Origin of the sequence: Streptomyces albospinus, from assembly GCF_014648695.1 — a bacterium.
Classification (GTDB): Bacteria; Actinomycetota; Actinomycetes; order Streptomycetales; family Streptomycetaceae; genus Streptomyces; species Streptomyces albospinus.
Genome location: NZ_BMRP01000001.1, coordinates 589,898 through 647,568, shown reverse-complemented (window position 1 = coordinate 647,568; position 57,671 = coordinate 589,898). Strand labels below are relative to the sequence as shown.

Annotated in this window: 41 protein-coding genes (1 of these 41 cut by a window edge); 7 read left to right on the top strand and 34 right to left on the bottom strand. The window is 72.4% G+C overall.

All coding sequences use genetic code 11. The features are described from left to right. Positions 1–2,336 carry the 5' portion of a polysaccharide lyase 8 family protein gene (locus IEZ17_RS02770; protein ID WP_189295936.1) on the bottom strand. It extends 127 nt beyond the left edge of the window, so only the first 2,336 of its 2,463 coding nucleotides appear in the window; the start codon lies at positions 2,334–2,336; the stop codon falls past the left edge of the window. A gap of 245 nt (positions 2,337–2,581) precedes the next feature. On the opposite strand from IEZ17_RS02770, the gene IEZ17_RS02765 reads away from it, so the two are divergent. Beyond that, positions 2,582–3,214, top strand: a complete 633-nt coding sequence (locus IEZ17_RS02765; RefSeq protein WP_189295933.1) for a YceI family protein — start codon at positions 2,582–2,584, stop codon at positions 3,212–3,214. Between the two features lie 244 nt (positions 3,215–3,458). Here the strand turns inward: IEZ17_RS02765 and cimA are convergent, their stop codons facing one another. The 6 genes from cimA to ureA all read right to left on the bottom strand — a co-directional run bounded on the left by cimA (position 3,459) and on the right by ureA (position 11,100). Continuing rightward, entirely contained in the window at positions 3,459–5,114 is a 1,656-nt protein-coding gene (cimA, locus tag IEZ17_RS02760; protein WP_189295931.1) for a citramalate synthase, read from the bottom strand. 280 nt (positions 5,115–5,394) lie between these two features. Beyond that, complete coding sequence (locus tag IEZ17_RS02755; protein WP_189295928.1) at positions 5,395–6,711, bottom strand: MFS transporter; 1,317 nt, start codon at positions 6,709–6,711, stop codon at positions 5,395–5,397. Between the two features lie 125 nt (positions 6,712–6,836). Next, positions 6,837–7,454 (bottom strand): TetR/AcrR family transcriptional regulator, encoded by a 618-nt coding sequence (locus tag IEZ17_RS02750; RefSeq protein ID WP_189295926.1) that lies wholly within the window; start codon positions 7,452–7,454, stop codon positions 6,837–6,839. Between the two features lie 53 nt (positions 7,455–7,507). Then, positions 7,508–8,548 carry an agmatine deiminase family protein gene (locus IEZ17_RS02745; protein ID WP_189295924.1) on the bottom strand — a complete coding sequence of 347 codons (1,041 nt, stop codon included), beginning with the start codon at positions 8,546–8,548 and terminating at the stop codon, positions 7,508–7,510. A 132-nt stretch (positions 8,549–8,680) separates the two neighbouring features. Continuing rightward, entirely contained in the window at positions 8,681–10,387 is a 1,707-nt protein-coding gene (locus IEZ17_RS02740; RefSeq protein ID WP_189295922.1) for an urease subunit alpha, read from the bottom strand. Continuing rightward, a complete protein-coding gene (gene ureA, locus IEZ17_RS02735) occupies positions 10,384–11,100 on the bottom strand; it encodes an urease subunit gamma (protein WP_189295920.1) in 717 nt (238 codons plus the stop codon). Before ureA ends, IEZ17_RS02740 begins: the two co-directional genes overlap by 4 nt. 262 nt (positions 11,101–11,362) lie before the next feature. On the opposite strand from ureA, the gene IEZ17_RS02730 reads away from it, so the two are divergent. Further along, positions 11,363–12,823, top strand: a complete 1,461-nt coding sequence (locus tag IEZ17_RS02730) for a cytosine permease (RefSeq protein ID WP_189295918.1) — start codon at positions 11,363–11,365, stop codon at positions 12,821–12,823. Between the two features lie 83 nt (positions 12,824–12,906). On the opposite strand, the gene IEZ17_RS02725 is transcribed toward IEZ17_RS02730, so the two are convergent. The 5 genes from IEZ17_RS02725 to IEZ17_RS02710 form a co-directional block, all read right to left on the bottom strand. Further along, entirely contained in the window at positions 12,907–13,992 is a 1,086-nt protein-coding gene (locus IEZ17_RS02725; protein WP_189295916.1) for a branched-chain amino acid aminotransferase, read from the bottom strand. 269 nt (positions 13,993–14,261) lie between these two features. Further along, on the bottom strand, positions 14,262–15,302 hold the full coding sequence (locus tag IEZ17_RS02720) for a 3-isopropylmalate dehydrogenase (RefSeq protein ID WP_189295914.1): 1,041 nt from the start codon (positions 15,300–15,302) through the stop codon (positions 14,262–14,264). A gap of 225 nt (positions 15,303–15,527) precedes the next feature. Continuing rightward, positions 15,528–15,659, bottom strand: a complete 132-nt coding sequence (locus IEZ17_RS43755; protein ID WP_268249797.1) for a hypothetical protein — start codon at positions 15,657–15,659, stop codon at positions 15,528–15,530. Between the two features lie 301 nt (positions 15,660–15,960). Further along, positions 15,961–17,601, bottom strand: coding sequence for an L-glutamate gamma-semialdehyde dehydrogenase (pruA, locus tag IEZ17_RS02715; RefSeq protein WP_189295902.1), 1,641 nt, complete (start codon positions 17,599–17,601; stop codon positions 15,961–15,963). Between the two features lie 197 nt (positions 17,602–17,798). Then, positions 17,799–18,725: a proline dehydrogenase family protein gene (locus tag IEZ17_RS02710; protein WP_189295900.1), complete on the bottom strand. Its 927-nt coding sequence runs from the start codon at positions 18,723–18,725 to the stop codon at positions 17,799–17,801. 205 nt (positions 18,726–18,930) lie between these two features. Here IEZ17_RS02710 and IEZ17_RS02705 point away from each other — a divergent pair, with 205 nt between their 5' ends. Continuing rightward, positions 18,931–20,190 (top strand): PucR family transcriptional regulator, encoded by a 1,260-nt coding sequence (locus tag IEZ17_RS02705; protein ID WP_189295898.1) that lies wholly within the window; start codon positions 18,931–18,933, stop codon positions 20,188–20,190. Positions 20,191–20,407: 217 nt separating this feature from the next. Next, complete coding sequence (locus IEZ17_RS02700) at positions 20,408–22,108, top strand: TIGR03767 family metallophosphoesterase (RefSeq protein WP_229851704.1); 1,701 nt, start codon at positions 20,408–20,410, stop codon at positions 22,106–22,108. Between the two features lie 54 nt (positions 22,109–22,162). On the opposite strand, the gene IEZ17_RS02695 is transcribed toward IEZ17_RS02700, so the two are convergent. From IEZ17_RS02695 to IEZ17_RS02655, 9 genes are all read right to left on the bottom strand, one after another. After that, entirely contained in the window at positions 22,163–23,101 is a 939-nt protein-coding gene (locus tag IEZ17_RS02695) for a hypothetical protein (protein WP_189295894.1), read from the bottom strand. Positions 23,102–23,104: 3 nt separating this feature from the next. Further along, on the bottom strand, positions 23,105–23,713 hold the full coding sequence (locus tag IEZ17_RS02690; RefSeq protein WP_189295892.1) for a TetR/AcrR family transcriptional regulator: 609 nt from the start codon (positions 23,711–23,713) through the stop codon (positions 23,105–23,107). A 99-nt stretch (positions 23,714–23,812) separates the two neighbouring features. Next, entirely contained in the window at positions 23,813–24,841 is a 1,029-nt protein-coding gene (locus IEZ17_RS02685; RefSeq protein ID WP_189295890.1) for a PRC and DUF2382 domain-containing protein, read from the bottom strand. 328 nt (positions 24,842–25,169) lie between these two features. Then, a complete protein-coding gene (serA, locus tag IEZ17_RS02680; protein ID WP_189295888.1) occupies positions 25,170–26,774 on the bottom strand; it encodes a phosphoglycerate dehydrogenase in 1,605 nt (534 codons plus the stop codon). Positions 26,775–27,203: 429 nt separating this feature from the next. Further along, positions 27,204–28,202, bottom strand: coding sequence for a ketol-acid reductoisomerase (ilvC, locus tag IEZ17_RS02675; RefSeq protein WP_189295886.1), 999 nt, complete (start codon positions 28,200–28,202; stop codon positions 27,204–27,206). Positions 28,203–28,302: 100 nt separating this feature from the next. Continuing rightward, positions 28,303–28,827, bottom strand: a complete 525-nt coding sequence (gene ilvN, locus IEZ17_RS02670) for an acetolactate synthase small subunit (protein ID WP_189295884.1) — start codon at positions 28,825–28,827, stop codon at positions 28,303–28,305. A gap of 33 nt (positions 28,828–28,860) precedes the next feature. Continuing rightward, positions 28,861–30,732, bottom strand: a complete 1,872-nt coding sequence (locus IEZ17_RS02665; protein WP_189295882.1) for an acetolactate synthase large subunit — start codon at positions 30,730–30,732, stop codon at positions 28,861–28,863. 209 nt (positions 30,733–30,941) lie between these two features. Then, complete coding sequence (locus IEZ17_RS02660) at positions 30,942–33,866, bottom strand: putative bifunctional diguanylate cyclase/phosphodiesterase (protein ID WP_373299715.1); 2,925 nt, start codon at positions 33,864–33,866, stop codon at positions 30,942–30,944. 275 nt (positions 33,867–34,141) lie between these two features. After that, a complete protein-coding gene (locus IEZ17_RS02655; protein ID WP_189295880.1) occupies positions 34,142–35,134 on the bottom strand; it encodes a 2-hydroxyacid dehydrogenase in 993 nt (330 codons plus the stop codon). Between the two features lie 88 nt (positions 35,135–35,222). Here IEZ17_RS02655 and IEZ17_RS02650 point away from each other — a divergent pair, with 88 nt between their 5' ends. The 3 genes from IEZ17_RS02650 to IEZ17_RS02640 all read left to right on the top strand — a co-directional run bounded on the left by IEZ17_RS02650 (position 35,223) and on the right by IEZ17_RS02640 (position 37,904). Further along, positions 35,223–36,263, top strand: a complete 1,041-nt coding sequence (locus IEZ17_RS02650) for an aldo/keto reductase (RefSeq protein ID WP_189295877.1) — start codon at positions 35,223–35,225, stop codon at positions 36,261–36,263. Positions 36,264–36,455: 192 nt separating this feature from the next. Further along, positions 36,456–37,640 (top strand): PQQ-dependent sugar dehydrogenase, encoded by a 1,185-nt coding sequence (locus IEZ17_RS02645; protein WP_189295875.1) that lies wholly within the window; start codon positions 36,456–36,458, stop codon positions 37,638–37,640. Positions 37,641–37,706: 66 nt separating this feature from the next. Continuing rightward, complete coding sequence (locus IEZ17_RS02640; RefSeq protein ID WP_189295873.1) at positions 37,707–37,904, top strand: DUF6191 domain-containing protein; 198 nt, start codon at positions 37,707–37,709, stop codon at positions 37,902–37,904. Between the two features lie 59 nt (positions 37,905–37,963). Here IEZ17_RS02640 and IEZ17_RS02635 read toward each other — a convergent pair whose 3' ends face one another. The 13 genes from IEZ17_RS02635 to IEZ17_RS02575 form a co-directional block, all read right to left on the bottom strand. Next, on the bottom strand, positions 37,964–41,059 hold the full coding sequence (locus tag IEZ17_RS02635) for a helix-turn-helix transcriptional regulator (RefSeq protein WP_189295872.1): 3,096 nt from the start codon (positions 41,057–41,059) through the stop codon (positions 37,964–37,966). 54 nt (positions 41,060–41,113) lie between these two features. Then, positions 41,114–41,293 carry a hypothetical protein gene (locus IEZ17_RS02630; protein WP_189295869.1) on the bottom strand — a complete coding sequence of 60 codons (180 nt, stop codon included), beginning with the start codon at positions 41,291–41,293 and terminating at the stop codon, positions 41,114–41,116. Positions 41,294–41,515: 222 nt separating this feature from the next. After that, positions 41,516–42,172 carry a hypothetical protein gene (locus tag IEZ17_RS02625; protein ID WP_189295867.1) on the bottom strand — a complete coding sequence of 219 codons (657 nt, stop codon included), beginning with the start codon at positions 42,170–42,172 and terminating at the stop codon, positions 41,516–41,518. A 68-nt stretch (positions 42,173–42,240) separates the two neighbouring features. Then, positions 42,241–44,436 (bottom strand): MMPL family transporter, encoded by a 2,196-nt coding sequence (locus IEZ17_RS02620; protein ID WP_189295865.1) that lies wholly within the window; start codon positions 44,434–44,436, stop codon positions 42,241–42,243. Between the two features lie 267 nt (positions 44,437–44,703). Beyond that, on the bottom strand, positions 44,704–46,815 hold the full coding sequence (locus tag IEZ17_RS02615; protein WP_189295863.1) for a phosphocholine-specific phospholipase C: 2,112 nt from the start codon (positions 46,813–46,815) through the stop codon (positions 44,704–44,706). Between the two features lie 171 nt (positions 46,816–46,986). Then, the gene (locus IEZ17_RS02610; protein WP_189295861.1) at positions 46,987–47,913 is read right to left on the bottom strand and encodes an LLM class F420-dependent oxidoreductase; all 927 of its coding nucleotides are present in this window, start codon (positions 47,911–47,913) and stop codon (positions 46,987–46,989) included. A 265-nt stretch (positions 47,914–48,178) separates the two neighbouring features. Next, a complete protein-coding gene (gene gatB / locus IEZ17_RS02605) occupies positions 48,179–49,687 on the bottom strand; it encodes an Asp-tRNA(Asn)/Glu-tRNA(Gln) amidotransferase subunit GatB (protein ID WP_189295859.1) in 1,509 nt (502 codons plus the stop codon). Between the two features lie 31 nt (positions 49,688–49,718). Then, positions 49,719–49,961 (bottom strand): membrane protein, encoded by a 243-nt coding sequence (locus IEZ17_RS02600; RefSeq protein ID WP_043266235.1) that lies wholly within the window; start codon positions 49,959–49,961, stop codon positions 49,719–49,721. Further along, positions 49,958–51,451, bottom strand: coding sequence for an Asp-tRNA(Asn)/Glu-tRNA(Gln) amidotransferase subunit GatA (gene gatA, locus IEZ17_RS02595; protein ID WP_189296229.1), 1,494 nt, complete (start codon positions 51,449–51,451; stop codon positions 49,958–49,960). The genes IEZ17_RS02600 and gatA overlap by 4 nt, the downstream gene beginning before the upstream one ends. A gap of 29 nt (positions 51,452–51,480) precedes the next feature. Beyond that, entirely contained in the window at positions 51,481–51,777 is a 297-nt protein-coding gene (gene gatC / locus IEZ17_RS02590) for an Asp-tRNA(Asn)/Glu-tRNA(Gln) amidotransferase subunit GatC (protein WP_043266233.1), read from the bottom strand. 363 nt (positions 51,778–52,140) lie between these two features. Then, positions 52,141–54,249, bottom strand: coding sequence for a putative bifunctional diguanylate cyclase/phosphodiesterase (locus IEZ17_RS02585; RefSeq protein WP_189295856.1), 2,109 nt, complete (start codon positions 54,247–54,249; stop codon positions 52,141–52,143). Positions 54,250–54,405: 156 nt separating this feature from the next. After that, complete coding sequence (ligA, locus tag IEZ17_RS02580) at positions 54,406–56,622, bottom strand: NAD-dependent DNA ligase LigA (protein ID WP_189296227.1); 2,217 nt, start codon at positions 56,620–56,622, stop codon at positions 54,406–54,408. Between the two features lie 30 nt (positions 56,623–56,652). Continuing rightward, positions 56,653–57,666, bottom strand: a complete 1,014-nt coding sequence (locus IEZ17_RS02575) for a methionine synthase (RefSeq protein WP_189295854.1) — start codon at positions 57,664–57,666, stop codon at positions 56,653–56,655. Positions 57,667–57,671 lie beyond the last annotated feature (5 nt).

Sequence of the window (57,671 nt, the reverse complement as noted above, 5' to 3'; positions counted from 1 at the left end):
CGGGACCAGGTGATCTCCACGGTGTCCCCGGTGCGCTCGGGGGCCGCGGCGCACACCACGGCGGTCCGCCCGGCCCGGGTGCCGCGCCCCCGCTCGCGGACCAGCACGCTCGCCGGCCCGCTGCTCGCCAGCGGCCCCGCGCGGCCCGCCCGCCAGAAATTGGCCGCGGTTAGGCCGAGCGAGTCGACGGCGACGGCCTGCCGGTGCGCGTCGTTGGCGAGCAGGGTGAGCCAGCGCCGGTCGGCGGCGCGGGCGGCGAGGGCGCGCTCGGTGGCGCCGGGCATGAGCAGGTAGGCGTAGCCGGCGTCGGTGGGGTCGGTGCCGTGGTCGTGCCAGAGGGTGAGATAGCGGCGGGTGTACGGGCGGGTGGCGGAGGTGCTGTTGATGTCGTGCCAGGCGCCGGTCCGGTCCTCGCGCCGGACGTGCAGCGGGGCTCCGCCGGGGGATCCGGGAAAGACCCAGCCGCCGTGCCCGGCGAGGTGGGCCCAGTGGGCGCGCCGGAAGGCGGTGGTGCGGCCGAGGGCGCCGGGCCGGCGCACCCCGTCGACGGTGAGCGCCGCGGTGCCCGACTCCCCCAGGGCGCGGTTGTCGACGACGGTCTCGGCCGGTACGCCGTCGCGTGCGGTGATGCCGGCGCCCAGGCAGACCACGCAGTCCGCGAGGGCGAACCAGGACTTCTTCGCGGTGAGGGTGGAGTCCAGTCCGCGCAGGTCCTGGCCGATGGCGGCGAATTCGCCGTCGGTGGTGCCGCCGACCCAGCGGGCGGCCGGTTTGGGCTCGCCCCAGCCGCCGCCCTCGTTGTCGGCGAGCCGCTTGGTGGAGACGGTGGTGCCGGGGAGCCGGTAGGGGTCGACGGTGGGCCAGAAGGCGTCGGTGTACTGGTCGCCCCCGGAGTCCGCGCGCCACCAGTAGAGCATTCCGGCGCCGGTGTGCCAGCCGTGCCGGTTCTCGCCGTTGCCGTTCTCGTAGTACGTGATGCGGTCGGAGGCCATGGCCAGTCCGGCGGCCCAGCCGGGGCGGCGGTGCACCGCGCGGTCCATGGCGGGGAACAGCCGGTGGCCGACGGGTTCCGGGGCGGCGGGTCCCGCACCCGCCGCGATCCGGCCCAGCCGGGCGAGGTCGGCGACGGCGTACTGGCGGTCGGTGAGCACCGGCAGCGTGCGGTCGCGGGCGGTCCAGCCCTTGATCATGGCGTGCCAGCGGGCGCGTTCGGCGGCGCTCGCGCCCTCGCCGAGCAGGGCGATGGCGGCGATCAGCGCATGGCCGTGGAAGTGGTCGCTGCGCAGGACGTGCCGCTCGTCGTTGCGCAGGTAACCGCGGCTGACGGCGCGCCCGTTGACGCTGTCCATCATCAGGCCGTTGTACAGCAGCGGTGCGTAGGCGTGCTCGACGCTGTCGAAGATGATCTGCCGGGCCGGGTCGGCGACCTCCCAGGTGGAGCCGCGCAGCAGGGTGAACAGCCGGCCCAGGCCGTCGAGGAGGACGGCGCCGTAGGTGCCGGAGTAGGCGACCCAGGTGTGCTGGACGAACGATCCGTCGGCGTAGAGCCCGTCGCCCTTGGTGACGTACGGGAAGACGGGCGAGAGGGCGTCCCGGGCCAGTGCGATCTTGGCGGGGGCGCGGCCGAGGACGCCGCGCAGGGCGACGACCCGGCACAGGTCGACGCGGTTGGCGCCGGTGCTGGTGCCGGTGTAGGCGCCCAGCATGCTGTCCGGGACGAAGTGGTCGACGGCGGCCAGGCAGCGGGCGCGCAGGGCGTCGCCGACGCCGCCGGGCAGGTGCTCGTCGAGGATCGCGAGGGTGTCCAGCAGGAGTCTGGGGCTGCCGATCTGCCACTCCCACCAGTTGCCGTAGCGGGTGGTGGCGGGGTGGTAGACGGTGCGGTCGAGGTGGTCGAGGCCGGTGACGACGTCGGCGGCGAGCGCCGGGTCGCCGGTGCGGCCGGTGCCGGGCTGGGCGTGGGCCAGGGCCATGGTGGCGAGCCGGCTGTAGCTCTGGGTGATGCCGGAGGGCGGGTCGTAGGGGCAGTCCGGCCAGAGGGAGCCGGCTTCCGGCCGCATCTCCGACCGGAAGCCGGCGGCGAGGTCGCCGGTCTCCTTGAGGGCGGCGGCATACGGGGCCGCGCCGGGGTCGTATCCGGTGCCGAGGGCGAGGTCGCACCAGCGGCGGCGGAGGGCGGCATACTCGTCGGCCCCACCGGCCGCCCGGTCCGGTGCGGGGGTGCGGGCGGCGGCGGGCGGGGCTTCCGGGCCGAGCGCGAGGGCCAGTGCGCTCGCGGTGGAGGTGGCGAGAAATCCTCGGCGCGACCAGGCGGGCAGGGCGGGTTCGGGCGGCACGGCGGGTCCTCTCCATGGCGTCAACTGGTCTGTGGCGCTGCGCACTTGGGAGTTCCCGATGGTCTAGCACGGCGGCCCGCGGGGCGGCAATGACCGCGCCGGAAGGCGGCATCCGCACCCGTCCGGGGGAAACCGGCAAAGAAGAGGTTGAAAGTTGAACCAGATGCCGCTACGGTGAATCTCGTTGAAGGTTAAACAACCACGCTGCATGCGCCCCTGCTGCACGCCGTCCCCGAGGAGGAGCCATGGCTCTGTTCACCCGCAAGCGCACCACCGCCCCCGCCACCCCGGACGCCTCGGCCGCCGCCGGCGCCGCCGTTCTGGACGCGGACCCCGCGCTCGCCGCGCTGACCGGCGACTACACCATCGACCCGGCCCACAGCAGCATCGGCTTCACCGTCCGGCACGCCATGGTCACCAACGTCCGCGGCACCTTCGGCGAACACGAGGGCGTGCTGAAGCTGGACGGCAGCAACCCGGCCGCGTCCACCGCGCACATCGACGTCAAGATCGCCAGCATCGACACCGGCATCACCGACCGCGACGGCCACCTCAAGAGCCCCGACTTCTTCGACGCCGAGCAGTTCCCCCTGATGACCTTCCGCTCCGGCGCGGTCGAGCAGATCGGCAGCGAGACGTACCGCGTCTCCGGCGATCTGACGATCAAGGACGTCACCCGCCCGCTCGCCATCGACCTGGAGTTCAACGGCGCGGCCACCGACGTCTACGGCGCCGAGCGGGTCGGCTTCGAGGGCACCGCCGAGATCCTGCGCTCCGAGTGGGGCCTGACCTGGAACGCGGCGCTGGAGACCGGCGGCGTCATGGTCAGCGACAAGGTCAAGCTGACCTTCGACATCTCGGCGGTCAAGAAGGGCTGACGTCCGCCGTGGGGGAGGGCCGGCCTCCGCCGCTTTCCTGGCAGGGCCCCTCCCTCTCCCCAACCCGGAGATCCCCGCCCGGCAAAGGAGGGGCCCACCCACCCGGCCCCACCCCGTGGCGAGGCCCCACCCCGTGGCGAGGCCCCTCCCCCGCCTCCACCACGCATGCGGTGAAGGTAGCGCTCCGCACCGGCCGTCGCCGGTGCCTGTGGACAACCGTGGCGCCCCTCCGCGCCACGGGCACTCACTCCTGCGGCTCGACCCCGGCCCGCAGCAGCCCGTACGCATAGGCGTCGTCGAGCGCCTGCCAGGACGCCGCGATGACGTTCTCCGCGACGCCGACCGTGGACCACTCGCCGCGGCCGTCGCTGGTGGAGACCAGGACCCGGGTGATCGAGCCGGTACCCAGGGCGCCCTCCAGGATGCGGACCTTGTAGTCCACCAGCTCCATCGCGGCCAGCTCCGGATAGATCCGCTCCAGACCCACCCGCAGCGCCCGGTCCAGCGCGTTGACCGGACCGTTGCCCTCGGCGGTGGCGACGATCCGCTCGCCCTTGGCCCAGAGCTTCACGGTCGCCTCGTTGGCGTGGGTGCCGTCCGGGCGGTCCTCGACGATGGCGCGCCAGGACTCGACGGTGAAGTAGCGCAGCGGCGTGCCGCCGGCGCCCGCCCGCCGCAGTTCGTCGCGGAGCAGCAGCTCGAACGACGCGTCCGCGGCCTCGTACGTGTAGCCCGCCGACTCCCGCTCCTTGACCCGGTCGACGACCCGGCCGACCAGCTCGCGGTCGCCGCCCAGGTCGATGCCGAGCTCCTTGCCCTTGAGCTCGATCGAGGCGCGCCCGGCCATGTCGGAGACCAGCATCCGCATGCTGTTGCCGACCAGCGCCGGGTCGATGTGCTGGTAGAGGTCCGGGTCGACCTTGATCGCGGAGGCGTGCAGCCCGGCCTTGTGGGCGAACGCGGAGACGCCGACGTACGGCTGGTGCGTGGACGGCGTCAGGTTGACGACCTCGGCGATGGCGTGCGAGATCCGGGTGGTCTCGGCGAGCTTGCCCTCGGGCAGGACCCGGCGCCCGTACTTGAGCTCCAGGGCGGCGACGACCGGGAAGAGGTTGGAGTTGCCGACCCGTTCGCCGTAGCCGTTGGCGGTGCACTGGACATGGGTGGCACCGGCGTCCACCGCGGCCAGGGTGTTGGCGACCGCGCAGCCGGTGTCGTCCTGCGCGTGGATGCCCAGCCGCGCGCCGGTGTCCGCGAGGACGGTCCGCACGACGGCGGTCACCTGGGCCGGGAGCATCCCGCCGTTGGTGTCGCAGAGCACCACGACGTCGGCGCCGGCCTCGCTCGCGGTGCGGACGACCTGCTTCGCGTATGCCGGGTCCAGTGCGTAGCCGTCGAAGAAGTGCTCGCAGTCGAGGAAGACCCGGCGGCCCTGGGCCACCAGGTACGCGACGGTGTCCCGGATCATCGCGAGGTTCTCCTCGGGCGTGGTGCGCAGCGCCAGTTCGACGTGGCCGAGGTGGGACTTGGCGACCAGCGTGACGACCGGGGCCTGCGACGCCAGCAGCGCGGCGACCTGCGGATCGTTCTCGACACGGACGCCCGCCTTGCGGGTGGCGCCGAACGCGACCAGCTGCGCGTGCCGGAACGTGATCTCCTCGCGGGCGCGTTGGAAGAACTCGGTGTCCCGCGGGTTGGCGCCGGGCCAGCCGCCCTCGATGAAGCCGACGCCGAAGTCGTCCAGGTGCCGGGCGATGGTCAGCTTGTCGGCGACCGTCAGGTTGATGCCCTCGCGCTGTGCGCCGTCGCGCAGGGTGGTGTCGAAGACGTGGAAGTCGTCGGGCACCGCGCCGGCGGGGAGGACGGCGGCCGAGGGGGCGGGGTCGTGTGCGTCCGTCATGCTGGTCTGGCTCCTGTCAAGGTCTCGGTCTACCGGAATGACCGGTTCCACCGTCCCTCCATGATCCCTCGCGCTCCGCGTCCGGTGGCGGTGGCCGGAAACGAAAAAACCTCTCGCGGGTGCGAGAGGTCTGCGCGCGGGTCTGGGACGACGGTGTCCGCGCCGTAGCCGGTTCCTACGGGGCGGTCACTGCGGACCGGCGCGCCTGCTGCCAATAATCATGGCGAACGAGAGCACGGGGGCAGTCTGGCACACCACCGCCCCCGCGCCGCCGGGCGTCTCAGGATGCGAGCACGCGCGTACCGGATTCGTCGCCGTCCGCCGTGCCGACCCGGTGCAGATCGATGGTCCGCGTCTCCCGCATCGTCAGATACACGACCAGCGAGACCGCGGCGCAGCCGGAGACGTACCAGTAATAGCCGGACTCGATACCGCCGTTCTTGAACCACAGGGCGACGTACTCCGCGGTGCCGCCGAAGAGCGCGTTGGCGATGGCGTACGGCAGGGCGACGCCCAGCGCGCGGATGCCGGTCGGGAACAGCTCGGCCTTCACACAGGCGTTGATGGAGGTGTAGCCGGTGACCACGACCAGGGCCAGCATCGAGAGGCCGAGGGCCGGCCAGAAGGAGCCGGCGTGCTTGAGCAGCGTCATGATCGGCACGGTCAGGAAGGTCGAGCCGATCGCGAAGGTGATCAGCAGCGGGCGGCGGCCGATCCGGTCCGACAGCCGGCCGGCCAGCGGCTGGAGGCACATGAACAGGAACAGCGCGCAGAAGCTGACCAGGGATGCGGTCGGCTTGGTCATCCCGGCGCTGCCCGACAGGTACTTGGTGAGGTAGGTGGTGTACGTGTAGTACGCCACGGTGCCGCCCATGGTCAGCGCGATGACCAGGAACGCCTCGCGCCTGTGGGCCCACAGAGCCTTGAGGGTGCCGCGGTCCGGGTCGGACCGGGCGCCCTCGTCCTCGGCGTAGACCTCGGTCTCCAGCATGCTGCGGCGCAGGTAGAAGACGATGGCGGCGCCCAGCGCGCCGACGATGAAGGGGATCCGCCAGGCCCAGCTGTGCAGCGCGGCGTCGGACATGGTGCGCTGGAGCACGATCTGGAGGCCCAGGCCGAGCAGCTGGCCGGCGGTCATCGACACGTACTGGAAGCTGGAGGCGAAGCCGCGGCTGCCGGGCGCGGAGGCTTCGGTCAGATAGGTGGCGCTGGCCGCGTACTCGCCGCCGACCGACAGCCCCTGGAGCATCCGGGCGAGCAGCAGTACGGCGACGCCGCCGTAGCCGGCCGCGGCGTAGGTGGGCGCGACGGCGATGAGGACGGCCGAGGCGGACATCAGGGTGACGGTCAGGGTGAGTGCCGCCTTGCGGCCCCGGCGGTCCCCGACCCGGCCGAGCACCCAGCCGCCGACCGGGCGCATGAAGAAGCCGACGGCGAAGATCCCCATGGTGTTCATGAGGTTCGCGGTGTCGTTCCCCTTCGGGAAGAACGAGTCGGCGAAATAGACCGCGAAGCTCGCGTAGACGAACCAGTCGAACCACTCGACCATGTTGCCGGCCGAGCCGACCCAGATCTTCTTCCATTGCGCTTGTCCCATAGCCGCTCACGGTCGCGGAGAGCGGGCCCGTCGGCAAGAGCCGGGTGTGCAACGATCATGCGTACTTGCGTGCGTTGCGGTCATGGGCGCGGCAAGCGGTTCGCCGCGGGCCGGTCCGGCGGCGGTCAGTCCTGCGGGACGGTGAGCGACTCGTCGAGGAACTCGCGTATGGCGCGGTCCACCTGCTCGCGGGTCGTACCGGGCAGCCCGACGACGAGGTGGGTGCCGAAGCCGTCGAGCAGGGCCCGGGTGCGGGTCGCGAAGCGTTCCGCGTCGACCGGGCGGAACTCGCCCTTCGAGACGCCCTCGACCAGCAGGGCCACCAGATCGCGGTGCCAGGCCAGCTCCAGGTCCAGCTGGCGTTCGCGGGTCTCGTCGTCGGCGTTCTGGGAGCGGACCCAGACCTCCAGCCAGAGCGTCCAGCGCGGATCGCGGTGGCCTTCGGGGAGGTAGAGGTCGACCAGCGCGTCCAGCCGCTCGCGGGCCGGGACGCGGCGGGAGAGGGCGGCCCGGCGCTCGGCGCCGAGCTGCTCCTCGCTCCACTGGAGGGTCTGGAGCAGCAGCTCGTCCTTCGTGCCGAAGTAGTAGAGGATGTGGCCGCTGCTCATCCCGACCTCGCGGCCCAGCCCGGCCATGGTCAGCCGGTCCAGCCCCTCCGCGGCGATGGTGGCCATCGCCGCGGCCAGTACCTGCTCGCGCGGCTGGTTGAGGCGCCGCCGGGGACGGCGTTCGGGACCGGACACGGTGACCTCCGGGGTCGGGTCGGGCTGCGACGGGCTGGTCGGTCAGGGGTCCGTCAGACCTTCGGCTGCTGCTGGGTGATGCAGTGGATACCGCCACCCGCTGCGAAGATCGTACGGGCGTCCACCAGCGTCACGGTGCGCCCGGGGAACAGCCGGCGGAAGATCCCGGCCGCCTCCTCGTCGCGCGGGTCGTCGAAGGCGCACAGCACGATGCCGCCGTTGCACTGGAGGTGGTTGATGTAGGAGTAGTCGACCGGCTCGCCGTCCTCCTCGATGACGGTGGGGGCCGGGACCTCCACGATCTCCAGCCGGCGGCCCCGGGCGTCCGTCGAGGCGCGCAGCAGCTTGACGATCTCGTTGCAGATCGCGTGGTCGGGGTGGTCGGGGTTCGGCTGGGTGTGGACCATCACCACGCCGGGGCGGGCGAAGGCGGCGACGATGTCCACGTGGCCGCGGGTGCCGAACTGCCCGTAGTCGGCATACAGGCCGCGGGGCAGCCAGATCGCCTTGGTGGTGCCGAGGTGGGCGTGGATCTCGGCCTCGACCTCTTCCTTGGTGCGATCGGGGTTGCGGCCCGGGTCGAGTTGCACGGTCTCGGTGAGCAGTACGGTGCCCTCGCCGTCGACGTGGATGCCGCCGCCCTCGTTGACCAGCGGGGTGGCGTAGCGGCGGGCCCCGGCGAGCCCGGCGACCTGCTCGGCGATCGTCGCGTCGCGGTCCCAGGCGGCCCACTCCTGAGCGCCCCAGCCGTTGAACACCCAGTCCACGGCGGCCAGTTCGCCCTGGCCGTCGGTGAGGAAGGTGGGGCCGATGTCGCGCATCCAGGCGTCGTCGAGGGGGCGTTCGACCAGCTCGATGTCCTCGCCGAGCAGGGCCCGGGCGCCCGCCAGTTGGCCGGGGCCGGCGACCACGGTGACCGGCTCGTACCGCCGGACGGCGCGGGCGACCGCGGCCCAGGCGGTGCGGGCCTCGGCGAGCGTGGCGCCGCCCTCCGCACCGAAGGTGAAGTTGGGGCCGGGCCAGGCCATCCAGGTGCGCTCGTGCGGGGCCCATTCGGGGGGCATCCGGAAGCCGTCGGCGGCGGGGGTGTTCATACGGGGGTCCTCACGGTTCGGGGAAGCGTCGGGGCAGGCGGGGGGTCGGTGCGTACCGGCGGCAGCGGCATGGCGGGAGGGGGCGCGCCGCTGCCGGGACACGGTGGTGCGGATCCGGGCGTCGGAGGGGGTTCAGAGGAAATAGAGCCTGGACAGCGAGACCGTGTCGGCCGGTTCGGAGCGCATCGGGTCGCCGTCGAGGGTGACCAGTCCGCTGCGTGCGTCGACCTGGACGTCGCCGACCCGGGCGTTGTGGATCAGGTTGCGGGGGCCGATGCCGCGGGTGCCGCGGACCGCGACCCGGCGCCGTCGGGTGGGCATGCCGTCGCCGCCCTGCTCGGCCGCGGCGCGTGCGACGAAGGCGACGGAGATCTCGGCCGGGGTCGCGCCGTGCGCCCCGAACTGCGGGCCGAGGACGAGGGGTTCGCAGGTGTCGGTGGCGGCGTTGGGGTCGCCGGTGACGCCGTACGCGGGGAAGCCGGACTTGAGCACCAGCTGCGGCTTGGCGCCGAAGAACTGCGGCTTCCAGAGCACGATGTCGGCCATCTTGCCGACCTCGATCGACCCGATCTCGTGCGCGAGGCCGTGTGCGATGGCGGGGTTGATGGTGAGCTTGGCGACGTAGCGCAGCACCCGCGCGTTGTCGTCGTGCGCGCCGTCGCCCGCCTCCCCGTCACGGGGAAGAAGGGGCCCGAGTTCGGCTTTCATCTTGCCGGCCATCGCGAAGGTGCGCCGGACCGTCTCGCCGGCCCGGCCCATGCCCTGGGCGTCGGACGAGGTGATGCCGATCGCCCCGAGGTCGTGGAGGACGTCCTCGGCGCCCATCGTGCCGGCCCGGATGCGGTCGCGGGCCATGGCGGCGTCGCCCGGCAGGTCGGTCTTCAGGTCGTGGACCGAGACGATCATGCCGTAGTGCTCGGCGACCGCGTCCCGCCCGAAGGGGAGGGTCGGGTTGGTCGAGGAGCCGATGACGTTGGGGACGCCGGCCATCTTGAGGACGTTGGGGACGTGCCCGCCGCCGCAGCCCTCGATGTGGAAGGCGTGGATGGTACGGCCGTCCAGGACGCGGAGGGTGTCCTCGACGGTGAGGCATTCGTTGAGGCCGTCGCTGTGCAGCGCCACCTGGACGTCGTGGTCCTCGGCGACCCGCAGCGCGGTGTCCAGGGCGCGGGCGTGCGCGCCCATGTCCTCGTGGACCTTGAAGCCGCAGGCGCCGCCCTCGGCGAGCGCCTCGACCAGCGGGGCGTCCCCGGAGGACGAACCGCGGCCCAGGAAGCCGATGTTGACCGGCCAGGCGTCGAATGCGTTGAAGGCATGGCCCAGCGCCCAGGGGGAGTTGACGCCGACGCCCCAGACCGGCCCGAATTCCTGGCCGATGATCGTGGTCACGCCGGACGCCAGCGAGGCTTCCATGACGCGCGGGGAGAGCAGGTGGACGTGGGTGTCCACGGCGCCGGCGGTGGCGATCATGCCTTCGCCGGAGACGATGGACGTACCCGTGCCGACGACGACGTCGACGCCGTCGAGGGTGTCCGGGTTGCCGGCCCGCCCGATGGCGTGGATCCGGCCCTCGCGGATGCCGATCGACACCTTGCGGATGCCCTGGACGGCGTCGATGACCAGGACGTTGCTGATCACCACGTCGCAGGTCTCGCGGACCGCGGCGGCCTTGAGGTGCAGCCCGTCGCGGGCGGTCTTGCCGAAGCCGGCGAGGAACTCGTCCCCGGGCTTCTGCGCGTCGGACTCGACCCGGACGACCAGTCCGGAGTCGCCGAGGACGACCCGGTCGCCGGCCCGCGGGCCGTGGACCGACGCGTACTCATGGGGATCGATGGTCATGCGCGGCCCTCCGCTCCCAGGTAGCCGCAGGCGGCGGCCCGCCGCAGCGCTTCGGTTCTGGCGCCCGGTGCGTCGAGCGGGCCGTCGACCAGGCCGGCGAAGCCGATCGCGATCCGGTCGCCGCCGATCGGCACCAGGCCGACCTCCGAGCCGCCGCCGGGGTCGAACCGCACCGACGAGCCCGCCGGGACGCACAGCCGCATGCCGTACGCGGCGGCGCGGTCGAACTCCAGCCGGGGGTTGGCCTCGAAGAAGTGGAAGTGCGAGGTGACGCTGATCGGCACCGACGCGGTGTTGCGGACCGCGAGCAGCACCGCGGGCTCCGGCTCCGGGTCGGCCGGGCCGGGGAGCACCGCGCCGGGCGCGGGCGCCGCCGCCGTGCCGCCGGCCCCGGCATCCGTACCGGCCGCGGCGCCGATCGGGTCGCCGACCACGGCGAGCCGGGAGCCGTCGTCGAAGACGGCCTCGACGTGCACCTCGGTGACGACGTCGGCGACGCCCGGCAGGACGTCGTCCGGGCCGAGCACGCCGCGCGCCGCCTCGATGGCCTGCGCGAGGCGGCGCCCGTCCCGCGCCGCCTCGCAGACTGTGTCCGCGATCAACGCGGTCGCCTCGGGCACGTTCAGCTTCAGTCCGCGGGCCCGGCGCGCCCGGGCCAGCTCGGCCGCGCCGAAGAGCAGCAGCCGGTCGCGTTCCGTGGGGGTCAGCCGCATCCGGTCTCATCCTCCCGATCGAATTGAGCATCACTCTAACTTGGAATTCATCATTCCGAAACCATTGACCTAGTCCAGACGCATGACTCATATTGAGCGTCGCTCTAGTCATGGCCTGAATTGATCGTTTCTAGAGCGCCGTTCAAATGATCTCGCAGCAGCGAGCGCCGCTCCGGGGCACGGCCCCGGAGCACTGTCCACCACACGGAGCACCGCTCACAGCACCGCTCACCATCTGTTCCGGCCTCTCAGGGGAGCCCTCATGCCGATCGAACAACGCGGAGTCGACACCATCCCGGACGAGGAGCGCACCAGCACTCCCCGCGACCTCGTCTCGATCCTTCTCGGGTCGAACCTGGCCCTGGGTGTGGTGATCTTCGGCTGGCTCCCGGTCTCCTTCGGCCTCGGGTTCTGGGGCTCGGTCACCTCCCTCGCGGCCGGCACCGTCGTCGGCGCCGTCCTGACCGCCCCGCTCGCGCTGGTCTCGCTGCGCAGCGCGACCAACCTCTCCACCAGCAGCGGCGCGTTCTTCGGTGTCCGCGGCCGGCTCATCGGCTCGGTGATCGGCCTGCTGCTCTCGCTCGGCTACACGGCGCTGACCCTGTGGGTGGGCGGCGACGCGATGGTCGGCGCTCTGCACCGCCTCATCGGCCTGCCGAGCGACGGCACCGCCTACGCGGTGGTCTACGCGCTGCTGGCCGGCGCCACCGCGGTGGGCGCGGTCTACGGCTACCGGGTGCTGCTCCGGATGAGCAAGGTGCTCTCCATCGGGCTGACCGTCCTGCTCGCAGTCGGCGTGATCGCCTACCTGCACACCTTCCACACCGGTCCGGTCCCCGGCACCTCGTACGCGCTCGGCGGGTTCTGGCAGACCTGGCTGCTGGCCGCGGTGTCCGCCGGACTCAGCGGCCCGATCGCGTTCATCACCCTGCTCGGCGACTACAGCCGCTACATCTCCCCGCGCCGGCACAGCTCCAGGAAGGTCTTCGCGGCCACCTACTGCGGCCTGCTGATCGGCCTGCTGGTCCCGCAGCTCTTCGGCACCTTCAGCGCCCTGGCGGTCGGGGCGGGCGGCAGCGACTACGCCGGCCCGCTGGTCGCCGGGGCGCCGTTCTGGTACCTGGCCCTCCTGCTGGCCAACGCCTCCGCGGGCTCGGTCGGCAACTCCGGCCTGATGCTCTACAGCATGGGGCTCGACCTGGACGCGATCCTGCCGAAGGCCACCCGCACCCAGGCCACCTACGTGGTCGCCGCGGTCTCCACCGCGCTGGTCTACGCCGGCCACTTCCTGTGGGCCGCGCAGGACGCCATGACGTCCTTCGTGCTGCTGATGACCGCCATCGGCACGCCCTGGGCCGTGATCACCGTCATCGGCTTCGTGCGCTGCCGCGGCACCTACGACGCGGACTCGCTCCAGGTCTACAACCGCGGCACGGTCGGCGGCGTCTACTGGTTCAAGGCCGGCTGGAACGTCCAGGCCACCGCCGCCTGGGCGGTCGGCTCGGCCGTCGGCCTGCTGGGCGTGGACACGCCCTTCTACAAGGGCCCGCTGCTGTCCTTCACCGGCGGGATCGACATCAGCTTCGTGCTCGCCGCGGCTGCCGCCGGCATCGTCTACCACCTGCTCACCGCCAAGGACCCGCGCCCGGTCGCGCCGCTGCGCCCGGTCCCCGCCCCCCTGGCGGAGGCGCCCGCCGCCGAGTCACCCGCCGAGGTCCGCTGAGCCGGGGCCCCTCCCCCGCTCATGGCGCAGGCCGCCACCGACGCTCTGTCGGTGGCGGCCTGCGGCGTCGCCGGGGGCCGGGCTCAGCCCAGCGGGTGCATCCAGCCGTGGGTGTCCGCGCCCGCGCCGGTCTGGATGTCCAGCAGCGCCTTGCGCAGCTTCATGGTGACCTCGCCGGGCTCGCCGTCGGCGACCGTCCAGTTGGCGCGGGCCGACTTGACCCTGCCGACCGGGGTGATCACCGCGGCGGTGCCGCAGGCGAAGACCTCGGTCAGCGTGCCGTCCTCGGTGGCGCCCTGCCACTCCTCGACCGAGATCCGGCCCTCGGAGACCTCGTACCCGAGGTCGGCGGCGATGGTCAGCAGCGAGTCGCGGGTGATGCCCGGCAGCAGCGAACCGGTCAGCTCCGGAGTGACGATGCGGTTGCCGTACACGAAGTACAGGTTCATCCCGCCCATCTCCTCGATCCAGCGGCGCTCGATCGCGTCCAGCCAGACCACCTGGTCGCAGCCCTGCTCGGCGGCCTGCGCCTGGGCGACCAGGGACGCGGCGTAGTTGCCGCCGGTCTTGGCCGCGCCGGTGCCGCCCGGGGTGGCCCGGACGTACTCCTCCGACAGCCACACCGAGACCGGCTTGACGCCACCGGGGAAGTACGCGCCGGCGGGCGAGGCGATGACGAGGAAGAGGTACTCGTTGGCGGGCTTGACGCCCAGCCCGACCTCGCTGGCGAACATGAACGGCCGGAGGTAGAGGGACGCCTCACCGCTGTTCGGCACCCACGCCTTGTCCTGGGTGACCAGCGCGTCGCAGGCCGCGATGAAGGTCTCGACGGGGAGCTCGGGCATGCCCAGGCGGCGGGCGGACGCCTGGAAGCGGCGGGCGTTGGCGTCCGGGCGGAAGGTGGCGACGCCGCCGTCGGGCTGGCGGTACGCCTTCAGGCCCTCGAAGATCGTCTGCGCGTAGTGCAGGGTCATGTTCGCCGGGTCCAGGGAGAGCGGCGCGTACGGCACCAGTTCGGCGTCGTGCCAGCCGCGGCCCTCGGTCCACTTGATCGTCACCATGTGGTCGGTGAAGTGCCGTCCGAAGCCGGGAGCGGCCAGGATCCGCTCCCGCTCCGCGTCGGACAGCGGGTGCGAGGAGGGCTTGAGCTCGATCGCGGGCGTCGTCATGAATGCGTGTCCTTCACTGCGTAGTCCGTTGCCGCGCGGCCGTGCGCACGATCACTTGGGCGTACCGGTCGTTACTGGGACGTCCACGTTTCCCGGCTGACGGCGGCCCCTCGTCCGATTATCGCTCGTGGGTGTCCGCCGCTGGAACCGGCGTGCGTGGTCCGCAGAGATGGTCGCACCGAACCCGCCGGATGCCCAGGGCCGGCCATACGGACAGCGCCGGACCACGGCGGGCCCGGCGCTGCGAGGGTGCTGAGGTGCGCGGGGCGTCAGCCCGCCACGCGCGCGGCGATCGCGTCGCCGATCTCGTCGGTCGTCCGGGCCGAGCCGTCCCGGGCCTCCAGGTCGGCGGCGACCTCCGCCTCGATGCGGGCGGCCTGCTCCTCGTGGCCGAGGTGGCGCAGCAGCAGCGCGACGGAGAGGATCGTGGCGGTCGGGTCGGCCTTGCCGGTGCCCGCGATGTCCGGCGCGGAGCCGTGCACCGGCTCGAACATCGACGGGAAGGCGCCGGTCGGGTTGATGTTCCCGGAGGCGGCCAGGCCGATGCCGCCGGTGACGGCCGCGGCGAGGTCGGTGAGGATGTCGCCGAAGAGGTTGTCGGTGACGATCACGTCGAACCGCTCGGGCTGCGTGACGAGGAAGATCGTCGCGGCGTCGACGTGCAGGTAGTCGGTGGTGACCTCGGGGTACTCCCGGCCGACCCGGTCGAAGATGTTCTTCCACATGTGTCCCGCGTAGACCAGGACGTTGTTCTTGTGGACCAGCGTGAGCTTCTTGCGGGGGCGGGCGTTCGCCCGCTCGTACGCGTCCCGGACCACGCGCTCCACGCCGTAGGCGGTGTTCACGCTGACCTCGGTGGCGACCTCGGCCGGGGTGCCGGTCCGCAGGCTGCCGCCGTTGCCGGTGTACGGGCCCTCGGTGCCCTCGCGTACGACGACGAAGTCGATGTCGGGGCGGCCGGCCAGCGGGCTCTCGGTGTTCGGGAAGAGCTTCGACGGGCGCAGGTTGACGAAGTGGTCGAAGGCGAACCGCAGCTTCAGCAGCAGCCCGCGCTCCAGCACACCGGACGGCACCGACGGGTCGCCGATCGCGCCGAGCAGGATCGCGTCGTGCTGCTTGAGCGACTCCAGCTCCGCGTCCGGCAGGGTCTCACCGGTCCGGTGCCAGCGCTGGGCCCCGAGGTCGTACTCCTGGGTTTCCAGCTTGACGTCCTGCGGGAGGACCGCGGTCAGGACCTTGAGTCCCTGGGCCACGACTTCCTGGCCGATACCGTCACCGGGGATCACTGCGAGGCGAATGCTGCGAGACATGTCTGGACCCTACTCCCCGTCCCAGTGATTGACACGTAACGTCCGGCATGCGGACATGCCGCGGGCCGGCAGGCGTTCGCCCGACGGCCCGGCGCCGAACCGGGCGCGCGCATCGGCCACTTCGAGGCCACCACCCGCTCCCGCCGGGGCCGGGCCGCGCCGGCACCGCGAAGGGGCGCCCGGGAACGTTCCCGAGCGCCCCTTCGGAATGTCCGGCCGGGCGGGTCAGTGCCCGGTGGCGCCGCCGTTGTCGCGGCGGTCGAGCGCACGCTGGAGGGCGGCGGCGGCATTTTGGCGGTCGGCGTCGTTGGTCTGACGGGCGGAGTGACGGGTCCTGCGGACAGTGGTCTCGGCCATGTTGCGCATCTCCAATGCCAAAGCCCCGAGAAAAACGAGAGGGGTACGTCGATCCAGAAGCGGCCGGCAGGAGCGGGGGCCTCGGCGCGGCAGGGGTCACCTGCGCATACGCACCGGGCCGCATCCGCATTCGCTGGATGCAGCGATACGTTCGGCATCTACAAAGCTAGGACAGCGGGACCGTGATGTCTGCACAATTACTTGGGCTTCCTACTATCTGAGACGGCAGGCGCTCTTTCCCGCCATGGCGACGGCCCGGCGCCCCCGAAAGGGCACCGGGCCGTCGCCGTGCGCGCGGGCGTCAGCCCATGTGCGGGTAGCGGTAGTCGGTCGGCGGGACCAGGGTCTCCTTGATGGAGCGGGTGGAGGTCCAGCGCATCAGGTTCTGCTTGGCGCCGGCCTTGTCGTTGGTGCCGGAGGCGCGGGCGCCGCCGAACGGCTGCTGGCCGACCACGGCACCGGTGGGCTTGTCGTTGATGTAGAAGTTGCCGGCCGCGAAGCGCAGCTTCTCGCAGGTGGCGGCGGCAGCGGCCCGGTCCTGGGCGATGACGCAGCCGGTCAGGCCGTAGGCCGAGGCGGACTCCATCTGGGTCAGCATGGCGTCGTAGCCGCCCTCGACCGCGTCGTCGTAGACGTAGACGCCGAGGATGGGGCCGAAGTACTCGTCCTTGAAGATCTCGTTCTCCGGGTCGGTGGAGACCAGGACCGTCGGGCGGACGTAGTAGCCGACGCTGTCGTCGTAGGTGCCGCCGGCCACGACCTCGATGGTGGGATCGGCCTTGGCGCGGTCGATCGCCGCCTTGTTCTTGGCGAAGGAGCGCTCGTCGATGACCGCGCCCATGAAGTTCGCCAGCTCGGTGACGTCACCCATGGAGAGCGCGTCGACCTCGGCCGCGAACTCCTCCTTGAACCCGGCGTTCCAGAGGGAGGCCGGGACGTACGCGCGGGAGGCCGCGGAGCACTTCTGGCCCTGGAACTCGAAGGCGCCGCGGGTCATCGCGGTCTTCAGGACGGCGCGGTCGGCCGAGGGGTGGGCGACGATGAAGTCCTTGCCGCCGGTCTCGCCGACCAGCCGCGGGTAGGTCTTGTAGTTCTCGATGTTGGTGCCGACCGTCTTCCAGAGGTACTGGAAGGTCTTGGTCGAACCGGTGAAGTGGATGCCCGCCAGGTCGGGGTGGGTCAGGGCCACCTCGGAGACGTCCTTGCCGTCGCCGGTGACGAGGTTGATGACGCCCGGCGGCAGCCCGGCCTCCTCCAGCAGCCGCATCAGCAGCACGGCGGCGAAGGTCTGGGTCGGGGACGGCTTCCAGACCACGACGTTGCCCATGAGGGCGGGGGCGGTCGGGAGGTTTCCGGCGATCGCGGTGAAGTTGAAGGGCGTGATCGCGTAGACGAAGCCTTCGAGGGGGCGGTGGTCGGAGCGGTTCCAGACGCCCGGGGAGTTCACCGGCGGCTGCTCGGCGAGGATCTGGCGCGCGAAGTGGACGTTGAAGCGCCAGAAGTCGACCAGCTCGCAGGGGGTGTCGATCTCGGCCTGCTGGGCGGTCTTGGACTGGCCGAGCATGGTGGCGGCGGCCATCGTCTCGCGCCAGGGGCCGGCGAGCAGGTCGGCGGCCTTGAGGATGATCGCGGCGCGGTCGTCGAACGCCATCTCGCGCCAGGCCGGGGCGGCGGCCAGCGCGGCGTCCACCGCGTCCTGGGCGTCCTGGACGGTGGCGTTGGCATAGGTGCCGAGCCGGGCCGAGTGGTGGTGGGGCTGTACGACGTCGAAGCGTTCGCCGCCGCCCATCCGTCGCCTGCCGCCGATGGTCATCGGCAGCTCGATCGGGTTGCCGGCCAGCTCCTTGAGCTTGGCCTCCAGGCGGAATCGCTCCGGGCTGCCCGGGGCGTAGCTGTGCACCGGCTCGTTCACCGGCACGGGGACCTGGGTCACAGCGTCCATAGCGGCCGTGTCTCCTTACGCTTGCGATCGTCGGTTCTCGATCGTCGGTTTTCGTACGTCGGTGTACGTCGGTCGGGTGCCGCGGGCGCTGCCACGGCGGGTGGGCGGCGGGTGGCGCCGGCCCGGAGGGGCCCCTTGGTCCAGCATCTACCCAAGTGTTCCAAAAGAACAGGTAAAGCGGATCCCAAAAGAGCCGTTCAGCCGCGGGTGGCCAGGGACCTCAGGAAGAAGGTCAGGTTGGCCGGACGCTCGGCCAGGCGCCGCATGAAGTAGCCGTACCAGTCCGTGCCGTAGGGGATGTAGACCCGCATTCGGTGCCCCTCCGCGACCAGCCGCTGCTGCTCGGCCTCGCGTATGCCGTACAGCATCTGGAATTCGTAGTCGGCGGGCTTGCGGCCGTTGCGGTGTGCCAGCTCCTGGCCGATGGCCACCATCCGCGGGTCGTGGGACCCGATCATCGGGTAGCCCTGCCCGGCCATCAGGATCTTCAGGCAGCGCACATAGGCCAGGTCGACCTCCCGCTTGTCCTGATAGGCGACGGTCGCGGGCTCCTTGTACGCGCCCTTGACCAGCCGTACCCGGGAGCCTTCCCCGGCGAGTGCGTGGCAGTCGTCCTCGGTGCGGAAGAGGTAGGACTGGAGCACCGCACCGGTCTGGGGGAAGCGCTCGCGCAGGGCGCCGAGGATGGCGAGAGTGGAGTCGACCGTCGTGTGGTCCTCCATGTCCAGCGTCACGGTCGTGCCGGCTTCGGCGGCGGATTCGACCACCGGGGTGACATTGCGCAGCGCCAGCTCGTGCCCGCCGGGCAGCGCCTGGCCGAAGGCGGAGAGCTTGACCGACATCTCGGCCTTGACGCCGAGCCCGTGCTCCTTGAGGGCCGCGGCCAGCTGGAGGTAGGCGTCGCGGTTGCGCAGCGCCTCGGCCGGGTCGGCGATGTCCTCGCCGAGGTGGTCGAGGGTGACCTCCATCCCCCGGGCGGCCAGCGCCCGTACGACCGCCATCGACTCGTCCAGGCGCTCGCCCGCGACGAAGCGTTCCACCACGGGACGGGTGACCGGAGCAGCCGCGACGACGCGGCGGATGCTGTCGCTGCGCGCGGCGGCGAGAAGCACGGGACCCAGCATGGGGCACCTCCATGAATCAGGATGACAAATGCCGGGGCGGGCGCCTTGTTGGCGGGCGCGGCGGCAAGGGGAGCCACCTGAAATTTAAGGATCGCGCCACTTTCCGGCCATCGACAGCTGTCACGCCTTCGTGGCCGGGATCTCAGACAGATGTATGAGAATGGGAGTGGAGTGGCGGCGGCGACAGGAGAGGGCCGGACGGCGGATGCGGAGTGACTACCAGCAGCTCGTGGACGAGATCTCGGCGGCGCTCGGCGCCCCGGCGACACTGGAGGACCGGGATTTCGGGCTGATCGCGTTCGGGGCGCACGAGGGCGAGGACGACGAGGTCATGGACCCGGTGCGGACCCGCTCGATCCTCCAGCGCCGGTCCTCGGCGGCCGTGCGCGCCTGGTTCGAGGCGTTCGGCATCGCCCGCGCCACGACTCCGCTGCGGATTCCCCCGGACCCGGCGGCCGGAGTCTTCAGAGGCCGGATCTGTCTGCCCGTACGGCACCGCGGCATCGTGCACGGCTACGTATGGCTGCTGGACGACGGCCATCTGACCGACCTCGAACTGGGCGGCCCAGGTACCCCGCCCGACCCCCGGATCGCCCAGGCGATGGAGACCGCCGCGCGGATCGGCGCGCTGCTCGCGGACGAGTCCCGCGCCGGGTCCGAACTGGCCGAGCTGTTGCGGGAGCTGCTCACCTCCCGGGCCACGGGGCGGCCCGCGGCGGCGGTCGCGCTGCGGGACGCGCTGCGCGACACCCTGCGCTTCATACCGGGCGCCCCGCTCACCCTGGTGGCCGTACTCCCCTGGGACACCGCGGCCACCGACACCGCCGCGCTGCCGAGCCTGCCCGGCCTGCTGGCGGCCTGCCCGCTGCCCGCGCCGGGCGGCGCCCGCTCCGGCCCGCCGCACCCGGCCGCCGCCGAGCCCGCGCTGGCCGCGCTGGTCCGGCTGCGCCAGACCGGCTCGCTCGCCCCGGCCCATACGGTGGCCGACCATCTGCTGCGCTCCCCGCGCGCGGGCGGGGCGCCGGCCGGCGGGGGCGCCGCGGGCGGGCGGCCGGGCCGGGGCGCCGCCGGCATCGTCACCGGCACCCGGGAGCTCACCGACCTGCCGGCCGCCTGGCAGCAGGCGCTGGACGCGGCCCGCGCGGCGCGGGCCGAGCCCCGGCTGGGCCCCGTCGCGCAGTGGGACGGCATCGGCGCGTACCGGCTGCTGACCGCCCTCCCCGCCACCGGACCCGACCCGGCCATCGGCCCGCTGCTGTCCCCGGCCCACGCCGAACTCGCCCGCACCGCCGAGGCGTTCCTCGACTGCGCCGGCCAGGCGGGGCGCACCGCCCAGCAGTTGGGCGTCCACCGCCAGACGCTCTACTACCGCCTGGGCCGGGTCGAGAAGCTGACCGGCCTCGACCTGGACAAGGGCGCGGACCGGCTGCTGCTCCACATGGCGCTCAAGGCGGCCCGGCTGTGAGCCGCTGAGCACGCTCCACGGCCGGCGCGGCACCAACTGTCCATCTTCTTGTTGTGCGCAAGACCTGTTGCCCGTGACTACTGGCAAGTAGCGTGACCGCGCATCGGCTGCGCCCGACCGGCGGGCGCAGCGTCGCGAGCCGCCGAGCGACGCCAAGTGCCGCCAAGTGCCGCCACCCCAGGGGGAATTCATGCACGGGATGAACCGCCGCCAATTCATGTCCAGGCTGTCCGCCGTCGCGGCAGGTGCCGCGCTGTGGTCGGCCGGGTCGTACGACCAGGCGCTGGCGGTCACCGCGGCGCGGGCCGTGCGGACCCGGGGGACCACCCTCGAACAGGCCGCGCGTCCGGTGGGCAGCGGGGCGTACAAGCGGCTGGTGGCGGGTCCCGGCTGGCCGCTGGTGGTGCGCGGTGAGCTCGCGGGCGCGGGCGCGGGGCGCGACGACCGGCGCACCGGGCTCGCCTCGTTCGTGCAGTTCACGGATCTGCATCTGGCCGACGTCGAGTCGCCGGTGCGGTTCGAGTACCTGGCGAAGTTCAACGACAGCGCGTGCCGCCCCCAGGAGGCGCTGACCGTGCGCGGCGCCTCCTCGCTGGTCGAGCGGGTCAACGCGGTCCGCCAGGGCCCGTACACCGGCCTGCCGTTCGGCATGGTGATGGCCACCGGCGACAACACCGACAACCACGAGCACATCGAGCTCGACTGGTACCTGACCGTCATGAGCGGCGGCCGGATCACCCCCAGCAGCGGCGACCCGTCCCGCTACGAGGGCGTGCAGAACTCCGGCAGCGTGGACTACTGGAACCCCGAGCTGCCCTTGCAGGACCACTACAAGGCCAAGGGGCTGCCGCAGATACCGGGCTTCCTGTCCGGCGCGGGCCGCCCGTTCACCGCACCCGGCCTGAAGGTCCCGTGGTACACCACGGTCGGCAACCACGACGACAGCATCGAGGGCAGCCTGCCCGACCTCGGCCTGCTGAACGAGCTCTACACCGGCGACCGCAAGCTGGAGGGCTGCGACGACGCCACCGCGGCCCAGCTCGCGGACGCCCTCAAGCACGACCCGGCCCGGGCCGCGGCGCTGCTCGGCAAGCTGCTGACCAGCGAGGGCGCGATCCGCAAGGTCACCCCGGACGAGCGGCGCCGCCCGTTCAGCCCCACCGAGTTCGCCCAGGCGCACCTGGACCCGGCGCACACCGGCGCGGGCCCGGTCGGCCACGGCTTCACCGCGGACGCGGCGAACAGCGGCCACCTCTACTACACCTTCCCGCTCGCCGAGGGCGTCCTCGGCATCAGCCTGGACACCACCAACAGGGCCGGTTTCGCGGACGGTTCACTGGGCACCGCGCAGCTGAAGTGGCTGGAGTCGGTGCTCAAGTCCCACAGCAGCCGCTGGTACGACACCGACGGCCGCACCGTGCGCGGCGGGTCCGGCGACTCCCTGATCGTGCTGTTCAGCCACCACACCAGCACGTCGATGGGCAATCTGCTGCCCGACCCCTACCACCCGTTCGAGCTCCGCCACGACGGCGCGGCGCTGGTCTCGCTGCTCCAGCGCTACCCGAACGTAGTCGCCTGGGTGAACGGCCACACCCACGAGAACCGGATCACGCCGCACGGCCACGCGGTCCCCGAGCGGGCCTTCTGGGAGATCAACACCGCCTCCCACGTCGACTATCCGCAGCACGCCCGGATCATCGAACTCGCCGACAACGGCGACGGCACGCTCTCCCTGTTCACCACGCTCATCGAGTCCGCCGCCCCCTATGTGAGCGACGTCCACGACACCTCGGACGCCGGACTGGCCGCCCTCTACCGCGAGTTGTCGTACAACGACCCCTACGCCACCCCGAACGCCAAGCTCGGCGCCGCCACCGACCACAACACGGAGCTGCTGCTGCGCCGGCCCGGGAAGTGACGGCCGAGCGGGCCGGTGCACCGGGCGGCGCCGGCCCGCGGGCGGGTCAGCCGGTCAGCCGAAGGCCACCGCGGTCACCGGCATCGCCGGGTTCTGACGGCCGACGAGCTGCAACGTGAAGCCGTGTTCCGGTACGCGGCCGGCCAGTTCGCCGTCCTCGACGCGCACGCCCTGCGCGGCGAGGTCGGCGACCACCTCGGCGTACGGCCGGTCCAGCAGCGGCACCCCGCGGAAGACCGCCGTACCGCTCACCCCGGAGTAGCTGATGACGAGCGAGGCGAGCCGGTCGGCGGCGTCGAAGGTGAGCACCAGGCCGTGGTCGAAGTACCAGTCCTGGCTCTCCCCTCCGTAGTCCGGGCGGCTCTGGAGGGCCGGCCCGAGCCGCCCGCGCAGCTCCCACCGGTCCTGGCCGAGCCGTACGGCCTCGGTGCCCTCGCCGGACACCAGGCGGTGCTCCAGGACCGGCTCGACCGGCGGCTCGTCCGACATGGTGACGGGGTCGGCCGACAGCGGGCGGCGGAAGAGGCCGACGCAGTCGACCAGGTCGTCCGGCCCGTGCGGGGCGGTGAGGTGGAACCCGGCGTCCGGGGCCTCGACTCCGTCGTCCCCGTCCCCGTCCTCGATCAGCCGGCAGCCCCGCTCGCGGAGGTCGGCGAGGACGTCGGGGTAGCGGCGGCCGGTCAGCGGCAGCCCGTCGTACCAGACCGGTGCCGGATCGAAGGCCTCCAGATGGACCAGCCGCTCCCGGTCGTCGAAATGGAGGATCAGCCCGCCCTCGGGATAGTGGTCGGACAGGCCCGTGCTCCACGGCGCCTTGCGGAACGTCCGCACCTCCCCCAGGTCGTCGCCGAACGCCGCGGCGAAGCGCTCCGCGAGGACCTGCCGCCGCTCCCCCAGCCGTACACCGCCCGGGACCAGCCCGGTCAGCCCCTCGAAGGGCCGGATCTCCCAGCCGCCGTACCCCTCGGGTATCCGCGTCGCGTCGTCCGCCATGCCCTACCGCTCCCCCGCGTCCCGCCCCAGCACCTCGCCCGCCGTCACCCGGCGCAGCGCCTCCGCCAGGTCCCGGCCCGACGGCAGCGCGTCCGGCCGGACCAGCGACTGCACCATCAGCCCGGTGAGCAGCGCCTGGTAGAAGGACCCCACGACCCGGGCGGTCTCCGCGTCGACCTCGGTGTCCGGCACCCCTTCGAAGACCGCGACCAGCCCCTCGCCGCCCTCCGGCAGCACCTCGCCGATGGCGGTACGCAGCGCCTCGTCGCGCGGCAGCAGCCCCAGCACCTCGACCTGCGACGCGATGAACTCCCGCTCGGTGGCGATGCGTTGCACGACGGTGTCCCAGATCGCGGCGAACCGCTCCAGCGGCTCGCCCTCCCCTGCCGGCGCCCCGTCGGCGGCCGGCACCTCGGTGAACCCGGCGCCCCATTCCTCGCTGGAGGCGATCACCGCCTGGCGCATCAGGGCGTCCTTGGAGCCGTAGTGGTAGCCGATGGAGGCGAGGTTGGCGCCGGAGGCGGCGACGATGTCGCGGGCGGTGGTGCGCGCGTACCCCTTCTCCAGGAGGCACCGCTTGGCGCCCTCCAGAAGATCTTCGCGGTGTCCCATGCGGGCAGCCTACCGCCGCACCGGACATCCGTACCAGACGAACGTCTTATACGTACGTACAGATTCCGGCGGCGCGACCGGCCCGGCGCCCGGCGCGGCTCAGTGCCGCTCCTCCGGTCCCGGTCCCTTGCGCTCCCCCGGGCCGGCACTGCGGCCGTCGTCGAACTCCAGCTCCTCCTTGCGGACTTCGGCGCTGACCTCCTTCTGCTCGCTGACCCGCTCGGTCTCCAGCCGCACCCGCTCCACCGGGACGGTCCGCTTGCTGACCACCACCTGCTCCTCATGGAGCACGACCTCGACCTCGCCCTCAGCGATCCGCGGGGCGGTACGGCCCAACCGGCGCTCCTCCTCGGTGATCCGCTCACGGACCACCCGCACCTCCTCATGGGTGACCCGGACGGTGCGGTGCACGTCCTCGGTGACCACGTGCTTGCGCAGATGGGCCCGGCCGGTCTCCCGCTCCTCGGTGGCGATCTGCACCTGCTCCTCGGAGAGCACGATCTCGGGGACCCGTTCCGCGCCGCGCACCGCGTCCCGCTCGTCCCGCTCGTCACGGCCGCGGGACACGGCCATCGGCCGGGTGGCGTCCCGGGTGCGGTCCTCGCCCGGCGCGGCGCGCTCGCCCGCCGCGCGGGTGCGGTGCGGCCCGGTGTCCCCGGTCGGCCGGCCGCGGACCCCGGGCGCGCCGGTTCCGGTCCCGCCCGGCACCGCGGTGGCCGGGGCGGGCCGGGACGACGCGACGGTGGTGCCTGCGGGGCTCTCGGCGATGCCGCCGGACGGGCCCGGGTTGCCGGCGCCGCCGGACCCCGGCCACTTCAGCCCGTAATGGCGGTAGAGCCGCTCTTCCTCGGAGGGGTCGAGATGGCCGTCGGCATCGATCCTCGGCGCCTCCTTGATGGTCGCCTTGGTGTGCGGCACCTGTAGTTCGTCGCCGGTCCGCCGGGCCCCGGCGAGCGGCACGAAGGTCTCCTTCATGCCGAACAGCCCGGTGCGCACGGTGATCCACTCGGGGTCGTTGGTGGCGTCGTCCCGGTAGACCTGCTGGACGATGCCCACCTTCGCGCCCTCCGCGTCCACCACGTGCAGCCCGGTCAGACTCTGCGGAGTGTCACCCAGGGGTGCGTTCATGGCGTCCTGTCTCCTTCCGCACGCACCGGCGGGAGGCACGCGCAGTTCCCATTGCGCGTCGCGACCATGCCCCCAGCGACTCGGGGGACCCGGCGCCCGGCGGCTCCGGCCGCCACCGGACGGCGCTCGCGGGCCCCTCCCTCTCAGGAACCACTACGCCATTCGGGTGAATGCGCTGGGGCTGTGATGCATGGCTGTGCCGGGGCTGTGGTGTGGCGGTGCCGCCCGCGGGCGGCACCGCCACACCCTCCGTACGACGCGCGCAAGGCACCGGGCCCGGACTCCGCCGAAGCGGGGTCCGGGCCCGGTGACCTGCGAAAACCGGGGCTCAGTGAGTGAGGTTCACCGCGCGCACCGAGGTCGCGCCGATCTCCTCGGAGATCTCGTTGAGGACATTCGCCGGAATGGTGTCGTCGACCGTGAGCACGACCAGCGCCTCACCGCCGACATCGGCCCGGGAGACCTGCATGCCGCCGATGTTGATCCCCGCCTCGCCCAGGATCCGGCCGACGGTGCCGACGACGCCGGGGCGGTCGGTGTAGCGCAGGAACGCCATGTGGTCGGCGAGCGCGAGGTCGATGGAGTGCTCGCCGACCGCCACGACCTTCTGGACGTTCTTGTGGCCGGCCAGGGTGCCGGAGATCGACACCTCCTCGCCGCCCGCGAGCGTGCCGCGGACGGTCACCACGTTGCGGTGCTCGGGCGACTCGCTGCTGGTGGTCAGCCGCACCTCGACACCGCGCTCCTGCGCGAACAGCGGGGCGTTGACGTAGGACACCGTCTCGTCCACGACGTCCTCGAACACGCCCTTGAGCGCGGAGAGTTCGAGCACCTTGACATCGTGCTGGGTGATCTCGCCGTACACCTCGACGTCGAGGCGGAGCGCGACCTCGCCGGCCAGCGCGGTGAAGATCCGGCCCAGCCGCTCGGCCAGCGGCAGCCCCGGCTTGACGTCCTCCGCGATCACGCCGCCCTGGACGTTGACCGCGTCCGGCACCAGCTCGCCGGCGAGCGCCAGGCGCACCGACTTGGCGACCGCGATACCGGCCTTCTCCTGCGCCTCGCCCGTCGACGCACCGAGGTGCGGGGTGGCGACGACCTGGTCGAACTCGAAGAGCGGCGAGTCGGTGCAGGGCTCGACGGCGTACACGTCCAGACCCGCGCCGGCCACCCGGCCCTCCTTGAGCGCGCTGGCCAGCGCCGCCTCGTCCACGATCCCGCCGCGTGCGGCGTTGACGATCCGGACGCTCGGCTTGACCTTGTGCAGCGCCTCGTCGCCGATGAGGCCGACGGTCTCCGGCGTCTTGGGGAGGTGGACGGTGATGAAGTCCGAGACCTCCAGCAGCTCGTCCAGGGTCAGCAGCTTGACGCCCATCTGGGCGGCGCGGGCCGGCTGGACGTAGGGGTCGTACGCGACGACCTTCATGCCGAAGGCGGACATCCGCTGGGCGACCAGCACGCCGATCCGGCCGAGGCCGACCACGCCGAGGGTCTTCTCGCTGAGCTCGACGCCGGTGTACTTGCTGCGCTTCCACTCGCCGTTCTTGAGGGCGGTGTTCGCCTGCGGGATGTTGCGGGCGGTGGCCACCAGCAGACCGCAGGCCAGCTCGGCGGCGGTGACGATGTTGGAGGTCGGGGCGTTGACGACCATCACGCCGGCCTTGGTGGCGGCGGAGACGTCGACGTTGTCCAGGCCGACGCCGGCCCGGGCGACGACCTTCAGCTTCTTGGCGGCGGCGATCGCGTCGGCGTCGACCTTCGTCGCGCTGCGCACGAGGATGGCGTCGACGTCGACGATCGCGGGCAGCAGCTCGGCGCGGTCGGCGCCGTTGCAGTGCCGGATCTCGAAGTCCGGACCGAGGGCGTCGACGGTGGCCGGCGACAGCTCCTCGGCGATCAGTACAACGGGTTTACCCGGGTTGGCAGTGCTCACGTGGTCTTCAGTCCTCACTGGTCCTTCGCGGACGGCCGTCCCGACGGCCGAAGGCGGTGAAGGGGGGAAAGCCGCGTGGAAGACGCACGACGCTGTGAGCCTGACGCGCTTTTGAACCCTCCCCCTCGGTGAACGAAGGGGATTCCTGGCTCACGCTGCCCGGCCGCTCAGCGAGCGGTCGAGTCTTACGCGATCAACACCAGCCGGGTTGGAACCAGCCCGGTTTCCCCAAAAAGATTGGAGGCTATTGCGCTGGCTTGGCTCTCGCTCAGCACGGCCCGACCTTACCACCGGGGTGGAGCCGGAGCTGGGCGAAGTCTGCACCGAAGCGTAAGGATCACCCATGCGTGGTTCTACGCGGTGGACAAGGGGTGGCGGCGCACGGACGAGGGGCCGCGAGGAGTCCCCGCGGCCCCCTGTCCCGAAGGCTCACGCCTCGTCGTCCACCCAGCTCATCAGCTTCCGCAGCTGCTTGCCGGTGGTCTCCAGCAGGTGGTTCTCGTCGGCCTTCTTGTACTCGTTGTACTTCGGCAGGCCGGCGTTGTACTCCGCCATCCAGTTGTTGGCGAAGGTGCCGTCCTGGATCTCCGCGAGCACCTTCTTCATCTCGGCCTTGGTGGTGTCGGTGATGATCCGCGGGCCGGTGATGTAGTCGCCCCACTCGGCGGTCTCGGAGACCGACCAGCGCATCTTCTCCAGGCCGCCCTCGTACATGAGGTCCACGATCAGCTTCAGCTCGTGGAGGCACTCGAAGTACGCGATCTCGGGCTGGTAGCCCGCCTCGACCAGGGTCTCGAAGCCGGCCTTGACCAGCGCCGAGGCGCCGCCGCAGAGCACCGCCTGCTCACCGAACAGGTCGGTCTCGGTCTCCTCGGTGAAGGTGGTCTTGATGACGCCGGCGCGGGTGCCGCCGATGCCCTTGGCGTAGGAGAGCGCCAGCTCGAACGCCTTGCCGGACGCGTCCTGCTCGACGGCCGCGATGCACGGCACGCCGCGGCCCTCCTCGTACTGACGGCGCACCAGGTGGCCCGGGCCCTTGGGGGCGACCATGCAGACGTCCACGCCGGCCGGGGCCTTGATGAAGCCGTAACGGATGTTCAGGCCGTGGCCGAAGAACAGCGCGTCGCCGTCCTTCAGGTGGTCCTTGATGGACTCCTCGTAGACCTTGGCCTGGATCGGGTCCGGCACGAGGATCATGATGACGTCGGCCTCGGCGGCGGCCTCTGCGGGGGTCACCACGCGCAGGCCCTGCTCCTCGGCCTTCGCCTTGGACTTGGAGCCCTCGTGCAGACCGACGCGCACGTCGACGCCCGAGTCGCGCAGGGACAGCGCGTGGGCGTGACCCTGGCTTCCGTAGCCGATGACCGCGACCTTGCGGTTCTGGATGATGGACAGGTCGGCGTCGTCGTCGTAGAACAGCTCGGCCACTTCGGGTATCTCCTTGGATCTAGCGGGTGCCCACACAGTATGTCGGGCAGGGTGGGGAAAGTTGCGGGGTCTCGCCATACGGTCCGGTCGGACCGCCGGATCAGGCCGTGCGGTCCAGGGCGCGCAGCGAGCGGTCCGTGATGGACCGGGCGCCACGGCCTATCGCGATGGTGCCCGACTGCACCAACTCCTTGATGCCGAACGGCTCCAGCATCTTGCGCATGGCCTCCAGCTTGTCGCTGGAACCGGTCGCCTCGATCGTGACCGCCTCCGGGGAGACGTCGACGGTCTTGGCGCGGAAGAGCTGGACGATCTCGACGATCTGCGAGCGGGTCTCGTTGTCGGCGCGCACCTTGACCAGCACCAGTTCGCGCTGGATCGCGGAGCCCGGCTCCAGCTCGACGATCTTCAGGACGTTGACGAGCTTGTTGAGCTGCTTGGTGACCTGCTCCAGCGGCAGCGACTCGACGCTGACCACGATCGTGATGCGGGAGATGTCGGGGTGCTCGGTGACCCCGACCGCGAGCGAGTCGATGTTGAAGCCGCGGCGGGAGAACAGCGCGGCGATCCGGGCGAGGATGCCGGGGGTGTTCTCCACCAGGACGGAGAGCGTGTGCTTGGACATGTCGTCTTCTCTCTTCTTCCGTGACGTCCTGGCTCAGTCGTCTTCGTTGTCGCCGAAGTCGGGACGCACGCCTCGGGCGGCCATGACCTCGTCGTTGGAGGTGCCGGCCGCGACCATCGGCCACACCTGTGCATCCTCGTGCACGATGAAGTCGACCACGACCGGGCGGTCGTTGATGGCATTGGCCTTGGCGATGACCGCGTCCAGCTCCGCCGGGTCCTCGCAGCGCATCGCGACGCAGCCCATGGCCTCGGCCAACTTGACGAAGTCGGGGCACCGGGTGCCGGCCGCCGAGCCGCTCCCGGGCGCCGCGGCGCCGGCGTCCGGGCCGCTGTGCAGCACGGTGTTGGAGTAGCGCTGGTTGTAGAACAGCGTCTGCCACTGGCGGACCATGCCCAGCGCGCCGTTGTTGATGATCGCGACCTTGATCGGGATGTTGTTGAGCGCGCAGGTGACCAGTTCCTGGTTGGTCATCTGGAAGCAGCCGTCGCCGTCGATCGCCCAGACCGTGCGGTCCGGCTTCCCGGCCTTGGCGCCCATCGCCGCGGGCACCGCGTAGCCCATGGTCCCGGCGCCGCCGGAGTTGAGCCAGGTCGAGGGCTTCTCGTAGTCGATGAAGTGGGCGGCCCACATCTGGTGCTGGCCGACGCCGGCCGCGTAGATGGTGTCGGCGGGGGCGAGCCTGCCGATCCGCTCGATGACCTGCTGCGGGGAGAGGCTGCCGTCCTCCGGCAGGTCGTAGCCCAGCGGGTAGGTCTCGCGCCAGCGGTTGAGGTCCTTCCACCAGGCGCTGTAGTCGCCCTTGTGGCCGGCGTCGTACTCGGCCTGGACCGCGACGATCAGGTCGGCGATGACCTCGCGGGCGTCGCCGACGATCGGCACGTCGGCGGCGCGGTTCTTGCCGATCTCCGCCGGGTCGATGTCGGCGTGCACGACCTTGGCGTACGGCGCGAAGGAGTCCAGCTTGCCGGTGACCCGGTCGTCGAAGCGGGCGCCGAGGGTGATCAGCAGGTCCGCCTTCTGGAGTGCGGTGACCGCGGTGACCGCGCCGTGCATCCCGGGCATGCCGACGTGCTGCGGGTGGGTGTCGGGGAACGAGCCCAGCGCCATCAGGGTCGTGGTGACCGGGGCGCCGGTCAGCTCGGCGAGCACCTTCAGCTCGGCGGTGGCGCCGGCCTTCATGACGCCGCCGCCGACGTAGAGCACCGGGCGCTTGGACTCGACGATCAGCCGGGCGGCCTCGCGGATCTGCTTGGCGTGCGGCTTGGTGACCGGGCGGTAGCCGGGCAGGTCGGTGTGCGGCGGCCAGACGAAGGTGGTCTGCGCCTGGAGGGCGTCCTTGGCGATGTCGACCAGGACCGGGCCGGGGCGGCCGGTGGAGGCGACGTGGAACGCCTCGGCGATCGTCCGGGGGATCTCGGCCGGGTCGGTGACCAGCCAGTTGTGCTTGGTGATCGGCATCGTGATGCCGCAGATGTCCGCCTCCTGGAAGGCGTCCGTGCCGATCGCCTTGGAGGCCACCTGGCCGGTGATCGCGACCAGCGGGACGGAGTCCATGTGGGCGTCCGCGATCGGGGTGACCAGGTTGGTGGCGCCCGGCCCGGAGGTCGCCATGCAGACGCCGACCTTGCCGGTGGCCTGGGCGTATCCGGTGGCGGCGTGTCCCGCACCCTGCTCGTGCCGCACCAGCACGTGCCGGACCTTCGAGGAGTCCATCATCGGGTCGTACGCGGGAAGGATCGCACCGCCGGGAATGCCGAACACGGTGTCGGCCCCGACCTCCTCCAGCGAACGAATGAGGGACTGCGCGCCCGTGACGTGCTCGACGGTCGCGGGCTGCTGCGATCCGCCGGAGTTACGGGCCCGCGGCTGCGGATGGTGGGCCCCGGTGGCCTGCTCGGTCATCTGCGTCTCTTCTCGAAGCTGAGGGTTTTGACGGGATTTGTGAGGTTGCTGTGCAACAAAAAACCCCTCGTGCCGTGAGGCAAGCGAGGGGAGCGCGCCGGAGTGGTCAGCTGGGCTTCGTCAGGGGCCCAGCTTCAGCCGACGCGCTTTCCAAGTACGAGAATTCGGGTGCGCATGGAACTGACCCTCCCCCCGGCGCGCACCGAGTGTCAAGTGGGTGGGACGGAGGTCTCACTATTTGGGCGCAACGGGGGATGCGGCAGGGCGTCCGGACCGGTCGCGCCACCGTGGCGAGCGGGCAGGGCACTGCCGCTGAGCACCACCGCCCGGCCGGGGCCCGTGAGGTCCGGGACCGGATAGCTCCCCCGGGTCAGCGCCCGCCGCAGCCGCTGCTCGTCCAGGGGCCCGGAGAAGGCCAGTCCCTGCCCGTGCGTGCACCCCATGGAGCGCAGCGCGAGCACCTGCTCGGGCAGGTCGACGCCCTCCGCGACCGACTGCATGCCGAGATCGGAGGCGATCCGCAGCAGCCCCGCAGTGATCTTGTGCAGCCGGGGGGACTCCACCACCCCGTCGATCAGCTCGCGGTCCAGCCGCAGGACGTCGATGGGCAGCCGGCGCAGCGCGCCCATCGCGGCGCAGCCGCTGCCGAAGCCGGCCAGCGCGATCCGTACGCCGAGGCGGCGGATCGCGGCCAGCCGGCGCTCCAGGTCGTCGAGCGGAACACGGGGATCACTTTCGGACAGTTCCAGCACCAGCGCCCCGGAGGGGAGGCCGTGCCGGGCGAGCAGCGCCTCGATGCTCTTGGGGGGCAGCGCGCGGTCCACCAGCCGGCGGGCGGAGAGCCGGACCGCGACCGGGGCCTTGTGCCCGGCGCGGTGCCGCACCGCGGCCTGGGCGACCGCCTCCTCCAGCTGCCAGCGGCCCAGCTCCGCGGCCCGCGCGCCGTCCGCGTCGGTGAGCCGCCCGCGGGCGCCGACCCGGAGGAACTCGGCGGGGGTGAAGAGGATGCCCTCGGCGGAGCGCCAGCGGGCGTGCGCGGCGACCGCGGTGATCCGGCCGCTGGCCAGGTCGACCACCGGCTGGTGCAGCAGCGCGAACTCCCCGTCGTGGAGGGCCGTCCGCAGTTTCGTGGCGAGCTCGGCGCGGTGGGTGACCTCGTCCTGCATCTGCGGGGCGTACAGCTCGACCCGGCCCTTGCCGGCCTGCTTGGCGCGGTACATCGCCAGGTCGGCGTTGCGCAGCAGGCCCGCCGGGCTGATGCCCGGGTCGGCGAAGGCGACGCCGATGCTGGCCGCGACCCGGACGTCCCGCCCGTCGATGCGGTACGGATCGGAGAGCCTGATGCGCAGCCGGTCGGCGATCTCGTGGATGCGGTACTCGCGGGCCGCCCGGTCGCGGGTGCCGTCGCCGGTGATGAGCGCGGCGAACTCGTCGCCGCCCAGCCGGGCCGCTATGTCGCCGGCCCGTACCGATTCGGCCAGCCGGCGGGCCGCCTGCACCAGGAGCTCGTCGCCCGCCTGGTGCCCGATGGTGTCGTTGACCTGCTTGAAGCCGTCCAGGTCGATGTAGAGCACGGCGGTGTCGTGGTCGCTGGCGCGGCGGCCGGTGACGGCCTTGGTGACACGTTCGGTGAACAGCGCGCGGTTGGGCAGGTCGGTGAGCGCGTCGTGCGAGGCGTTGTGCTGGAGCTGGGCCTGGAGCCGGACCCGTTCGGTGACGTCGCGGGAGTTGAAGATCAGGCCGCCGTGGTGGCGGTTGACCGTGGACTCGACGTTCAGCCAGCCGTCGCCGCCGGAGCGCTGCCCGCCGGCCCGGAAGCGGCATTCGATACGGGTGGTCGGTTCGGCTTCGGGCGAGGAGGCGAGGAACCGGCGGACCTCGTGGACCACCCGGCCCAGGTCCTCGGGGTGGATCAGCGAGGCCAGTTCGGAGCCGACCAGTTCCTCGGCGTCGCGGCCGTAGACGCCGGCGGCGGCCGGGCTCACGTACCGGAGCACGCCGGTCGGGGCGGCGATCATGATGACGTCGCTGGAGCCCTGGACCAGGGAGCGGAAGTGGTTCTCCTTCTGGGCCAGTTCCTGCGTGAGGGTGATGTTGTCGAGCAGCATGATGCCCTGCCGGACGACCAGCGCCAGGACGACCGCGCAACCGGTGAAGAGCACCACGCGGTCGATGCGCCGTCCGTCCAGGACGTTGGTCAGGATGCCCAGGGTGCAGACGGCGGCGGCCAGGTACGGCGTGAGCGCCGCGAGCGAACCCGCGATGGGGCGGCTGCCGGGCGGCGGCTGCGGGCGGCGCACCGGCTGTGCGGCGTCCTCGTCGACGAGCTCCCGGCCGGAGCGGCGGGCCACCCACGGGGCGTACGCGAGGAGCATCGAACCGGCGAACCAGCCGGCGTCCAGGATCTGCCCGGAGCGGTAGTGCTCGCGCAGCAGCGGCGAGCTGAACAGCGCGTCGCAGAGCACCGTCAACGCCAGTGCGGCGATGGCGGTGTTGACCGCGGAGCGGTGCACGGAGGAGCGCCGGAAGTGCAGCGCCAGCACCATGCTCACCAGCACGATGTCCAGCAGCGGATACGCCAGCGACAGCGCGCTCTGGGCGACCGAGCGGCCGTGGAACTGCGCGGTGTGCGCGAGCGCGAGGCTCCAGGAGAGGGTCAGCAGCGAGCCGGCGATCAGCCAGGCGTCGAGCCCCAGGCAGACCCAACCGGCCCGGGTCACCGGCCGCTTGGCGAGCACCAGCAGCCCCACGATGGCCGGCGGCGCGAACAGCAGGAAGCAGAAGTCGGCCAGCGAGGGGCTGGGCACGGTGGCCCCCTTGATGACCTCGTACCAGCCCCAGACGCCGTTGCCGAGGCCGGCCATCCCGGACGAGACGGCGAACAGCATCCATGCCGGGCGGAAGGGGGTGTGGTACCAGCGGGCGTACAGACCGCACGAGACGGCTGCCACGAGGGCGGCCACGCTGAGCCCGAAGTCCCCCATGAACATGGCGACATACGGCGATCCCCAGCCTACGGAGGCGCCCAGGGCATAGCCGCCGCAGACGGCGGCGAGCCCGATCTGCGGCACCGCGCTCGGCGGACCGCCGACCTGCGCGGGCGACCGCGAGAGCATCGCCCCCGGCGCGCTCACCGCTCTCTCCCGTTCACCCGCGACGGACCGCGTCGGGACCGGCGCACCCGGGGTTCCCGTGGCATTCCTGCGGGCGCTCGTGGATCGCGTGTCTCGCGGATCATCCATCGGCAGTACATCGCCCGTCGCCCCCCTCGGTTCCGGATCTTTCGTACCGCGCCGTCACGATCCCGGCGCGGTCCCCGATCGGGACGATACACCAGATCCGTCACTCAGGGACATAGCGTCTCTACGGAGCGTGACAGCGCTCGGGGGAGCGAACACCCCTTGCAGTCCTACGGCTTCGTAGAGCGACTTGCAAGCGGCGAGGGGGCGGTCGCGACCACGTTCCGTACGGGCTCGCCGGCCGCGAAAAGCGTCAACTGCTCGCGCAGCAGCCGCTTCGCGCGGGGCAGGAAGGCAGAGCTGGGGCCGCCGACGTGTGGAGTGATGAGCACGCCGGGAGCGTGCCACAGCGGGTGGCCCGCGGGGAGGGGTTCCGGATCGGTCACATCGAGGGCGGCGCGCAGCCGTCCCGACTCCAGTTCGGCGAGTAGCGCCCCGGTGTCGACGACCGGACCGCGCGCGACGTTGACGAGCAGTGCGCCGTCCTTCATCCGGGCCAGGAAATCGCGTCCGACCAGGCCACGGGTCCCGTCGGTGAGCGGAGTGGCCAGCACGACGACGTCCGCGCCGGGCAAGTGGGCGGTCAGCTCGGAGAGTGGATGCACCGGACCGCGCACGGTGTCACGTGCGGTGCGCGCGATGCGTATCACCCGCGCGCACTCGAAAGGCGTGAGCCGGTCCTCGATGGCACTGCCGATCGAACCATAGCCCACAATGAGCACCGACTTGTCGGCAAGTGCCGGCTGGAATCCGCCCCGCCACTCGCCCGCGTCCTGGGCCCTGACGAAGTCCGGGATGCCGCGCAGCGACGCCAGGGTCAGGGTGAGCGCGAGCTCGGCGGTGCTGGCGTCGTGCAGCCCGCGGGCGTTGCTCAGCACCGCGCCGGACGGCAGGTGGGACAGCCCCGGCAGCATGTGCTCGATCCCGGCGGTCAGGGTCTGCACCACCCGCACCCCGGCCATCCGCGGCAGCGGGCGCAGGCAGATGTCGGCCCGCTTCATGTAGGGGACGGCGTAGAAGACGCAGCGGGCCGGGTCGGCCGGGTAGTCCGGGCCGGCGTCCCAGTGGACGTAGCTCAGGCCGCCGGGGAGCCCGTCGATGTCGCCGGGCGGGATCGGGAGCCATACGTCGCCGGTGGCCGCGTGCGGGTCTGCTGTTGCCATGGCCTGAGGCTATGCGAAGAGACGTTTGGTTCAGACGTTAGTTTGGTCTGGCCCTTGATCGGGGGCGAGGGGACGGAGGCACGACCAGGTGGAGCGCAGGACAATCGGCGCGGCAGCCCTCGAAGTGGGCGCAATCGGGCTCGGCTGCATGCCGATGAGCTGGGGGTACACCGCGTCGCAGCGCAGCGGGGAGGGTTCGCTGGGAGCCCTGCACGCCGCGCTCGACCGGGGGTGCAGCCTGCTGGACACCGCCGACATGTACGGCCCGTTCACCAACGAGCTGCTGGTGGGCCGGGCGCTGAAGGCGCGGCGCCAGGACGCGTTCGTCTCGACCAAGTGCGGGCTGCTGGCCGGGGATCAGCACATCGTCGCCAACGGGCGGCCCGGCTACATCAAGCGCGCCTGCGACGCCTCGCTGCGGCGGCTCCAGACCGACCGCATCGACCTCTACCAGCTCCACCGGGCCGATCCCGAGGTTCCCATCGAGGAGACCTGGGGGGCGATGGCGGAGCTGGTGGCGGCGGGGAAGGTGCGGTCGCTGGGCCTCTGCGCGGTCGGGGCGCGCGCCGTGCGACCGCCGCGCGCGGCCCGTACGGAGCTGCGGGCGGCCGGGGTACGGGGGCGTCCCCGGTCGCGGATGCACGACGGGACGCTGCGTCAACTGGAGCGTGTCCAGCAGGTGTTCCCGGTCAGCAGCGTGCAGGCGGAGCTGTCGGTGTGGTCGCCGGAGGCGCTGGAGGAGCTGCTCCCGTGGTGCGAGTCGCGCGGGGTGGGCTTCCTGGCGGCGATGCCGCTGGGCAACGGCTATCTGACCGGCACCCTCACCCCGGGCCAGGGCTTCGAACCGGAGGACATACGGGCCCGCCATCCGCGCTTCACCGCCGAGATGATGGCCGCCAACCAGCCGGTGGTGGCCGGGCTGCGCCGGGTCGGCGCCCGGCACGGGGCGACGCCGGGGCAGGTGGCGCTGGCCTGGGTGCTGGCCCAGGGCCGCCATGTGGTCCCCATACCGGGTACGAAGAAGGAGCGCTGGGCGGCGCAGAACGCCAAGGCGGCGGACCTGGCGCTCACGCAGGAGGATCTGCGGGAGATCGCGGTGCTGCCGCCGGCGCGGGGGTCGTGGTACTAGAGGGGCCGTCCCGGGGCGGTGGGCGCGGGCCGTTCGGCGGTGGTGGCCGGGGTGTGCGCCGGGGTGCGGTGTCCGCCGCGGTGACCGGGTACGCCGTTGGTGCGCGGGTGGCGCGCGCGGGCGCGTACGCCGTGCCGGTGGGGCGGGCGATGTGGTGTCCTTGTCCACGCCCTGCCGACGAGAGGACCTGCCGTGCAACGCCGTTCCCGGACCGCCGTGTTGGCCGCCGCTTCGCTGCTCCTGGCAGCCGGGTGCTCCGCGGGCGGGGCGCCGGCCGCGAGCGGCGGGAGCTCTGCCGCGGCGGGCGGCGGCCCCGGTGCCGCCGGGCCGGCCTCGCCGGGCGCCTCGGCGTCCGCGGCGGTGCCGCCGGCGAAGGGTTCGGTGCGGGTCACCGGGGTGCTGGCCACCGGTCTGAAGTCGCCGTGGGGGGTCGCGGTGCTGCCCGGCGGGGACCTGCTGGTCGGCGAGCGGGACACCGGGAAGATCGTCCGGGTCGCGGCGCGCGGCGGCAAGGTCACCGAGCTGGGGTCGGTGCCGGGCGTGGCCCCCGGGGGCGAGGGCGGGCTGCTGGGACTGGCGGTGCCCTCGACGTTCGGCGCCGACCACCAGGTCTACGCGTACTTCACCACCGCGTCCGACAACCGCATCGCGCGGATGGTCTACGACGAGAAGCGCGCGCCGGGCAATCAACTGGGCGCGCCCAACACCATTTTCAAGGGCATCCCCGAGGGCCGGATCCACAACGGCGGGCGGATCGCCTTCGGCCCGGACAAGATGCTCTACGCGGGTACCGGTGAGACCGGCGACAAGCAGCTGGCCCAGGACAAGAAGTCGCCGGCCGGGAAGATCCTGCGGATGACCCCGGACGGCGAGCCGGTGCACGGCAACCCCGAGGCGGACTCGGTGGTGTACACCTACGGCCACCGCAATGTGGAGGGGCTGGCCTGGGACCGCGACCAGCGGCTGTGGGCCTCGGAGTTCGGGCAGGACACCTGGGACGAGCTCAACCTGATCGAGCCGGGCCGGAACTACGGCTGGCCGGAGGTCGAGGGCAGGAGCAAGGGCGGCTCCTCGCCCGCCGGGTTCGTCGACCCGGTCGTCCAGTGGAAGCCCGCGGACGCCTCGCCCAGCGGGATCGCCTACGCCAAGGGCTCGATCTGGATGGCGGCGCTGCGCGGCGAGCGGCTGTGGCGGATCCCGCTGCACGGGACGAAGCCGGTGGCCGCGCCGCAGGCTTTTCTGACGGGCGAGTACGGGCGGCTGCGGACCGTGGTGGCGGCCGACGACGGGGCGTTGTGGCTGGTCACCAGCAATACGGACGGACGCGGCAAGCCCCGTAAGGGAGATGACCGCATTCTCCGCCTCACGGTGAGCTGATCCCCTTTTCGAGGGACCTGCCTCCACTCAGGGCCAGGGGGACGGGTCACTCCGGAGGAGGGCACCGTGTTCAACGTTGTGGAAGAGCTGTTCGCGCCCGGCCGCAAGCACACCGAAGAGGAGCGGCAGAAGCTGTCGCTGGTGGTGGACGACGTGGGCGACGGGGATCCCGGGCAGGGGCCGATAGATCTCGCGTCGGGGGTCGTGGTCATCCGGGCCCGGCGGGACGACCGGCCGGCACCGGGCGGCACCGGCGCGGACTGAGCCGCACCGCCGTGGGCCCGGAGCCGGTGGCCCACCACCGGCTCCGGGCCCGCCACCGGCTATCCGCTCGCCGTCGGCTCCGCGAACAGCCGCAGCCGGTGGGCCACCGCGCCCGCCTCGCCGCGGCCGGAAACGCCCAGCTTGGCAAGGATGTTGGAGACATGCACGCTGGCGGTCTTCGGCGAGATGAACAGGGCGTCGGCTATCTGGCGGTTGCTGCGGCCGTCGGCGACCAGGCGGAGCACATCGCGCTCGCGCGGCGTCAGGCCGAGCGATTCCGCGGGGGCGGTGCCGGCCGGTGCGTCCGCCGCCCGGTCCCCGGCGGCGCGGGACACCGCGGCGGGGGCCGCCAGGCCGGGGAGGGGTATCCGGGCGCGCTGGGCGAGGAGTTCGAGTTCGTCCGCGAGCGGGCGGGCGCCCATCGCCGCGGCGGCGGAGTGCGCCTGGCCGAGCAGCAGCACGGCGGCCTCGCGCGGGGTGCGGCCGTCGAGCCCGGCGGTGGCCCGCTCGCCGCCGTGCAGCAGCGATTCGGCCCAGCGGTAGCAGGCCCAGGCGAGTTCGTGCGGGCGCTCCAGCCGTTCGAACGCGGCGACCGTCTCGGCCCAGGCGTCGGGTGCCTCGCGGCCCTCGGCGCGGCGGAGTTCGGCCTCGACCGCCAGGCCGAACGCGTCCCAGACCGGGGCGATCCGGGGCAGCCGCTTGGCGGCGTCGCGGATCCGGGTGAGGATCCGGACCCGGCCGGGCTCGGCGGACGGCAGACCGCGGGCATCGGACTCGGCGACGGTGGCCGACCACAGGAGCGGCCAGGCGTAGCGCTGGAGGCCGGGGGCGAAGCCGGCGTCCAGGGCCGACTGGACGAGGATGGCGCGCGCGTCGAGGATGCGGCCCCGGCGGGCGGCGAGCCGCAGCGCGTGCCGCGCCATGGGCAGGGCGTGCTGCGGCTGGGGGTCGTGGGTGCCGTAGTGCTCCTGGGCGGCGGCCAGTTCGCGCTCGGCGGCGGCGAGGTCGCCCCCGTCCAGCGCGAGGCCGGCGAGGCGGCTGGCGGCCAGGGCGGTGGCGCGGCGGTTCTGCGCGAGGCGGTGGGCGTCGGCGGCGGCCCGGCCCGCCTCCTCCCAGCGCCCCAGCGACTGCAACGATTCGGCGCGATTGCTCAGCACCCAGCTGGTGGTGTCCTTGAGGCCGTAGCGGGTGGTGAGGGCGACGCCCTGCTCGGTGACCTCGACGGCTTCGCGGGAGCGGCCGACGCCTTCGAGTATGCCCGCGAGGTTGATGTGGCCGCGGCCGATGACGGCGAAATAGCCGCGGTCCACGGCGCGGTCCAGCACCGTACGGAAGTCGGCCAGGCCCTCCTCGATCTCCCCGGCGTCGATCCGCAGCCCCGCCAGCGTCACCCGGGAGTTCAGCTCCGCCTCTTCGTCGCCCACCAACCGGGCCAGCTCCACGGCCCGTTCGGCCGTCGTGAACGTGCCGGGGCCCGGCTCATGGAGCATCTGCCAGCCGGCGACGGCGGCCAGCACGGCGGCATGCACCGAGGACGGCGGCAGACCGCGCACCAACTCCTGGGCCCTGCCGAGGTCCTCCCAGCCGTTGCCGCGGCCGGTGCCCTGGCAGAGCCGGGAGCGCTGCACCAGGAACCAGGCGGTGCGGAGGGGGTCGTTCTCGTTGCGCAGCGCGCGCAGGGCGCGCTTGGTGATCGTGAAGGCCCGCTCGCTGTCGCCGGACAGCCGGGCGGCCACCGCGATCTCGGCGAGCAGGTCGAGGAAGCGCAGCGCGTCGTCGCAGCCGCAGGCCGGGTACGCCTCGGCGTAGTCGACGGGGCGCACGCCCTGGCGGACCTCCGGGGGTGCGTCGTCCCACAGCTCCAGGGCGCGGTCCAGCAGCCGCAGTTGCTCGGCGTAGGCATGGCGGCGGCGGGCCTGGACGGAGGCGGCGAGCACCGCGGGCAGCGCCTTGGCGGCGTCATGGGCCTTGTACCAGTAGCTGGCCAGGCGGGTGGCGCAGACGTCCGGGCGGACCAGTGAGCGGTCGGCCTCCAGTGCCTCGGCGTACCGGCGGTTCAGCCGTGTCCGCTCGCCGGGCAGCAGGTCGTCGACGACGGCCTCGCGGACCAGTGCGTGCCGGAAGCGGTAGCCCGTGCCGTCCTGGGTGGGGAGGAGGGTGTTGCTGCCGACGGCTGCCCGCAGCGCCTCGATGAGGTCGTCGTCCGGCATCCGGCAGACCGCGGCGAGGAGTTCGTGCTCCACGGTGGAGCCGCCCTCGGCGGCGATCCGCACCACCCGCTGGGTGTCCTCGGGCAGCGCCTCGACCCGCACCAGCAGCAGATCGCGCAGCGGATCGCTGAGACCGTACCGGCAGCCCTCGGCGAGGCTGCGGGCCAGCTCCTCGACGAAGAACGCATTGCCCTCGGAGCGCTTGAACACCCGGTCGACGGTGTCCTCTTCGGGCTCGCTGCCCTGGATCCCGGCGATCTGGGAGCGGACCTCGTCGCGGGTGAAGCGGGCCAGTTCGACGCGGCGGACGGTCCGCATCCGGTCGATCTCGGCGAGGAACGGGCGCAGCGGATGGCGGCGGTGGATGTCGTCGGAGCGGTACGTCGCCACCAGCAGGACGTCGGCGTCGTGCAGGGCGCGCAGGAGGTAGGCGAGCAGTTCGCGGGTGGAGCGGTCGGCCCAGTGGAGGTCCTCGATGACGATGACCAGGGTGCGGTGGGCGGCCAGCCGCTCCAGGAGGCGGGCGGTCAGCTCGAAGAGGCGGGCGCGGCCGATCTCCTCGTCACGGGTCTCGCCGGCGGTCTCCCCCAACTCCGGCAGGATGCGGGCCAGTTCGCCCTCCTGGCCGGCGACGGCGGCGGCGAGCTCCTCGCGCAGATGCGCGTTGAGGGTGTGCAGGATCGAGGAGAACGGGGCGAACGGCAGGCCCTCGGAACCGATCTCGATGCAGCCGCCGAGAGCGACCAGCGCGCCCTGCGCGCGGGCCGTCTCGCCGAACTCCTCGATGAGTCGGGTCTTGCCGACCCCGGCCTCGCCGCCGATCAGCAGGGCCTGCGGCTCGCCGGACGCCGCGACCCGCGCCAGCGCGTCGCCCAGCGCGGTGAGTTCGGCCGCGCGGCCGACGAACACGGGACTGATGGCTCTGTTCTCCACGCTGCCGAGCATCGCACAGGGGTCTGACAGTCCGGCAGTGGTGTGCGGCACACCCGTCCCCCGCGGTCAGGCGCCTGCACGCCGTACGCGCCACCGCCGGATGCTCACCTGCCTCTCCGGTTCGTCGTCCCCGGAAGAGGCGGCGGCGCGCGCCGCTTCGGTGGCCTCGCGGACCAGGCGGCGCCGGTCGGCCTCGCGGCGCAGTTCCTCGTAGCGGACCCGGATCTCCAGTTCGGAGGCGTACATGATGTCTCCCTCGACGGTGGTGGGTCGGCGCCCCGGCCGTCTGCCGGGGCGCCGCCGTGCTCCACTCTCGTCGCCGAGGGGGGTCCGCCACATCGGGAGAGTTCCCGATCTCCGCGGCCCGGTGGTGCTCAGAAACCGGGGCCGTGTTCCGGAGGGGGCTCAGAAAGCGGCGGCACCGCCCGTGAGGTACTCAGAAACCGGTGCCGCCGCCCCCTGGAGTGCTTAGCCGGCGGCGCCGGGCCCCTTAGGGATGGTGGGCATGCTCGCGAACAGGTCGAAGTACATCCCCGCGGAGACGAGGAGCCCGAGGACGCCCAGCGCCAGCGCGCCCCAGGCGACGGCCCGCACCCAGGTGCTGCGCCGGCCGCTCAGCACCACCGCGGCGACGAGCACGGCGAGCACCGCGAACGCCCCGTTGACCAGGGCGGTGGTGTGCCAGGGCGCGCCGTAGACGGTGGCGATCTGGTCGGTGGCCTTGCCGGACTGGAGCTTGATCTGGCCGAGCAGCGTCTGCCGTTCGGCCATCAGCGTTCCGAGCCAGGTACCGGTGAGGGAGGCCAGGCCGAGTCCGGCCGCGACCACCGCGCCGGCGCCGGCGGCCACTCCGGTGGCGGCCGGTCCGGGCGCCGGCTCGGCCCCGTCCTTGTCCTCGGTCCCGTCTTCGTCGCCGTCGCCGGAATCCAGGCCGTCCGCGGTCGCGTCTGCGCCGTCCTCGGACACCGGGCCCTTACGCGCTTCCGCGGCCTTGCCCGTGGTGCCGGTCTTCTCCGTGGTGCCGGCCGCCCCCGTTTCCTCGGCCTTCCCTGTCTCCTCGACCTTCCCCGTCGTGTCGGCCGTGGTCGTCTCGTCGTCGGTCGTCTTTTCGGTCGTCGTTCCCATGGGCGCGACCGTAGGGGCCGTGTATGAGAGTCGTATGAGAGCCCGCCGGGCGACCGGTCGGCCGGCGGTCAGACCTCCAGCAGCGCGGGTGCGTCCGCCCCGTCCCGCGACTCGGGCGGCGCCGGGGGCGGCTCGATGCTCAGCCGCGGCAGCCGGCGCTCCAGCCAGACCGGCAGCCACCAGTTGGCGCCGCCGAGCAGGTGCATCAGGGCCGGGACCAGCAGCGTACGGAGGACGAAGGCGTCCAGGGCGACGGCGGAAGCCAGGCCGATGCCGAACATCGCGATGATGCGGTCGCCGCTGAGGACGAAGGCGCTGAACACCGCGATCATGATGACCGCCGCGGAGTTGATCACCCGGCTGGTCTCGGCGAGGCCGACCCGTACCGCCCGGCGGTTGTCGCCGGTCAGCTGCCACTCCTCGTACATCCGGCTGACCAGGAAGACCTGGTAGTCCATGGAGAGCCCGAAGAGGACGGAGACCATGATCACCGGCAGGAACGGCTCGATCGGGCCCGCGCTGCCCAGCCCCAGTGCCTCGCTCCCCCACCCCCACTGGAAGATCGCGACGACGATCCCGAAGGACGCGGCGACGGCCGCGAGGTTCATCAGCGCGGCCTTGAGGGGGATGCCGATGCTGCGGAAGGCGAGCAGCAGCAGGAGGGAGCCGAGGCCGATGACGACGCCCATGAAGAGCGGGAGCTTGCCGACGATGACGGCGGCGAAGTCGTCGTAGCCGGCGGTCACCCCGCCGACGTGCACCCGCATCGTGGTGCCGTCCTCGGCGGCCGGCAGGATGCCGCCGCGCAGCCGCTGCACCAGGTCGGAGGTCTGCTGGGACTGCGGTGAGCCGGCCGGCACGACCGTGATCACGCCGGTGGCGTGGCCGCCGTCGAACTCCGGCCCGCTGACGTGGGCGACGCCGGGGGTGTCCCGCAGCTCCTGCGGCAGCCTGCCGAAGGCGAGCCGGTCCTGGGCCCCGTCGAGCGAACCGACCACCGTCAGCGGCCCGTTGAAGCCGGGCCCGAAGCCGTCCGCCAGCAGGTCGTACGCCTTGCGGGTGGTGGACGTCGCCGGGTCGTTGCCCTGGTCGGAGGTGCCGAGGTGGAGGCCGAGGGTGGGCAGCGCGAGGGTGAGCATGACGGCGGCGGCGGTGGCGCCGAGCAGTTTGGGGTGCCGTTCGACGAAGCCGGACCAGCGGGCGGCCATCCCGGTGCGGCGTTCGGGCCGCGGGCCGCGGGCCGCCAGCCGGCGGCGTTCGCGGCGGCCCAGGGCCCGGGTGCCGATCAGGCCGAGCAGCGCGGGCAGCAACGTGACGGAGGCGGCGACGGTCAGCACGACCGTGAGCGAGGCGGCGAGCGCGACGCCGTTGAGGAAGCCCAGCCGCAGCGTGAGCATGCCGAGCAGTGCGATGCAGACGGTGGCCCCGGCGAAGACGACCGCGCGCCCGGACACCGCCACGGCGCGCTCGGCGGCCTCCTGGACGGACAGGCCGGCGCGCAGCCCCCTGCGGTGCCGGGTGACGATGAAGAGGGCGTAGTCGATGCCCACGCCGAGGCCGATCAGCATGCCCAGCATCGGGGCGAAGTCGGCGACCGTCATGGCGTGGCTGAGCAGGGTGATCCCGGCGGAGGCGGTGCCGACGGCGGCCAGCGCGGTGACGATCGGCAGCAGGGTCGCGGCCAGCGACCCGAAGGCGAGGAAGAGGACCACGGCCGCCGCGCACAGCCCGATGACTTCCGGCAGCTGGGCGCGCGGCGCCTGGGTGAGCGAGATCCCGGCGCCGCCCAGCTCCACCTGGAGGCCGTGGCCGGACGCCGCCTTCGCGGCGACGACGACCGCGCGGACCTGGCCGGCGGGCAGGTCGTCGGTGGAGCTCTTGAAGAGGACCGAGGCGTAGGCGGTGCGCCCGTCGCGGCTGATCTGCCCGGCACCCCGCGGCCCGTAGGGGCTCTGGACCTCGGCGACGCCGGGCAGCCGGGAGACCTCGGCGAGCGTGTGCGCCATCTTCTTCTCGACGGCGGCGGAGCGCACCGTGCCGGAAGCGGTGTGCCACACGATCGTGTCGCTGTCCCCGGACTGCCGCGGGAACGCCTTCGCCATCAGCGCGCCGGCCTGCCCGGACTCGGTGCCGGGGACGCCGTAGTCGGTGGAGTACGCGGCTCCGGTCAGCCCGGCGGCGACGGCGACCCCCGCGAAGGCGGCGAGCCAGAGGACGATCACCACGATGCGGCGCCGCAGGCACCACCGAGCGAGAGCGGTCACGGGCTGCTTCCCGGGTTGTGCGCCGATAACTCCCGGGAGCGGGTGGTGCCGAACGCGGAGGGACAGGGACAGGCTGCGCGGAGCAGGCGCGGGGCGGCCCGTCGCGATCCGGCGAAGGAGCGGCGGGCCCGGCTCTCGGTGCAGGGTGCCAGCCCGAAAAGATCCTTTGACCGCTTTGTGGCCTTCCCCACAAAGTCCGGGGAATAGGCAACCCAGGCCACTTATGGGCATGTTATTCCCGGGCAAAACCCCCTTACCGCGCGATTCTCACCCGGTGACCGACTCCTTGCCGTTCTCCACGTGCCCCATCAGCCGCCGGTGGAAGGAGCCGTCCTCGGCGGCCCTGAGCTCCAGGTCGTACCAGCCGTGCGCGGCGCCCGCGGCATGCGCGATGGTGCGGGTGCTGCCGGCCTTGACGGTCAGCGTGCGCGGCGCGGTGTCCGCGTATGCCAGCGGGGTCAGGGTGCAGGTCAGATCGCGGGTGCCGGGGTTCACCAGCGTGAGGTGGATCTCCCGCCGCCCGGCGTCGAGCCGGGAGGTGATCTTGACGCCCGCGGCGGCGCCCCCCGCCGTACCGGCGAACTCCCGCCGGAAGCCGTTCGGCCCGGTCACCGTGAAGCGGTACGCGCCGCCCCTGACCGGTACGTCCCACTCCGCCGGCTTCAGCACGTCCCGGTGCTGCGGCGCGTCGTACTCCTTCGCGTACGGGTACAGCGCCAGGTGCGCCGACGCCCGGCCTCCGTTGCGCACCGCCATCCGGAAGACCGCGGCACCCGGGTCGAAGCCGCCGTCCGCGTCCACCTGGTAGGGCAGCGGCCGGGCCGGGCGGCTGCCGTGCTCCTGCCGGGGCAGCGCCTGGCGGAGCGGCGGCTGCGGCGCCCAGCGCCCGCTGAACGGCGGTATCGCGCCCGGCTGCCGCACCGCCGGCTGCCGGCGGCCCCGGGAGAAGTCGAAGGCGGCGGTCAGATCGCCGCACACGGTCCGCCGCCAGGCGCTGATGTTCGGCTCCCCGACGCCCGTCCAGCGCTCCAGGAACCGGGTGATCGAGGTGTGGTCGAACACCTCCGAACAGGCGTAACCGCCCACCGTCCAGGGCGAGATGACGATCATCGGGACCCGTATCCCGAGCCCGGTCGGCTGCCCGTCCCAGAACTCCCCCGCCGTCCCGGCCGGCGGCACCGGCGGCGGCACATGGTCGAAGAAGCCGTCGTTCTCGTCGTACGTCAGGAAGAGCGCGGTGCGCCGCCAGACGTCCGGGTGCCTGCCCAGCGCGTCCAGGACCTTGTAGACGATGGTGGCGCTCTCGACGGGCGAGGACGCGCCGGGGTGCTCGGAGTCCGCGGCGGACGGGACGATGTACGTCACCTCGGGCAGCCGGCCACTCGCCACGTCGGCGGCGAACGCGGTCGCCGTGCTGTGCGGCTCGCCGCGCCGCAGCGCCCGCTCGAAGAGGCTGCGCTCGGCCCGGCCGAGCGTCCGGACACCTTCCTCCAGGAGTCCTGCCAGCCGGGTGCGCCCGGCGGCGTCGGCGCCCGCCAGCTTCCCGTAGAAGGCGGTCATGGTGTGCACCCCGTCCACCTTGGCCAGCGCCTTCTTCGCGACCGCCTTGAAGGAGGCGTAGAACTCCAGGTTGTTGTCGGTGAAGTTGTCCCACTCCTGGTAGACCCGCCAGGTGTGCCCGGCCTTCTCCAGGCGCTCCGGGTACGTCGTCCAGGTGTAGCCGGGGTGCTTGTCCTCGTCGTACGCGTCGTTGCCCACCGCCCGCTTGCCGCTGCCCGGTTCGAAGCCGGTCCAGCCGCTGACCAGGTGGTTGCGGTTGGGGCTGGTGGAGGAGTGGATCGAGGAGTGGTAGGCGTCGCAGACGGTGAAGGTGTCGGCGAGCTCGTAGTGCAGCGGGACGTCCCGGCGGTCGTAGTGCGCCATCGTGGCGGCGGTCTTGGCGCTGATCCAGTTGTTCATCCAGCCGCCGTTCCAGGCCCGTTGGCCGCCGTCCCAGCTGTGGTCCAGATTGCCCACGTACTGGAGGTCCTTCTTCTGCGCCGCGGCGGCCTCCCGCACCGAGAAGGGCAGTACGCGTCCGGAGCCCGGCCCCGGCTGCTCGAAGACGCTGCCGCCGCCGGGGAGTTCGACCGCATTGCGGTCGGCGTAGCCGCGCACCCCGCGCAGCATCCCGAAGTAGTGGTCGAAGGAACGGTTCTCCTGCATCAGCACCACGACGTGCTCGATGTCGCGGAGCCCGCCCCCGTGGGCCGCCGGCCGGGCCGCGTCGGCCGCCAGCGCCTGCTGGAGCGACGGCGGCAGCAGCGACCCGGCCACCGACGCACCGGCCGCCGCCGCGCCAACTCCCAGTACCCGTCTACGAGATACCTCCGGTGCCACGCCCGACCTCCCTGTCGACAGTCAATGGTCTTCGGCCAGCCCATTGAGACGGTGCGACGGGGACGGTAGTGGACAGCCATGACGGGCGACAGGTGTCGGGGTGACAACTTTGGGAACAGCACTTGCCGCGGGCGGCACCGGAGGCGGCCGTTCCGGTGCGCCCGCCGTCGCTCACCCCTCGATCAACGCCGGTGCCAGCTCCCGCAGTTGCTCGAAGCCCAGCCCCGGCCCGGCGACGACCGGCTGGATCGCCACATGGTCGGCGCCCGCGTCGTGGTGCGCCCGGATCCGCTCCCGGATCGCGTCCACGTCGCCCCAGGCCACGATGGCGTCGACCAGCCGGTCGCTGCCGCCGTCCTGGAAGTCCGCGTCCTCGAAGCCCAGCCGGCGCAGGCTGTTCACGTAGTTCGGCAGCGCGAGGTAGAAGCCGAGGTGGTGTGCGCGCACCTGGGCGCGGGCGGTCGCCGGGTCGGTCTCCAGCAGCACGGCCTGCTCGGGGGCGAGCAACGGGCCCTCGCCCAGGGCCGCGCGGGCGCGGGCGGTGTGCTCGGGCGTGACGAAATACGGGTGCGCGCCGGCCGCCCGCTGTGCCGCCAGCTCCAGCATCCTGGGGCCCAGCGCCGCCAGGACGCGGGCCGGCGGCGGGCTCGCGGGGGCGTCGTACGGGGCCGCGTCCATCGCGTCCAGATAGGCGCGCATCGCGGCGAGCGGCTTGGCGTAGGTGTGCCCGCGCCCCTCGACCTGCGGGGCGTGGCTGGCGCCCAGGCCCAGCAGGAACCGGCCGTCGTACGCCTCGGCGAGGGTGTGCGCCCCGGCGTTCATCGCGGTCGCGTCGCGGACCCAGATGTTGGCGATACCGGTGGCGACGGTCAGCCGCTCGGTGGCGGCCAGCAGCAGCCCGGCGTGGCTGAACGCCTCCTTGGTGGCCTGCGCCTCACCGAACCACAGCGCCCCGTAGCCCAGCCGCTCGATACCGGCCGCGAACCCGCGCGCGTCCGCGGCCGACGCCCGGCCCAGCCCGCCGTGCCAGACGCCGACCCGGCCGAGCCGCGCGGCGATCGCGCGCGGGTCCTGAACGGCTCTGTCCTGCTGCGCCATTGCCCATTCCTCCACTCTCCGGCGGGCGGTGGCCCGGTCCCGTATCCGGTGATCCTTTACCGGTGACAGCACCGCGGGCGGGCTCGGCATTCCGCACCGGAGGGTGACGATCGGGAATTCCTGCCGGGAGGGGGTCCTGTGGGGAGCGGAAGGGGCGTCGGCGCATACGACGGAACGGCCGCCCCTCCGCAGAGGGACGGCCGCTCCGTACCGGCACGATCCGGGAATCAGCCCTCGACGCCGAGCGTCTCCAGGCTGTGCTCGATCATTCCTTCGCGGCAAGCCGCTCAAGAATCAGTTCCCGCACCCGGGCGGCGTCCGCCTGCCCGCGGGTCGCCTTCATGACCGCACCGACCAGGGCGCCGGCCGCGGCGACCTTGCCGCCGCGGATCTTGTCGGCGATGGCGGCGTTGGCGGCGATCGCCTCGTCGACGGCGGTGCCGAGGGCACCCTCGTCGGAGACGACCTTCAGACCGCGCTTCTCGACGACCGTGTCGGGGTCGCCCTCGCCGGCCAGCACGCCCTCGATGGCCTGGCGGGCCAGCTTGTCGTTGAGCGAGCCGTCGGCGACCAGCGCGGTCACCCGGGCGACCTGCTCGGGGGTGATCGGCAGCGCCGACAGCTCCACGCCGTCCTCGTTGGCGCGGCGAGCCAGCTCGCCCATCCACCACTTGCGGGCCGCTGCGGAGTCCGCACCGGCCTCGACGGTGGCCACGATCAGGTCGACCGCGCCGGCGTTGAGGATCGACTGCATGTCGTGCTCGGAGACGCCCCACTCCTCGCGCAGCCGGTTGCGGCGCACCCGCGGCAGCTCGGGCAGTCCGGCCCGCAGTTCCTCGACCCACTCGCGGGAGGGGGCCACCGGCACCAGGTCCGGCTCGGGGAAGTAGCGGTAGTCCTCGGCCTCTTCCTTGACCCGGCCGGAGGTCGTGGAGCCGTCCTCCTCGTGGAAGTGGCGGGTCTCCTGGATGATCGTGCCGCCGGACGACAGCACCGCGGCGTGCCGCTGGATCTCGAAGCGGGCGGCGCGCTCCACGGAGCGCAGCGAGTTGACGTTCTTGGTCTCCGAGCGGGTGCCGAACTTCTCGGTGCCGTGGGGCCGCAGCGAGAGGTTCACGTCGCAGCGCATCTGGCCCATCTCCATACGGGCCTCGGAGACGCCCAGCGCCCTGATCAGCTCACGCAGCTCGGCGACGTACGCCTTGGCGACCTCGGGGGCCCGCTCGCCGGCGCCCTCGATGGGCTTGGTGACGATCTCGATGAGCGGGATACCGGCGCGGTTGTAGTCCAGCAGCGAGTGCCGGGCGCCGTGGATCCGGCCGGTGGCACCGCCGATGTGGGTGGACTTGCCGGTGTCCTCCTCCATGTGCGCCCGCTCGATGTGGACGCGGAAGACCTCGCCGTCCTCCAGCTGCACGTCCAGGTAGCCGTCGAAGGCGATCGGCTCGTCGTACTGGGACGTCTGGAAGTTCTTGGGCATGTCCGGATAGAAGTAGTTCTTCCGGGCGAAGCGGCACCAGTCGGCGATGGTGCAGTTCAGTGCCAGGCCGATCTTGACGGCGGACTCCACACCGGTCGCGTTGACGACCGGCAGCGAGCCGGGCAGGCCCAGGCAGGTGGGGCAGGTCTGCGAGTTGGGCTCGGCGCCCAGGGTGGTGGCGCACCCGCAGAACATCTTGGTGGCGGTGCCGAGTTCGACGTGCACCTCAAGACCCATCACGGGGTCGTAGGTGGCCAGCGCGTCCTCGTACGGCACCAGGTCGGTGACAGTCACGGTGAAACTAACCTCTCAGGTCCGGCGCCGGTCAGTCCGCGAGGACGTCGTCGTCGTTGAGACGGCGCAGTTCGCGGATGAGCAGGGCGACGCCGGTGACGATGGCGGCGGCGGAGACGACGGCGTCGACCAGCTGGAGCGTGTCGTGCTCCCCCCTGGCCTTCTTCGCCTGCTTCACGACGCTCACCGCGCCGAACAGCGTGGTGCCGATGGACAGATACGTGCCGGGCTTGGACTTCTTGAAGCCCTTGGCCTTCGCGAGCTTGCCACTCATAGTGCAGGTGCCTCCTCAAGCAGGTGATGGCCCCACTTCTCGGTGAACGCGGCCTCGACCGCGGCACCGACCTTGTAGAGCCGGTCGTCCTTCATGGCCGGGGCGACGATCTGGAGACCGACCGGCAGGCCGTCCTCGGGAGCCAGACCGCAGGGCAGCGACATGGCGGCGTTGCCCGCCAGGTTGATGGGGAGCGTGCACACGTCGGCGAGGTACATCGCCATCGGGTCGTCGGCCCGCTCGCCGATCGGGAACGCGGTGGTCGGCGTGGTCGGCGAGACGATCACGTCGACCTGCTCGAACGCCTTCTCGAAGTCGCGGGTGATGAGGGTCCGGACCTTCTGGGCGCTGCCGTAGTACGCGTCGTAGTAGCCGGAGCTGAGCGCGTACGTGCCGAGCATGATGCGGCGCTTGACCTCGGGGCCGAAGCCGGCCTCGCGGGTCAGGGCGGTGACCTCCTCGGCGGACTTCGTGCTGTCGTCGCCGACCCGCAGGCCGTAGCGCATGGCGTCGAAGCGGGCGAGGTTGGAGGAGCACTCGGACGGCGCGATCAGGTAGTACGCGGCCAGCGCCAGGTCGAAGGACGGGCAGTCCAGCTCGACGATCTCGGCGCCCAGCTCCTTGAGGAGGGCGACGGACTCGTCGAAGCGCTGGATGACACCGGCCTGGTAGCCCTCGCCGCGGAACTGCTTGACGACGCCGACCCGCATGCCCTCGACGCTGCCGTTGCGGGCCGCCTCGACGACCGGCGGGACCGGCGCGTCGATGGAGGTGGAGTCCAACGGGTCGTGGCCGGCGATGGCCTCGTGGAGCAGCGCCGCGTCCAGCACCGTACGGGCGCACGGGCCGCCCTGGTCCAGGGAGCTGGAGAAGGCCACCATGCCGTAGCGGGAGACCCCGCCGTAGGTGGGCTTGACGCCGACGGTGCCGGTGACGGCGGCGGGCTGGCGGATGGAGCCGCCGGTGTCCGTGCCGATGGCGAGCGGGGCCTGGAAGGACGCCAGCGCGGCGGAGGAGCCGCCGCCGGAGCCGCCGGGGATCTTGGTCAGGTCCCAGGGGTTGCCGGTCGGGCCGTAGGCGCTGTTCTCGGTGGAGGACCCCATGGCGAACTCGTCCATGTTGGTCTTGCCGAGGATGACGACGTCGGCGGCCTTGAGCTTCTTGGTCAGGGTCGCGTCGTACGGCGGGATCCAGCCTTCGAGGATCTTCGAGCCGACCGTGGTGGGCATGCCCTCGGTCGTGAAGATGTCCTTGAGCGCGAGCGGGACGCCGGCCAGCGGGCCCAGCTCCTCGCCGCGGGCCCGCTTCTCGTCGACGGCCCGGGCCTGGGCCAGCGCGCCCTCGCGGTCCACGTGCAGGAAGGCGTGCACCTTCTCGTCGACGGCCTCGATACGGGCCAGGTGGGCCTCGGTCACCTCGACGGCGGTGAGTTCGCCGGAGGCGATCTTCGCCGCGATCTCGGCGGCGGTGAGCTTGATCAGGTCTGCCATGGCTGTTGCTTCTTTGTTCGCGCTCACGGTCACTCCTCCCCCAGGATCTGCGGCACCTTGAAACGCTGCTGCTCCTGGGCCGGGGCGCCGGAGAGCGCCTGCTCGGGGGTCAGCGACGGACGGACCTCGTCCGGCCGCATGACGTTGGTCAGGGGCAGCGGGTGGGAGGTCGGCGGTACGTCTTGATCGGCGACCTCGGAGACGCGGGCGACCGCGCCGATGATGTCGTCGAGCTGTCCGGCGAAGTGGTCGAGCTCTTCGTCCTTCAGCTCCAGACGTGCCAGCCGGGCGAGGTGGGCGACCTCCTCGCGCGTGATGCCAGGCATGCAGCGATCCTCTGGTGTTTTCGGCGGAGTGTTCTGGGCGGGATGCTCCGGAAGGAGAATTCCGGTCGGATTCTCCGGTGGAGTTTTCCGGGCCAATCCTATGGCGTACGGGAACGCTGTCGCGAAACGCTTTCGCCGGGCCGCCCGCGGGAGTGCGGGACGGCCCGGCCCGCGGAGCGCACGGCGGCGGGCGGTGGCGTCAGGAGCCGCCGGCCGCCGGGGGCGCCGGGTCGTCCGGCGGCTGCTGCGGCCCGGGGCCGGCGGGCCCGCTCTCGTCGGGCCGGGGCTCGGCTGCCGGGTCCGGCGGGGCCGGGGGCTGCGGGGGTTCTTCGGAGCGGGGACACGGGACGGCCGGAGGCCGGGTCAGTTCAGGACCTGTCCCGAAGGGCGCTCGGCTGCCTTCTCCGCCGCCAGGGCGGTCGTCTCCGATTCGCGGTGCCAGCCGCGTTCGCCGCGGGCCCTGAGCCAGGCCGTGGTCTCGTCCGGTGGCATCGCGGCGGCCACCAGCCAGCCCTGTACGGCGTCGCAGCCGAGGTCCCGCAATCGCTCCCAGGTCTCGTCGTCCTCGACGCCCTCGGCGACGACCAGCAGGCCCAGGGAGTGGGCGAGGTCGAGGGTGCAGCGGACGATCTCCGCGTCCTCGGTGTCGACGGCCAGCCGGGCCACGAAGGACCGGTCGATCTTGAGCTCGCTGACCGGGAGGCGGCGCAGATGGACCAGCGAGCTGTAGCCGGTGCCGAAGTCGTCCAGCGACATCTTCACGCCGTGGGCGGTGAGCCCGGCGAGGGTGTCGGCGGCCCGCTGCGGGTCCTCCAGCAGGACGTGCTCGGTTATCTCCAGCTGGAGTGCCCCGGGTGGGACGCGGTGCCGGGCCAGCCGGGCGGCGACCGCCCCGGCGAAGCCCGGCGAGTGCACATCGCGCGGCGAGACGTTGACCGCGACCGGCACCTCCAGGCCCATCGCGCGCCAGCGCGCCACCTGGGCGAGCGCGGTCTCCAGGACGTACTCGGTCAACCGGGGCATCAGCCCGGAGGACTCGGCGATGGCGATGAACTCGTCGGGTGGCACCCTGCCGCGGTCCGGATGGACCCAGCGGACCAGCGCCTCCAGGCCGGAGACATGCCCGTCGAAGCCGACCTTGGGCTGGTAGTGCAGCTCGACGTCGCCGGCGTCCAGGGCGCGGCGCAGATCGCCCAACAGGCCCAGCCGGTCCGGGGTGTTGCCGTCCCGCTTGGCCTCGTAGAGCTCGACGCCGCTGCGGTCCCGCTTGGCCTGGTACATCGCCACATCGGCGCGGCGCAGCAGCCCTTCGGCGTCCAGCGCGTGGTCGGGGAAGACGGCGACCCCCGCGCTGGCTTCGAGCACGAGGGTCAGTCCGTCGAGGTCCAGCGGGGAGCCCAGGGCCGCGACGAGGTTGCGGGCCACCCGCTGGGAGCTGGTGAGGGAGTCGGTGGTGGGCAGCAGGACGGCGAACTCGTCGCCGCCGAGCCGGGCGGCCTCGGCGCCGCGCGGGAGGGCGTGCCGGAGCCGGTCGGCGATCTGCAACAGCAGCCGGTCGCCCGCGAGATGCCCGAGGGTGTCGTTGACCGAGCGGAAGCGGTCCAGGTCGATGAGGACCAGCGCCGACCGGACGCCGACGCGCTCGGCCTCGTCCAGGGCGGACCAGGTGCGCTCCAGCAGCCACTGGCGGTTGGGCAGGCCGGTCAGCGGGTCGCGGAGCTGCTCCTCGGCCCGCGCGCGGGCTATCCAGAGGGTGGAGTCCAGCGCGATGAGCGGCACCGCGAACAGCGGTAGCAACAGCGGGGCGTTGACCGCGCAGACGGCGATCAGCGGGGAGATGCCGAGCAGTGCGACACCGACGAGTGCCTGCCGCACCACGGCCGTGCGGGCGATGGTGGGCAGTCCGCCGGTGCGCGGCGCCAGGCTGAACCAGAGCAGCGCCCGGCTGACGAGGAGGTAGCCCGCCGCCGTCACGACGACCTGGGGCAGGACGGAGAGGTCCCAGGCGACGGGCGCCCAGGGGCTGCGGACCGTGGCGTGCACCCCGCAGGCGGCGAGGGCGAGCGCCGCGGCACCGATGCCGAGGACGTCAACCGCCCCGTGGACCAGGGCCTGTCGCCAGCGGTGCCGCCGGGCGGCTCCGACCAGGACCACGACGGAGAGGCTGACCAACGTGGCCGGCATCCAGCCGTACAGGAGGAGTACGGCGAGGGCGAGCGCGGCGCCGGAGCCCGTGCCGCCCCACCAGCGGTCCCGGCCGAGGGCGACCAAATGGCCGACGATGACGCCGGTCAGGATCGCCAGCGACCAGCCGACGGCGCCGCCGGGGAACAGCGCCTCGCCTTCGCCCAGCGTTTGCACCACACCCGCGGCGAGCGTCAGGCCCGCCACCATGACGATGGCCGCGGGCAGCGCGGGCACCACGAGCCGGCGGAGCCGCGACGCCGGAGCGGCGCTGTCGGTCGGTTTCATTCCGATCCCTCTCACAGCCGGCTGTGCCCGCGCCACGGCAGGCGCACACGTCAACAGTAGGCCGCGGAAGGCCATCGCGGGCAGCGATCGGCAGCGGTTGCCCGAATGCGACCCGGCCTCCCAGATCCATCTGGTATGCGCCGATAGGGTGACACCTCACTCCTCCTCAGGCGGAGTGACAGCTACCGCTCGTGCCGCCTCGGGACCCTGCTCCAGCAGCACAGCGAAGCCATCATCGTCCAACACAGGGACCTTCAGCTGCATGGCTTTGTCGTACTTCGAACCCGGGTTGTCGCCCACCACTACGAATCCGGTCTTCTTCGAAACGGATCCGGTCACCTTCGCACCGAGAGCTTGTAGGGCCTCTTTCGCGCCATCTCTGGTGTGTGACTGAAGTGTGCCCGTTACGACGACGGTGACGCCTTCCAGCGGGCGCGGGCCCTCCTCACCCGTTTGCTCCTCCTCCATGCGGACGCCGGCGGCCCGCCAGCGCTCGATGATCTCCTGGTGCCAGTCCTCGGCGAACCACTGCTTGAGCGAGGCGGCGATGGTCCCGCCGACGCCGTCCACGGCGGCGAGTTCCTCCTCGCTCGCGTCCCGGATCCGGTCGATCGAGCGGAACTCCCGGGCGAGCGCCTGCGCCGCCACCGGGCCCACGTGGCGGATCGACAGACCGGTGAGGATCCGGGCCAGCGGGCGCTCCTTGGCGGCCTGGATGTTCTCCAGCATGGCGAGGGCGTTCTTCTTCGGCTCGCCCTTCTGGTTGGCGAAGAAGGTGACGATCTTCTCCTCGCCGGTCTTCGGGTCGTGCTTGGGCAGTCCCGAATCGGGGTCGAGGACATACGACTTGATGGGCAGCAGCTCCTCGATGGACAGGTCGAAGAGTCCGCCCTCGTCCTTCAGCGGCGGCTCGGCGGGCTCCAGCGGCTGGCTGAGGGCGGTGGCCGCGACATAGCCGAAGTTCTCGATGTCCAGGCACTTGCGGCCGGCCAGATAGAACAGCCGCTCACGGATCTGGGCGGGGCAGGCACGGGCGTTGGGGCAGCGCAGGTCGATGTCGCCCTCCTTGGCGGGCTGGAGCGCCGTCCCGCACTCGGGGCACTCGGCCGGCATCACGAACTCCCGCTCGGTGCCGTCCCGCAGGTCGACGACCGGGCCCAGGATCTCCGGGATCACATCGCCGGCCTTGCGGATCACGACGGTGTCCCCGATGAGCACGCCCTTGGCCTTGACCACGTCCTGGTTGTGCAGGGTGGCGAACTCCACCTCGGAGCCGGCGACCGTGACGGGCGCGACGACCGCGTACGGCGTGACCCGGCCCGTGCGGCCGACGCCGACGCGGACGTCCACCAGCTTGGTGTTGACCTCCTCCGGCGGGTACTTCCAGGCGATGGCCCAGCGCGGCGCCCGCGAGGTCGCGCCCAGCCGCCCCTGGAGCCGGATCTCGTCCAGCTTGACGACCACCCCGTCGATCTCGTGCTCCACGGCCGTGCGGCGGGTTTCGGGGTCGCCGTAGTGGTCGATGAACTCCCTTACCGCGGCGAGGGAGTCGACGACGCGGTTGTGCGCGGCGGTGGGCAGGCCCCACGCCTTGAGCAGGTCGTACGCCTCCGAGAGCCGGTCGATCTCCAGGCCGTCGCGGGCGCCGAGGCCGTGCACGACCATGTGGAGCGGGCGGCCGGCGGTGACCTTGGGGTCCTTCTGGCGCAGCGAACCGGCCGCGGCGTTGCGGGGGTTGGCGAACGGCGGCTTCCCGTCGGCGACCAGGCGCTCGTTGAGCTCCAGGAACTTCTCCATCGGGAAGTAGACCTCGCCGCGGATCTCGACCAGGTCCGGGACCCGGTCGCCCTTGAGGCGGTGCGGGATCTCGGTGATCGTGCGGACGTTGGGCGTGATGTCCTCGCCGGTGCGGCCGTCGCCGCGGGTGGCGGCGCGGGTCAGCCTGCCGTGCTCGTAGGTGAGGTTGACCGCGAGGCCGTCGACCTTGAGCTCGCACAGGAAGTGGTAGCCGGCGCCGCGCGGGTCGCCGCCCAGCTCCCCGGCGATCCGCTCGGCCCAGGCCGCCAACTCGTCGTTGTCGAAGGCGTTGTCCAGCGAGAGCATCCGCTCGCGGTGCGCGACCTCGGTGAACTCCGTGGCATACGCGCCGGCGACCTTCTGGGTCGGGGAATCCGGGGTGCGCAGCTCCGGGTGCTCGTCCTCCAGCGCCTCCAGGGAGCGCAGCAGCCTGTCGAACTCCGCGTCACTGATGACCGGGGCATCCTTCACGTAATACCGGAAGCGGTGCTCCTCGATCTGCTCAGCGAGCTGCGCGTGCTTCTCCCGCGCCGCTGCGGGCACCTCGGATACCGCTGCGTGCTGTTCGCCAGCCACCGTCATGTCCTCCCGTGTCCTTGAGACCGGTCACTCTGGGTTGTCCGCGAGCGACCTCGCCGCCCGGACGCAGTGGGCGAGCACCGAACGGGCATAAGTGGGCGAAGCGCCCGCCAGCCCGCACGCGGGGGTGACCACCACGGACTCCGCGAGAGTCCCCGGTGCAAGCCCCAGCCTGCGCCACAGCGTCCTGACACCCATGACGCTACCGGCAGGGTCTGACAATCGGCCGTCCACGCCCGGCACCACGCCCGCGAACAGGGCCGTACCGCCCTCGACCACCTCCCCGATCGCCTCCTCCTCACGCTCGGTGAGCAGCGAGAAATCGAACGAGACGCCCGCCGCGCCGGCCCGCCGCAGCAGCCCGAACGGCACCTGCGGCGCACAGGAGTGGACGACGACCGGACCGCCGTCCGCGGCCCCGACGAGATCGCGCAGCGCGCTCTCGACGTCCGCCCGGTCCACGGCCCGGTGGGTCCGGTAGCCGCTGGCGGTCCGCACCCGGCCCCGGAGCACCGCGGTCAGCGACGGCTCGTCGAGCTGGAGCACGACCTCGGCGCCCGGCACCCGCCGCCGGACGTCCGCGAGATGCCCGCGCAGCCCCTCCGCGAGGGACGCCACGAGGTCCCGGCAGGCGCCGGGGTCGCCGAGGGCGGCCTCACCGTTGCGCAGCTCCAGAGAGGCGGCCAGCGTCCACGGGCCGACCGCGGAGACCTTCAGCGGCCCCTCGTACCCCTGGGTGAACTCCTCCAGGGCGTCCAGGTCTTCGCCGAGCCAGGAGCGGGCCCGGCGGGTGTCGCGGCCCGGCCGGTCGCTGATCCGCCAACCGCTGGGCTCCACATGGGCGTAGAGCTCGACCAGCATCCCCAGGGTCCGGCCGATCATGTCGGCGCCCGGCCCCCGTGCGGGGAGCTCCGGCAGGTACGGGAAGCCCTCCAGGGACCCGGTGACGGTCCTCGCCGCTTCCCGCGCGTCACCGCCCGGCATCGACCCGATCCCGGTCGCCGCGCCGGCGGCCCACTTGTGCGTGCTGTTCTCGCTCACCCAGG

Coding starts and splice junctions, on each gene's coding strand:
- IEZ17_RS02765 (WP_189295933.1), top strand. CDS start 2,582: ATGGCTCTGTTCACCCGCAAGCGCACCACCGCCCCCGCCACCCCGGAC.
- cimA (WP_189295931.1), bottom strand. CDS start 5,114: ATGACGGACGCACACGACCCCGCCCCCTCGGCCGCCGTCCTCCCCGCC.
- IEZ17_RS02755 (WP_189295928.1), bottom strand. CDS start 6,711: ATGGGACAAGCGCAATGGAAGAAGATCTGGGTCGGCTCGGCCGGCAAC.
- IEZ17_RS02745 (WP_189295924.1), bottom strand. CDS start 8,548: ATGAACACCCCCGCCGCCGACGGCTTCCGGATGCCCCCCGAATGGGCC.
- IEZ17_RS02740 (WP_189295922.1), bottom strand. CDS start 10,387: ATGACCATCGATCCCCATGAGTACGCGTCGGTCCACGGCCCGCGGGCC.
- ureA (WP_189295920.1), bottom strand. CDS start 11,100: ATGCGGCTGACCCCCACGGAACGCGACCGGCTGCTGCTCTTCGGCGCG.
- IEZ17_RS02730 (WP_189295918.1), top strand. CDS start 11,363: ATGCCGATCGAACAACGCGGAGTCGACACCATCCCGGACGAGGAGCGC.
- IEZ17_RS02725 (WP_189295916.1), bottom strand. CDS start 13,992: ATGACGACGCCCGCGATCGAGCTCAAGCCCTCCTCGCACCCGCTGTCC.
- IEZ17_RS02720 (WP_189295914.1), bottom strand. CDS start 15,302: ATGTCTCGCAGCATTCGCCTCGCAGTGATCCCCGGTGACGGTATCGGC.
- IEZ17_RS43755 (WP_268249797.1), bottom strand. CDS start 15,659: ATGGCCGAGACCACTGTCCGCAGGACCCGTCACTCCGCCCGTCAGACC.
- pruA (WP_189295902.1), bottom strand. CDS start 17,601: ATGGACGCTGTGACCCAGGTCCCCGTGCCGGTGAACGAGCCGGTGCAC.
- IEZ17_RS02710 (WP_189295900.1), bottom strand. CDS start 18,725: ATGCTGGGTCCCGTGCTTCTCGCCGCCGCGCGCAGCGACAGCATCCGC.
- IEZ17_RS02705 (WP_189295898.1), top strand. CDS start 18,931: ATGCGGAGTGACTACCAGCAGCTCGTGGACGAGATCTCGGCGGCGCTC.
- IEZ17_RS02700 (WP_229851704.1), top strand. CDS start 20,408: ATGTCCAGGCTGTCCGCCGTCGCGGCAGGTGCCGCGCTGTGGTCGGCC.
- IEZ17_RS02695 (WP_189295894.1), bottom strand. CDS start 23,101: ATGGCGGACGACGCGACGCGGATACCCGAGGGGTACGGCGGCTGGGAG.
- IEZ17_RS02690 (WP_189295892.1), bottom strand. CDS start 23,713: ATGGGACACCGCGAAGATCTTCTGGAGGGCGCCAAGCGGTGCCTCCTG.
- IEZ17_RS02685 (WP_189295890.1), bottom strand. CDS start 24,841: ATGAACGCACCCCTGGGTGACACTCCGCAGAGTCTGACCGGGCTGCAC.
- ilvN (WP_189295884.1), bottom strand. CDS start 28,827: ATGTCCAAGCACACGCTCTCCGTCCTGGTGGAGAACACCCCCGGCATC.
- IEZ17_RS02665 (WP_189295882.1), bottom strand. CDS start 30,732: ATGACCGAGCAGGCCACCGGGGCCCACCATCCGCAGCCGCGGGCCCGT.
- IEZ17_RS02655 (WP_189295880.1), bottom strand. CDS start 35,134: ATGGCAACAGCAGACCCGCACGCGGCCACCGGCGACGTATGGCTCCCG.
- IEZ17_RS02635 (WP_189295872.1), bottom strand. CDS start 41,059: ATGCTCGGCAGCGTGGAGAACAGAGCCATCAGTCCCGTGTTCGTCGGC.
- IEZ17_RS02630 (WP_189295869.1), bottom strand. CDS start 41,293: ATGTACGCCTCCGAACTGGAGATCCGGGTCCGCTACGAGGAACTGCGC.
- IEZ17_RS02625 (WP_189295867.1), bottom strand. CDS start 42,172: ATGGGAACGACGACCGAAAAGACGACCGACGACGAGACGACCACGGCC.
- IEZ17_RS02610 (WP_189295861.1), bottom strand. CDS start 47,913: ATGGCGCAGCAGGACAGAGCCGTTCAGGACCCGCGCGCGATCGCCGCG.
- IEZ17_RS02600 (WP_043266235.1), bottom strand. CDS start 49,961: ATGAGTGGCAAGCTCGCGAAGGCCAAGGGCTTCAAGAAGTCCAAGCCC.
- gatA (WP_189296229.1), bottom strand. CDS start 51,451: ATGGCAGACCTGATCAAGCTCACCGCCGCCGAGATCGCGGCGAAGATC.
- gatC (WP_043266233.1), bottom strand. CDS start 51,777: ATGCCTGGCATCACGCGCGAGGAGGTCGCCCACCTCGCCCGGCTGGCA.
- IEZ17_RS02585 (WP_189295856.1), bottom strand. CDS start 54,249: ATGAAACCGACCGACAGCGCCGCTCCGGCGTCGCGGCTCCGCCGGCTC.